This is a genomic window from Nocardia sp. NPDC050378 (assembly GCF_040655675.1).
GTDB classification, from domain to species: Bacteria; Actinomycetota; Actinomycetes; order Mycobacteriales; family Mycobacteriaceae; genus Nocardia; species Nocardia coubleae.
Window position 1 is genome coordinate 402719 of record NZ_JBFAKI010000001.1, and the last position, 55909, is coordinate 458627.

At 68.0% G+C, this 55909-nt stretch carries 53 protein-coding genes and 1 pseudogene (2 of these 54 cut by a window edge); 29 read left to right on the top strand and 25 right to left on the bottom strand.

The window, feature by feature from the left end; translation table 11 throughout:
* The 4 genes from AB0I35_RS01850 to AB0I35_RS01865 all read left to right on the top strand — a co-directional run.
* On the top strand, window positions 1-279 hold the 3' portion of the coding sequence (locus AB0I35_RS01850; protein ID WP_357393452.1) for an LLM class F420-dependent oxidoreductase. 516 nt of this gene lie to the left of the window's left edge; only the last 279 of its 795 coding nucleotides appear in the window; the start codon falls outside the window, past its left edge; it ends in the stop codon at window positions 277-279.
* Window positions 280-358: 79 nt separating this feature from the next.
* Complete coding sequence (locus AB0I35_RS01855; RefSeq protein WP_357393454.1) at window positions 359-2155, top strand: ABC transporter substrate-binding protein/permease; 1797 nt, start codon at window positions 359-361, stop codon at window positions 2153-2155.
* Between the two features lie 31 nt (window positions 2156-2186).
* Window positions 2187-2912: an amino acid ABC transporter ATP-binding protein gene (locus AB0I35_RS01860; protein WP_357393456.1), complete on the top strand. Its 726-nt coding sequence runs from the start codon at window positions 2187-2189 to the stop codon at window positions 2910-2912.
* A gap of 85 nt (window positions 2913-2997) precedes the next feature.
* Complete coding sequence (locus AB0I35_RS01865) at window positions 2998-3294, top strand: hypothetical protein (RefSeq protein WP_357393458.1); 297 nt, start codon at window positions 2998-3000, stop codon at window positions 3292-3294.
* A 179-nt stretch (window positions 3295-3473) separates the two neighbouring features.
* Here AB0I35_RS01865 and AB0I35_RS01870 read toward each other — a convergent pair whose 3' ends face one another.
* The 4 genes from AB0I35_RS01870 to AB0I35_RS01885 all read right to left on the bottom strand — a co-directional run bounded on the left by AB0I35_RS01870 (window position 3474) and on the right by AB0I35_RS01885 (window position 8866).
* Window positions 3474-4691 (bottom strand): CHAT domain-containing protein, encoded by a 1218-nt coding sequence (locus tag AB0I35_RS01870; RefSeq protein WP_357394137.1) that lies wholly within the window; start codon window positions 4689-4691, stop codon window positions 3474-3476.
* 138 nt (window positions 4692-4829) lie between these two features.
* Window positions 4830-6341 (bottom strand): tetratricopeptide repeat protein, encoded by a 1512-nt coding sequence (locus AB0I35_RS01875; RefSeq protein WP_357393460.1) that lies wholly within the window; start codon window positions 6339-6341, stop codon window positions 4830-4832.
* A gap of 48 nt (window positions 6342-6389) precedes the next feature.
* Entirely contained in the window at window positions 6390-7463 is a 1074-nt protein-coding gene (locus tag AB0I35_RS01880; RefSeq protein WP_357393462.1) for a hypothetical protein, read from the bottom strand.
* Window positions 7463-8866 carry a hypothetical protein gene (locus AB0I35_RS01885; protein ID WP_357394138.1) on the bottom strand — a complete coding sequence of 468 codons (1404 nt, stop codon included), beginning with the start codon at window positions 8864-8866 and terminating at the stop codon, window positions 7463-7465. Before AB0I35_RS01885 ends, AB0I35_RS01880 begins: the two co-directional genes overlap by 1 nt.
* A gap of 146 nt (window positions 8867-9012) precedes the next feature.
* On the opposite strand from AB0I35_RS01885, the gene AB0I35_RS01890 reads away from it, so the two are divergent.
* The 4 genes from AB0I35_RS01890 (at window position 9013) to AB0I35_RS01905 (ending at window position 13355) form a co-directional block, all read left to right on the top strand.
* Entirely contained in the window at window positions 9013-9528 is a 516-nt protein-coding gene (locus tag AB0I35_RS01890; protein ID WP_357393464.1) for a lipoprotein LpqH, read from the top strand.
* A 51-nt stretch (window positions 9529-9579) separates the two neighbouring features.
* A complete protein-coding gene (locus AB0I35_RS01895) occupies window positions 9580-10380 on the top strand; it encodes a hypothetical protein (RefSeq protein WP_357393466.1) in 801 nt (266 codons plus the stop codon).
* Window positions 10381-10502: 122 nt separating this feature from the next.
* Window positions 10503-12551: a PhoX family phosphatase gene (locus AB0I35_RS01900; RefSeq protein WP_357393468.1), complete on the top strand. Its 2049-nt coding sequence runs from the start codon at window positions 10503-10505 to the stop codon at window positions 12549-12551.
* A gap of 132 nt (window positions 12552-12683) precedes the next feature.
* A complete protein-coding gene (locus AB0I35_RS01905; RefSeq protein ID WP_357393470.1) occupies window positions 12684-13355 on the top strand; it encodes a pentapeptide repeat-containing protein in 672 nt (223 codons plus the stop codon).
* On the opposite strand, the gene AB0I35_RS01910 is transcribed toward AB0I35_RS01905, so the two are convergent.
* Both AB0I35_RS01910 and AB0I35_RS01915 read right to left on the bottom strand, forming a co-directional pair.
* Entirely contained in the window at window positions 13352-14692 is a 1341-nt protein-coding gene (locus tag AB0I35_RS01910; RefSeq protein WP_357393472.1) for a glycogen debranching protein, read from the bottom strand. The genes AB0I35_RS01905 and AB0I35_RS01910 overlap by 4 nt on opposite strands.
* Window positions 14693-14746: 54 nt before the next feature.
* On the bottom strand, window positions 14747-15292 hold the full coding sequence (locus AB0I35_RS01915; protein ID WP_357393474.1) for a DUF6069 family protein: 546 nt from the start codon (window positions 15290-15292) through the stop codon (window positions 14747-14749).
* Between the two features lie 83 nt (window positions 15293-15375).
* Between AB0I35_RS01915 and AB0I35_RS01920 the strand changes: the two genes are divergently transcribed.
* Together AB0I35_RS01920 and AB0I35_RS01925 are read left to right on the top strand one after the other, a co-directional pair.
* Window positions 15376-16065 (top strand): SDR family oxidoreductase, encoded by a 690-nt coding sequence (locus AB0I35_RS01920; RefSeq protein WP_357393476.1) that lies wholly within the window; start codon window positions 15376-15378, stop codon window positions 16063-16065.
* Between the two features lie 188 nt (window positions 16066-16253).
* Window positions 16254-17042, top strand: a complete 789-nt coding sequence (locus tag AB0I35_RS01925; RefSeq protein ID WP_357394140.1) for a polysaccharide deacetylase family protein — start codon at window positions 16254-16256, stop codon at window positions 17040-17042.
* 78 nt (window positions 17043-17120) lie between these two features.
* On the opposite strand, the gene leuS is transcribed toward AB0I35_RS01925, so the two are convergent.
* The gene (gene leuS, locus AB0I35_RS01930) at window positions 17121-19964 is read right to left on the bottom strand and encodes a leucine--tRNA ligase (protein WP_357393478.1); all 2844 of its coding nucleotides are present in this window, start codon (window positions 19962-19964) and stop codon (window positions 17121-17123) included.
* A 169-nt stretch (window positions 19965-20133) separates the two neighbouring features.
* On the opposite strand from leuS, the gene AB0I35_RS01935 reads away from it, so the two are divergent.
* From AB0I35_RS01935 to AB0I35_RS01945, 3 genes are all read left to right on the top strand, one after another.
* Window positions 20134-20541, top strand: a complete 408-nt coding sequence (locus AB0I35_RS01935) for an SdpI family protein (protein ID WP_357393480.1) — start codon at window positions 20134-20136, stop codon at window positions 20539-20541.
* A 74-nt stretch (window positions 20542-20615) separates the two neighbouring features.
* A complete protein-coding gene (locus AB0I35_RS01940; RefSeq protein ID WP_357393482.1) occupies window positions 20616-20915 on the top strand; it encodes a hypothetical protein in 300 nt (99 codons plus the stop codon).
* A gap of 91 nt (window positions 20916-21006) precedes the next feature.
* Window positions 21007-21372, top strand: a complete 366-nt coding sequence (locus AB0I35_RS01945; protein WP_357393484.1) for a hypothetical protein — start codon at window positions 21007-21009, stop codon at window positions 21370-21372.
* Between the two features lie 2 nt (window positions 21373-21374).
* On the opposite strand, the gene AB0I35_RS01950 is transcribed toward AB0I35_RS01945, so the two are convergent.
* The 5 genes from AB0I35_RS01950 to AB0I35_RS01970 are packed head-to-tail and all read right to left on the bottom strand — an operon-like array spanning window position 21375 to window position 26313.
* The gene (locus tag AB0I35_RS01950; protein ID WP_357393486.1) at window positions 21375-21758 is read right to left on the bottom strand and encodes a cupin domain-containing protein; all 384 of its coding nucleotides are present in this window, start codon (window positions 21756-21758) and stop codon (window positions 21375-21377) included.
* Complete coding sequence (locus AB0I35_RS01955) at window positions 21755-22804, bottom strand: aminotransferase class I/II-fold pyridoxal phosphate-dependent enzyme (RefSeq protein WP_357393488.1); 1050 nt, start codon at window positions 22802-22804, stop codon at window positions 21755-21757. The genes AB0I35_RS01950 and AB0I35_RS01955 overlap by 4 nt, the downstream gene beginning before the upstream one ends.
* The gene (locus AB0I35_RS01960) at window positions 22801-23814 is read right to left on the bottom strand and encodes a 3-oxoacyl-[acyl-carrier-protein] synthase III C-terminal domain-containing protein (RefSeq protein ID WP_357393490.1); all 1014 of its coding nucleotides are present in this window, start codon (window positions 23812-23814) and stop codon (window positions 22801-22803) included. The genes AB0I35_RS01955 and AB0I35_RS01960 overlap by 4 nt, the downstream gene beginning before the upstream one ends.
* 2 nt (window positions 23815-23816) lie before the next feature.
* A complete protein-coding gene (locus tag AB0I35_RS01965; RefSeq protein WP_357393492.1) occupies window positions 23817-24476 on the bottom strand; it encodes an SRPBCC family protein in 660 nt (219 codons plus the stop codon).
* Between the two features lie 16 nt (window positions 24477-24492).
* Window positions 24493-26313 carry a thiamine pyrophosphate-binding protein gene (locus tag AB0I35_RS01970; RefSeq protein ID WP_357393494.1) on the bottom strand — a complete coding sequence of 607 codons (1821 nt, stop codon included), beginning with the start codon at window positions 26311-26313 and terminating at the stop codon, window positions 24493-24495.
* A 140-nt stretch (window positions 26314-26453) separates the two neighbouring features.
* On the opposite strand from AB0I35_RS01970, the gene AB0I35_RS01975 reads away from it, so the two are divergent.
* The 3 genes from AB0I35_RS01975 to AB0I35_RS01985 all read left to right on the top strand — a co-directional run bounded on the left by AB0I35_RS01975 (window position 26454) and on the right by AB0I35_RS01985 (window position 28818).
* The gene (locus AB0I35_RS01975) at window positions 26454-26978 is read left to right on the top strand and encodes an EXLDI protein (protein ID WP_357393496.1); all 525 of its coding nucleotides are present in this window, start codon (window positions 26454-26456) and stop codon (window positions 26976-26978) included.
* A gap of 104 nt (window positions 26979-27082) precedes the next feature.
* Complete coding sequence (locus AB0I35_RS01980) at window positions 27083-28039, top strand: ATP-binding cassette domain-containing protein (protein WP_357393497.1); 957 nt, start codon at window positions 27083-27085, stop codon at window positions 28037-28039.
* Window positions 28036-28818 (top strand): ABC transporter permease, encoded by a 783-nt coding sequence (locus AB0I35_RS01985; protein WP_357393499.1) that lies wholly within the window; start codon window positions 28036-28038, stop codon window positions 28816-28818. Before AB0I35_RS01980 ends, AB0I35_RS01985 begins: the two co-directional genes overlap by 4 nt.
* A 29-nt stretch (window positions 28819-28847) precedes the next feature.
* On the opposite strand, the gene AB0I35_RS01990 is transcribed toward AB0I35_RS01985, so the two are convergent.
* Window positions 28848-29486 (bottom strand): YqgE/AlgH family protein, encoded by a 639-nt coding sequence (locus AB0I35_RS01990; RefSeq protein ID WP_357393501.1) that lies wholly within the window; start codon window positions 29484-29486, stop codon window positions 28848-28850.
* A gap of 106 nt (window positions 29487-29592) precedes the next feature.
* On the opposite strand from AB0I35_RS01990, the gene AB0I35_RS01995 reads away from it, so the two are divergent.
* On the top strand, window positions 29593-30354 hold the full coding sequence (locus tag AB0I35_RS01995; RefSeq protein WP_357393503.1) for a 1-acyl-sn-glycerol-3-phosphate acyltransferase: 762 nt from the start codon (window positions 29593-29595) through the stop codon (window positions 30352-30354).
* Here AB0I35_RS01995 and AB0I35_RS02000 read toward each other — a convergent pair.
* Window positions 30348-30659, bottom strand: a complete 312-nt coding sequence (locus AB0I35_RS02000) for a GNAT family N-acetyltransferase (RefSeq protein ID WP_067497724.1) — start codon at window positions 30657-30659, stop codon at window positions 30348-30350. The genes AB0I35_RS01995 and AB0I35_RS02000 overlap by 7 nt on opposite strands.
* Before the next feature lie 85 nt (window positions 30660-30744).
* Here AB0I35_RS02000 and AB0I35_RS02005 point away from each other — a divergent pair, with 85 nt between their 5' ends.
* Window positions 30745-31869, top strand: coding sequence for a glycerate kinase (locus AB0I35_RS02005; protein ID WP_357393505.1), 1125 nt, complete (start codon window positions 30745-30747; stop codon window positions 31867-31869).
* An 8-nt stretch (window positions 31870-31877) separates the two neighbouring features.
* Here the strand turns inward: AB0I35_RS02005 and AB0I35_RS02010 are convergent, their stop codons facing one another.
* The gene (locus AB0I35_RS02010; RefSeq protein WP_067497730.1) at window positions 31878-32204 is read right to left on the bottom strand and encodes a helix-turn-helix domain-containing protein; all 327 of its coding nucleotides are present in this window, start codon (window positions 32202-32204) and stop codon (window positions 31878-31880) included.
* A 144-nt stretch (window positions 32205-32348) separates the two neighbouring features.
* Between AB0I35_RS02010 and AB0I35_RS02015 the strand changes: the two genes are divergently transcribed.
* Window positions 32349-33218: an NAD(P)-binding domain-containing protein gene (locus AB0I35_RS02015; protein ID WP_357393507.1), complete on the top strand. Its 870-nt coding sequence runs from the start codon at window positions 32349-32351 to the stop codon at window positions 33216-33218.
* Between the two features lie 46 nt (window positions 33219-33264).
* Here AB0I35_RS02015 and AB0I35_RS02020 read toward each other — a convergent pair whose 3' ends face one another.
* From AB0I35_RS02020 to AB0I35_RS02030, 3 genes are read right to left on the bottom strand one after another with little or no spacing between them, the layout of a single operon-like run.
* Window positions 33265-33501 (bottom strand): helix-turn-helix transcriptional regulator, encoded by a 237-nt coding sequence (locus AB0I35_RS02020; RefSeq protein ID WP_067643518.1) that lies wholly within the window; start codon window positions 33499-33501, stop codon window positions 33265-33267.
* Complete coding sequence (locus AB0I35_RS02025; RefSeq protein WP_357393509.1) at window positions 33491-34330, bottom strand: ABC transporter permease; 840 nt, start codon at window positions 34328-34330, stop codon at window positions 33491-33493. Before AB0I35_RS02025 ends, AB0I35_RS02020 begins: the two co-directional genes overlap by 11 nt.
* Complete coding sequence (locus AB0I35_RS02030; protein ID WP_357393511.1) at window positions 34327-35247, bottom strand: ABC transporter ATP-binding protein; 921 nt, start codon at window positions 35245-35247, stop codon at window positions 34327-34329. Before AB0I35_RS02030 ends, AB0I35_RS02025 begins: the two co-directional genes overlap by 4 nt.
* A 132-nt stretch (window positions 35248-35379) precedes the next feature.
* Between AB0I35_RS02030 and AB0I35_RS02035 the strand changes: the two genes are divergently transcribed.
* A complete protein-coding gene (locus AB0I35_RS02035; protein WP_357393513.1) occupies window positions 35380-35829 on the top strand; it encodes a nitroreductase/quinone reductase family protein in 450 nt (149 codons plus the stop codon).
* On the opposite strand, the gene aroQ is transcribed toward AB0I35_RS02035, so the two are convergent.
* Together aroQ and AB0I35_RS02045 are read right to left on the bottom strand one after the other, a co-directional pair.
* Complete coding sequence (gene aroQ / locus AB0I35_RS02040; RefSeq protein ID WP_357393515.1) at window positions 35826-36278, bottom strand: type II 3-dehydroquinate dehydratase; 453 nt, start codon at window positions 36276-36278, stop codon at window positions 35826-35828. The genes AB0I35_RS02035 and aroQ overlap by 4 nt on opposite strands.
* An 83-nt stretch (window positions 36279-36361) precedes the next feature.
* Window positions 36362-36928 (bottom strand): hypothetical protein, encoded by a 567-nt coding sequence (locus AB0I35_RS02045; RefSeq protein WP_357393517.1) that lies wholly within the window; start codon window positions 36926-36928, stop codon window positions 36362-36364.
* A 479-nt stretch (window positions 36929-37407) separates the two neighbouring features.
* Between AB0I35_RS02045 and AB0I35_RS02050 the strand changes: the two genes are divergently transcribed.
* Window positions 37408-38994 (top strand): NTF2-like N-terminal transpeptidase domain-containing protein, encoded by a 1587-nt coding sequence (locus AB0I35_RS02050; RefSeq protein ID WP_357393519.1) that lies wholly within the window; start codon window positions 37408-37410, stop codon window positions 38992-38994.
* 148 nt (window positions 38995-39142) lie between these two features.
* Window positions 39143-39499 carry a DUF3054 domain-containing protein gene (locus AB0I35_RS02055; RefSeq protein ID WP_357393521.1) on the top strand — a complete coding sequence of 119 codons (357 nt, stop codon included), beginning with the start codon at window positions 39143-39145 and terminating at the stop codon, window positions 39497-39499.
* On the opposite strand, the gene AB0I35_RS02060 is transcribed toward AB0I35_RS02055, so the two are convergent.
* A complete protein-coding gene (locus AB0I35_RS02060; protein ID WP_357393523.1) occupies window positions 39496-40578 on the bottom strand; it encodes a YbhN family protein in 1083 nt (360 codons plus the stop codon). The genes AB0I35_RS02055 and AB0I35_RS02060 overlap by 4 nt on opposite strands.
* 4 nt (window positions 40579-40582) lie before the next feature.
* Window positions 40583-42103: an adenylate/guanylate cyclase domain-containing protein gene (locus AB0I35_RS02065; RefSeq protein WP_357394144.1), complete on the bottom strand. Its 1521-nt coding sequence runs from the start codon at window positions 42101-42103 to the stop codon at window positions 40583-40585.
* 72 nt (window positions 42104-42175) lie between these two features.
* Between AB0I35_RS02065 and AB0I35_RS02070 the strand changes: the two genes are divergently transcribed.
* The 5 genes from AB0I35_RS02070 (at window position 42176) to AB0I35_RS02090 (ending at window position 48363) form a co-directional block, all read left to right on the top strand.
* Window positions 42176-43414: an AI-2E family transporter gene (locus AB0I35_RS02070; RefSeq protein ID WP_357393525.1), complete on the top strand. Its 1239-nt coding sequence runs from the start codon at window positions 42176-42178 to the stop codon at window positions 43412-43414.
* On the top strand, window positions 43395-44585 hold the full coding sequence (locus AB0I35_RS02075; RefSeq protein WP_357393527.1) for a DUF5931 domain-containing protein: 1191 nt from the start codon (window positions 43395-43397) through the stop codon (window positions 44583-44585). Before AB0I35_RS02070 ends, AB0I35_RS02075 begins: the two co-directional genes overlap by 20 nt.
* On the top strand, window positions 44585-45235 hold the full coding sequence (locus AB0I35_RS02080; RefSeq protein WP_357393529.1) for a response regulator transcription factor: 651 nt from the start codon (window positions 44585-44587) through the stop codon (window positions 45233-45235). Before AB0I35_RS02075 ends, AB0I35_RS02080 begins: the two co-directional genes overlap by 1 nt.
* A gap of 60 nt (window positions 45236-45295) precedes the next feature.
* The gene (locus tag AB0I35_RS02085) at window positions 45296-45979 is read left to right on the top strand and encodes a DUF1707 domain-containing protein (RefSeq protein WP_357393531.1); all 684 of its coding nucleotides are present in this window, start codon (window positions 45296-45298) and stop codon (window positions 45977-45979) included.
* An 824-nt stretch (window positions 45980-46803) separates the two neighbouring features.
* Window positions 46804-48363, top strand: a complete 1560-nt coding sequence (locus AB0I35_RS02090) for a DUF2339 domain-containing protein (protein ID WP_357393533.1) — start codon at window positions 46804-46806, stop codon at window positions 48361-48363.
* A 1615-nt stretch (window positions 48364-49978) separates the two neighbouring features.
* Here the strand turns inward: AB0I35_RS02090 and AB0I35_RS02095 are convergent.
* The 3 genes and pseudogenes from AB0I35_RS02095 to trmB all read right to left on the bottom strand — a co-directional run.
* Window positions 49979-52852 (bottom strand): annotated as a pseudogene (locus tag AB0I35_RS02095) (MMPL family transporter); the annotation flags it as partial.
* Entirely contained in the window at window positions 52853-53575 is a 723-nt protein-coding gene (locus tag AB0I35_RS02100; RefSeq protein WP_067497765.1) for an NYN domain-containing protein, read from the bottom strand. It abuts the pseudogene before it with no gap.
* Window positions 53572-54315: a tRNA (guanosine(46)-N7)-methyltransferase TrmB gene (trmB, locus tag AB0I35_RS02105; protein WP_357394147.1), complete on the bottom strand. Its 744-nt coding sequence runs from the start codon at window positions 54313-54315 to the stop codon at window positions 53572-53574. The genes AB0I35_RS02100 and trmB overlap by 4 nt, the downstream gene beginning before the upstream one ends.
* Before the next feature lie 186 nt (window positions 54316-54501).
* Between trmB and AB0I35_RS02110 the strand changes: the two genes are divergently transcribed.
* A complete protein-coding gene (locus tag AB0I35_RS02110; protein ID WP_357393535.1) occupies window positions 54502-55596 on the top strand; it encodes a hypothetical protein in 1095 nt (364 codons plus the stop codon).
* Window positions 55583-55909, top strand: partial view of a hypothetical protein gene (locus tag AB0I35_RS02115; protein WP_357393536.1) — the start only. It continues 1119 nt past the right edge of the window; 327 of the gene's 1446 nt are visible here — the first part of the coding sequence; it begins with the start codon at window positions 55583-55585; its stop codon lies off the right edge, out of view. Before AB0I35_RS02110 ends, AB0I35_RS02115 begins: the two co-directional genes overlap by 14 nt.

A 55909-nucleotide genomic window follows, 5' to 3' on the forward strand; every position in this document is an offset into this window, starting at 1 on the left:
GAGTACGCCGACATCTGGCATTCCTTCGTCGACGTGGAGACGCTGGCGCACAAGAACAAGATCCTGGCCGAGCACGCGGCCGCCGTCGGCACCGACGAGAGCCGGATCGAACGGTCGGTGCAGTGGCAGGGCTGGGCACAGGCCGAACAGTTGCGCGCGGCGGGTGTGAGCCTGTTCACCATCGGCGTCTCCGGTCCCGACTACGACCTCGCCGAGGTGCGCCGCGCGATCGAGTGGCGCGACGAAGTGAACCCGGAATTACTGGAAGGCCTCGCATAAAATCTTTGACCTGCCCGGATGCACCACACCAGGCGCGGGTGGCGAGTGGGGACACAGGCGGGCATTAGGGTCTATCGGCATGGCAGGTGTGCGTGCTGTGCGAACCCGAGCGCGGATTGCCGCGCTGTTGCTCCTCGTCGGCGTGGCCGCGACCGGATGTGGTGGCTCCGGTGGCGAGACGGCGACGGGTGACCTGTGCTCGCCTCCGGGGCAGAGTGCGGCGGCCGCGGCGCCGACGAATCTCGCCTCCTCCGACACGGCGGGCACCGACCGCTACACGACACCGACCACGGTGCCGCTCGAGTCGATCGACACCAGCAAGCTCGGCCTGCTCAGTCCGGGCAAGCTCAGCGTCGGCACCCTCTCGGACGCGCCGCCGAGCATCTGCGTGAACGGCCAGGGCACCTTCACCGGCTTCGACAACGAACTGCTGCGCGAGATCGGCGCGAAACTCGGTCTGCAGGTGGAGTTCTCGGGCACCGAGTTCGCCGGGCTGCTCGCCCAGGTGGCGGGCAAGCGCTTCGATGTCGGTTCGTCCAACATCACCACCACCGACGCCAGGCGGGAACTCGTCGGCTTCACCAACGGCTACGACTTCGGCTATTTCTCGCTGGTCGTGCCGCAGGGTTCGGCGATCAAGGGCTTCGGTGACCTGAACGCCGGTTCGCGAATCGCCGTGGTGCAGGGCACCGTGCAGGACGAGTTCGTGGTGAACCAGCTGCGCCTGGACCCGGTGAAGTTCCCCGACTACAACACCGCCTACGCGAATCTGAAGTCCGGCCAGGTCGATGCCTGGGTCGCCCCGTCGGCGCAGGCCGAGGGCGCGATCAAACCGGGCGACGGAATCGTGGTGTCGGAGAACACCTTCAGCCTCGACAACTTCGTCGGCTACGCGGTGGCCAAGAACAACCAGCCGCTCATCGACGCCCTCAACGCGGGCTTGGACGCGGTGATCGCCGACGGCACCTACGCGCGCCTGTACGCCGACTGGGTGCCGCGTGAGCTGCCACCGGGCTGGAAGCCGGGGTCCAAAGCCGCACCGGCGCCGGAGCTCCCGGACTTCGCCGCCATCGCCGCGAGCAAGCAGCCCGGTGAAGCCGAAGTGGCACAGCAGAAATCGACCATCCAGCAGTTGAAGGACACCTTCTTCGACTGGTCGCTGTACACCAAGGCTTTTCCCGACCTCATCAAGACCGGTCTGCCGAATACGCTGATCCTGGCCGTGGTTTCGGGTGTCCTCGGCACCGTGCTCGGCATGCTCCTCGCGGTGATGGGTATCTCGCGCACCCGCTGGTTGCGCTGGCCCGCCCGCGTGTACACCGACATCTTCCGCGGCCTGCCCGCCGTGGTCATCATCCTGCTGATCGGGCTCGGTATCGGCCCGGTGGTTCGCAATGTCACCGGCGGCAACCCGTACTGGCTCGGCGCGGTGGCCCTGGCGCTGCTGGCGGCGGCTTATATCGGAGAGATCTTCCGGTCCGGTATCCAGTCGGTGGAGCCGGGTCAGCTCGAGGCGGCCCGTGCGATCGGGTTCGGGTACCGCCAGGCGATGACCCTTGTCGTGATCCCGCAGGGCGTGCGCCGGGTGCTGCCCGCGCTGATGAATCAGTTCATCGCGCTCATCAAGGATTCCTCGCTCATCTACTTCCTCGGGCTGCTCGCCTCCCAGCGCGAATTGTTCGCGGTCGGGCGCGACCTCAACGCCCAGACCGGCAACCTGTCCCCGCTGGTCGCGGCAGGTCTGATGTATCTGGTGCTGACCATCCCGCTCACCCACCTGGTGAACTACATCGACCGCCGGATGCGCATCGGGAAACCGGTACCCCCGGTCGACCCGCTCGAACAGGCCGTCATCACGGAAGGCCGCGGCGCGTGACCGCCCGGACGTACGAAGGAGTTACCGCCCGATGAGTGCATCCCTGACCGGCACCGGCCTGCACCTGACGCTGGGCAACAACCACATCCTGCGCGGCGTCGACATCCACGTCGACGCGGGCAAGACCACCACGGTCATCGGCCCGTCGGGCTCCGGCAAGTCGACCCTGCTGCGGGTACTCAACCGCCTGCACGAACCCGACAGGGGCGACATCCTGCTCGACGGCGAATCGGTGCTGCGCGAGAACCCCGACCGGTTGCGGCAGCGCATCGGCATGGTGTTCCAGCAGTTCAACCTGTTCCCGCACAAAACGGTCGCCGACAATATCGCCCTCGGGCCGCGCAAACTGCGCGGGCTCTCGGCCGAGCAGGCGCGGGCGCTCGCGGTGGAGCAGCTCGAGATCGTCGGCCTGGCCGACAAGGCCGACGCGCGACCCGGTTCGCTGTCGGGTGGGCAGCAGCAGCGCGTCGCCATCGCCCGCGCCCTCGCCATGAAACCGGAACTGATGTTCTTCGACGAGGCCACCTCCGCGCTCGACCCCGAGCTGGTGAAGGGCGTGCTCGCGCTCATGGCCGACCTCGCCGCCGGCGGCATGTCGATGATCGTGGTGACCCACGAGATGGGGTTCGCGCGCAGCGTCTCCGACAGCGTGGTGTTCATGGACCAGGGCCAGGTCGTGGAGACCGGCGCGCCCGCCGAGCTGTTCGACGACGCCAAGACGCCGCGTCTGCGCCGCTTCCTCGATCAGGTCCTCTGACCAGCTACGAAGGGCTCGCAGCAACGCATGCGCAACTGCTAATGTCGGGAGAGTTGCAAGCTCGATTCGATCCGGAGGAGAGCAGATGACCACCGCGCACGCCGAACATCCGCAGCACACCCACGTCCACGGCCCCACCTGCGGGCACGTCGCCGTCCCGCACCAGGACCACGTCGACTACGTCCACGATGGGCACTTACACCGCGAACACGAGGGCCACTTCGACGAGTGCGAACCCTCGTCCCACGTGGCCTGCTCCGATCACGACCACGTCCACGGCCCCGGCTGTGGGCACGTCGCCGTCCCGCACAACGACCACGTCGACTACATCCACGACGGTCACCGCCACGCGCCCCACGACGGACACTACGACGACCACTGACAGCCGACGGCTCACGCCGCAGCCCTTGGCACGCTGTGGTGCCGCTGTCGCTGCGGGTCCTCGAAGATCTCGCTGAAAGCGGGGGCGGTTGATCTGAGGACATCACCTCGCCGGTCGCCATCGAGACCGGCGCGACGGCCGGAGCCGCAGGTTGGGCGGTGGCCATCGTCGCGGCAAGGTCAGCCGGTGACCGTGGCGAAGGCGGACCAGAGGAGGGGGGAGTTCTCGGTGGTCGGGGTGGATCGCCAGGCCGCGAGGCGGGTCCGCTGCCAGTCCAGGAGCGTCGTCACCGGGGTGGGGGAGTCATGGGCGGTGTCGACGGCCCGGATGGCGGCTTGGAGCGGGTGGCCGGTTGTCGCTGTGAGGGTGTGGAAGGCGTGGTCGGTGGGGAGTGGCCAGCGGGTGGCGGTGACCAGTTCGGCGCCTGCCGACAGTGCCGCGGTTGTCAGGCCGAGGGCTTCGGTGAAGCGCAGGTCGCCACCGCTTTCGCAGGCGATGAGCGCTACCCGGCTCGGCATCGGCCACAGGTCGCGGCCGGCGACCGGTGCGGGCTCGAGGGTGTAGGTGCCGAGCAACAGGTCCTTGGCCGACAGCGGGCGGTGTGAGCGGGTCGGCGCCGCGAAACCACGAGTGTCCGTGGTGCACGCCAGGTGCAGTCGCGCGTGCTCGCTTTCCCCGGACTCCGGTGCGGGCGCGGTGACATGGCCCACGTAGATCAGGCGGCTCGCGCCCGCGCGGAGTGTGTCGGACAGCCAGTCGCGATCCAGATCGGTGCGCCGGAACAGTTCCACCGGATCGGCGACCGTCGGCACCACGCGGTCACCGTAAATACTGAAATGTTGCGCCACAATGGAATCCGCACTCGGACGGCCGAGCACTGACCCGAGCTCGGAGTCCGCGCGGAAACCGGGAACTCGCGGATCCAGCACCGCCACCACCGGCAGGTCCCGGGTCTCACTCCAACGCCGCACCAGTCGATCCGGTGCCCGAACCACCGATACCGGCGCCAGCAGGCTCACATCGGCGATATCGAGCAGCCGGATCGCCGGATCGGGCGCGATGATCTCCCACGGAACCTGGGCGAGCCGAGGCGACGGTTGAATCCGCAGATGCGGCCGGATGCCCCGCTGCGACAGTTCGTACAGCTGCACCGCGAGCCCGTACGGCAGCAGCGCGCGTGACAACGACTGTGCCAGTGCGTTTTCCGCCTCTGGATCGACCAGTGCGCCCTCGGTCATCACCCGGCTCAACTCGTCCGGGCGGCGGGGATCGGGCACCGCGGCGGCCAGCTGCCGCAATACCGCACGCACATCATCGCGCGGCAGCATCGCCACCCCGCGCGCCGAGGTGTCCTCGACCCATCGCCAGGACACATAGACGTCGCCCGCGTCGGCCATCCGGATCAGCGCGGTGGGTTGTTCGATGCTCACGTGCACTCACTCATCGCTCTGGAGTGCTCGGCTGCTGCCGGGCACTGGCTCGCTGCTTTCGGGGTGCGGTCGCCGGGCGGGCGCTCGTTGCGCTCGGTGGTGTGATCACAGCGCGATCACCCGGTGGTCACGGATCAGGCGCCCGTATCGCTGCTCGGCGTGGGAAATGTAGTCCGACAGCAGGATTCGACCGCGATCGGACAGGCGCGGTGGTGGGGTGACGCGGATTCCCGCTGCGGCGGCTACGTCGGCGAGGGCGGTGCCCAGATGTAGCGCGGGGGCCGGGTCGTCGGAGACCGGTGGGTCGAGCAGCTCGAATTCGAGGGTGGCTGAGCGCGGTTCGATCACCGACTCGACATCGAGGGCTGTTCCCGCACAACGGCTGTCGATCAGATCCGCGACCAACTGGCCGTCGCCGGTGCGGGCCGCGCACTGAAAGGCCAGGCGCATGGCGGGTTCGGCGACCATGCGGTGCCAGTGCTCGCGCTGATTCCCGTTGGGCAGCGTGTGGCGAACCGCATCGATGGCCAGCGCGGCGGGGACCGCGAGGGTGAGCGCTCGCGACAGTGTGGCCGGATCAGGATGAGCGTCGGCCTCGATCGTCCGGTGCAGCAATTCGGCGTGCCAGTAGTCGAGCTGGGCGCAGTGCATTCCGAGACCGTGTTCGGCGTAGACCTCGAACGACATCGCGAGCAGTTCCTCCGCGAGGGCGAGATCGTTTTCGGCGGCGGCGACGGTGGCCAGCCGCAACCGCACATCCGCCGCGTCGAGCACCGCACCGGCCTTGTCGAAACAGTCGAGCGCATGCCGATATCGGGCCCGCGCGGTGTCGAAGTCACCCCTGCCTTCGGCCAGGTAGCCGTAGGTTTTCGCACCGATACCCGCGCGATGCTCGAGCTCGGCTCCCTCGAAGAATCCCTGGCTGGCCCCCAACGGTTCCTCGGCATCGTCGTAGCGGCCGGACCGCACGAACATGATGGCCAGGTTCTGCTGGGTTTCGGCCACGGCCGCGGCATCGCCCACCGTCTCGAACGCGGCCAGTGCTTGCCTCGCGAAGTCGACGGCCAGTTCCCGTCGGCCGATCTCGAACGACGCGGCCGCCAGATTCATCAACGGATGACCGATCAGCTCGGGCGCCAACCGGCGGGTCACATCGAGCGACTCGGCGGCGAGCTCATCGGCCCGCGCCCACTGCTGGCGGTGCAGCGCGACAGCGGTGAGCGAAAGCAGACAGGCCACCGGCAACAGGCCCTGGTCGGTGCCGTCGGCGAGCAGCGACCGGGCCTCTTCCAGCGCTTCCTGGGCGGAGTCGAGCTCACCCAGATGCTGGTAGGCCTGCGAAAGATCGACCAGCGCGGCCGGTCGTTGATGAGCCGCGTCGGCGGGCATCACGGCGAGCGCGGTGCGCATCAGGCTCACCGACCGCCGATGCTCACCCAGCTCGTCGGCCATGCTCGCCGCGTTGATCAACGCCGCGCTGCGCAGGCGGGGCGGCGCGTCCTGTGCGGCGCGTTCGAAGATCTCCAGTGCCCCGAGCACGTCACCACGCTGGTAGGCCGCGTATCCCGCGGCGAGCTGGTCGTCGTCGCTGTCCGATGTCCTACCGGTCGCTGCCATCGCATCGGCTCCTTGTCGTCCGGGCGCGCTCGGCGATCCGTGCGCGCATCAGAAGTCGTCATCGGATTCGGCGGCTGCGGATTCGGCGGCCAACAGCTGGACACCACCCTGCGCGGTGAGTCGTCTGCGGGCGAAATCGCGGATACGCGCACGCATAACCGACTCGTCCGGGTAACTGGTCGAGGGGCCGACTCCGGGGACGAAAACCGAGAGGGTGGTGAAGGTTTCGGTGGTCTCGGGCAGCTGTACCTCGGCGGACCAGCTGTCCGTGCGCAGATGCAGTTCGGCAGTGACGGCGGCCTCGGTTCCGTTGTCCACATCGAGCCGGACATGTGGGCGAAGGTGCTCGGGCAGGTGGAGTGGGCAGTCCGGCGCGGCAACGACGGTGACCCGTGTCGTCGAGATGCCCGAGGACCGGGAGACCGTCCAGGCCAGCGCATCGGCGCCCGCGTCGAGAATCCCGGGTGGGCATCGCCGCCAGTCCCAGTCACCGCTCCCATGCGCGACGATCAGCCCGTCGCCGGGCTGCTTCCCGCCTGCCGCCAGCGCGTAATCCTCGGCACGAGCGGATGATTCGACGCCAGGGCGGCTTCGCTGGGAGATCGACTCGGGACCTGTGGTTCGACGAGAACTCAGCTCAGTGATCAACCCCTCGGCATCATCACCTGGAGCGAGCTCGAGGAACTCCGAATCTGCGAGCACCATTTCGCACATCGCACCGAGCTGCCCGATTTCTGCGTCGAGTAAGTGACGGTCGAGGGCTGGAATACCCTCGACGGTCGACGCCGGCCACCAACGAGAAGCCCAGTGGGCGTACGCAAGTCGCCGCAAGGCGGCAACGAGATCAGGCCGAACCGATTCGGCGGCGATTTCGCCGTCCGCGCCGTCGGCCACTGCGATCGCGACACCCTCTCCATAGATCGCCCACAGCCAGTCCTGCGCGGTTACGGGATCGTCGAGCACAGCAGCGGGCAGCTGCCGATCATCGAGCAAGCTCCAACTGAGGTGCCCACCGACAACTTCGAGCACCATCGCGTCCAACGGAGCCAGGGTGTCGGTGACCAGTGGAGTTTCACCAGGAGCGATGGTCAGCAGACCATCGGCGCGACTGAGCCGAATCATCAACTGGCCCTGGCTTCCTCGACGTCGTCCATGGCCACCGTGAGTGCCTGTTTCACTCGCGTTCGGTGGTCGAGCATCACCGACCGCGCGACCCCGTCGAGCAGATCCCACAGCTCGACCGGATCGAACACCGCCAACTCGCGAACGTCACGCCCGTGCAACCGAACCCACAGCCTGCGCAGGTAGGGGCGCCACGGTGTCCGCAGCTCGGCGGCGACCGCCGCCAGCGGTCCACTCACCTCCTCACCGAGGTGGACCGAGTAGCGCCGCGCTTGCAGGACGTACGCTTCCCGCCGCCATCGCGCGTTCACCACCGCGTGCGCCCGCGACCCGGGACCGGGCTCGTCCGCTCGGGGCGTGGTCGAAGGCGTTGCCGCCACCCGCCGGCCCGAATCTTCGGCGCCACGAGCACCAGGCAAGCCCGTCACGAACGGCTTCGACGACGGTGAAGTCCCATCCAACGGTGAAAAACCAAGGGCTAATTCGCAACCCGCCGCCGCCGTCACGCGAAGAGATTCGTCGAGCAACCCCCACGGCGAACAGCTCCGGGTCACCTCGGTGCTCACCAACGTCGGTAGATCGGGCAGATCGGTCCGGTCGATGCTGCCCTGCAGAACGGTGAAGACACGTTCGTAGATGCTCCGGTCGAACGGGAGCGCGAGAGTGGCGGTCGAGGCGGTGGCGCCGACTACGGGGCGTGGTGGGCACTCGTGCACGGTCAGGCCCAGGTCGTCGGCCCCGTGCCTAGGATGCGGGCGCCACAGCGCGATGCCCCGGTGGGTGCCCACCTCGTCCTCGATCAGTTCGTCGAGCAGCGGGCCTGCGTCGGCGGGGTCGCCCTCGCGGGCCAGCGTGCTCGCGTCGAGTAGTTCGGTCAGCGCGGAGGCGAGCTCGCGCGCACCGGAGTTCGCCACGGGGCGTGCGCGCCAGGCGGACTCGATGAGCGATGTCAGTTCGGCGAGTCGGTTCGGTTCGGTCACCAGGTTTTTCAGCGCCGTCGTGGTGCGCCCGCCCGTTCCCTCGTGTACCTCGCGCAGCACTGCGGCAGCACGCTCGCGGGCATCCGCTCCCGGTTCACCGTGCAGAGTCGCCAGCTCGAAGCATCGCTGGAAGTACAGATCCTGCGCGTTGCCCTCGGTGATCCGTAAGGCGCGCCGCGCCTGTTTGAGGACGGTGAACCAGCTCGCGCACGCCCGCAGCGCATCGGAACGCGCGAGTACCAGGGAGGTCAGCAAGGTGACGCCGTCGGCGTCGAGGACGCTGCCCGCGCACAGCGGATGCTGCATCGGCCGGATGACCAGCGGATCGAGGATCAGTTTCACGGTGCGCCGCAACGGCGCACCCTGTGGTCCGCTCAAGGCGTCGACACCGTCGAGCCCGCGCCACACCTCGTCGAGCACCATGGCGCGGGGTCTTCGCATTCGACCAGGGTAACCGCAGGTCAGCCGACTGTCCGAGGGAAAACTTGGGATCGGTAGGCGGCGCGGGATTTCTACCTTTCTCGCAACGGGTTCACGACCCGCTCACACCGAGAGAGAACGGAAACACCATGAACACCAAGCTGATCGCCACCCTCGCCGCCGCCTCCGCCGCGACCGCCCTGTTCGTCACCGGCTGCAGCGACTCCGGCAGTTCCACCAGCACCCCGTCGAGCACCGCCGCCGCCCCCGCGCCGGCCGCGGGCAAGTCCACCGCCAGCGTCGACGGCAAGGAACTCACCGCGAAGTTCGACACCACCTGCGCCGAGCAGGGCGGAACCTTGGCGCTCGCCCTCACCGACACGGCCAACTCCACCTACGGCAGCCTCTCGGTGAGCGCGACGCTGGAAGGCGAAACGGTGCAGGCCGTCGCCATCGCCGGCAGCCAGGGCGGGTCGAGTGGCATGCCGTACGCCGTGGGCTACGGCAACGGCCAGCCGGGCGGCTCGGCCACCCTCGCCAAGGACGGCAACACCTTCCGCGTCACCGGCGAGGGCGTCGGTGCCCCCGATATGACCAACCCGCTGGCAGGCCCGTCGACGGTGAAGTTCGACATCACCTTCGCCTGCTCCACCATCGTCGGCTGACCCGACCACCCCGATCGCGATCCGGTCGCATCCATTTCGAGGAGGAAAAAAATGACATCCAAGCTGCGTGCGGCCGCGGTCGCCTTCGGGGTCTTGGCCATCGGCTATTACCTCTACTACGGCTTCACCTACACCCCCGACCCGTACACCGGCTCCATGCTCGGCTGGGTCGGTCCGCAGATGGCGTTGCCCATCATCGCGCTGACGATCGTCCCGATGGTCTTCGCCTTCACCGGTGCCGGCATCTTTGAGGCCTTCACCGGCAACAACAGCTCCGAGTTCCGCGGCGGTGAGATCGGCATCGGCACCATCACCGCCTACCGGCAGACGGGGGTGTCGGTGAACGACCAACCGCAGGTGCGGATCGAATTCCGGGTCGAGGGCGCCGACGGCAAGACCTTCGACTCGCACGCGAAGATGATCGTGCCGCTCACCGAACTGGCCCTGCTGCGCCCCGGCGTCGTCCTGCCGGTGCGGTACCTGCCCGGCCGCACCGACCGGGTGGAGGTCGACCGCTCCGGCGACGCGAACGCCGCCCAGCGCGCCATGAACGAGTCGCTCATCCGCAAGGGCATCACCACCCGCGACAAGCTCGACATCGCCGAACGCGGCATCGCCGCCCAGGCGGTGGTCCGCAGCCTCGATGTGCCCGGTCGCATCCGCGGCGGCTACACCGAGGTGGTGCTCGGGCTGGTCGTCACCCGCCCCGACGGCAGCACCTTCCAGACCAGCGCCGAGAAGTACCTGCCACCGACCGCGATCGGATCGGTGCAGGTGGGACGGATCATCGGCGTCCACTACCTGCCCGGCGACGAACAGGAGGTGGTGATCTCCCTGCCCATCAACGCCTGACCCACCCCCACTCGGCGCGTGCTGCCCACGCGCCGAGTTTTGGTCGTGCGTTCACCTTCACGTTCCCGACGCCTCGCCTGCGCTGCCTACCGTGCCGGAAACCGCACTAATCAGGAGTAATCGTGAGTCTGAAACCGCTCGCCCTTTTCGTCACCCACGACGGTCAGTCGTCACGCTCGGCCATCACCTGCGAATACAAGTGCGGCAACGCCTGCTTCCACGAGGTCCCCAACACCTCTGACGGCGAGTACTTCGGTGACATCGTCGCCCGGCTGAACCGTCGCGGACTCATCAAGGGCGGTGCCGCTGCGGTGCTCGCCGTCGGCGCCGCGAGCATGCTTGCCGCCTGTGGCGACGACAGCTCCGACACCGGTTCGGCCGGTTCGCCCGGCACCGGCACCGGCTTCACCCCCGTCGCGCCGAACAAGGAAGACGCCGTCGTCGTCCCCGAGGGCTACGAGCAGTCGGTGCTGATCCGCTGGGGTGACGCGGTGCTCGAGGGCGCGCCCGCCTTCGACTTCGAGAAGCAGACCCCGGCCGCCGCCGCAAAGCAGTTCGGCTACAACTGCGACTTCGCCGGCCTGCTGCCCATCGAGGGCGAGGCCGACAAGTACGTGCTGGTCGTGAGCCACGAATACAGCACCGAGCCGATGATGTTCCGCGGCTACAACAAGGACGCGCCGACCCGCGAGCAGTTCGAAATAGCGCTCGCCTCACACGGTTTGAGTGTGGTCGAGGTACACGGGCAGGCCGGATCCGGTCAGCTGAAGCCGGTGTTCGGCAAGTACAACCGCCGCATCACCGCGACCACCGAGTTCGAGGTGCGTGGTCCGGCCGCCGGTAGCGCGCTGCTGAAGACCAAGGCCGATCCCACCGGTACCAAGGTGCTCGGCACGCTGAACAACTGCTCCGGTGGCGTAACTCCCTGGGGCACTGTGCTTTCCGGCGAAGAGAACTTCAACCAGTACTTCGGCAACGCCGAGAAGGTGACCGACGCCGATGTCGCCAAGAAGCTGAAGCGCTACGGCATCGAGGGCGGCGCGTCGGAGCGTCGCTGGGAGAACTTCGATCCCCGTTTCGATCTCACCCAGGAACTCAACGAGGTGAACCGCTTCGGTTACGTCGTGGAGGTGAACCCGTGGGACGCGTCCTCGGCGCCGGTGAAGCACACCGCGCTCGGTCGCTTCAAGCACGAGGCCGCCACCATCCACGTCACCGCCGACGGCAGCGTCGTCGCCTACAGCGGTGACGACGAGCGCTTCGACTACATGTACAAGTTCGTCTCGGCCAAGAAGGTACAGCCGGGCGTCGGTGCGTCGAGCATGCGCCACAACATGACCATCCTCGACGAGGGCACCCTCTACGTCGCCAAGCTCACCGGCGACCACGCCGCCGAGATCGACGGTTCCGGTAAGGTCCCCACCGGCGGTTTCACCGGTAAGGGCGAGTGGATCCGCCTGCTCGAGACCGGCGCCGACGGCAAGGGCAAGTCGTTCGTCGACGGCATGTCGGCCGAAGAGGTCGCCGTGTACACCCGCCTGGCCGGTGACAAGGTCGGCGCGACCAAGATGGACCGCCCCGAGGACTTCGAGACCAACCCGAAGACCGGCAAGGTGTACGTGGCGCTGACCAACAACTCCAACCGCGGCGCCGACGGCAAGCCCGGTGTGGACGAGGCCAACCCGCGCAAGCAGAACAAGAACGGCCAGGTCCTCGAGCTCACCGACAACCACACCGGCACCGACTTCACCTGGACCCTGCTGCTGGTCTGCGGTGACCCCGCCGCCGCCGACACCTACTTCAGCGGCTTCGACAAGTCCAAGGTCAGCGCCATCTCCTGCCCCGACAACCTGGCCTTCGACCCGTACGGCAACCTGTGGATCTCCACCGACGGCAACGCCCTGAAGTCCAACGACGGCCTGTTCGCCGTGGTCCTCGACGGCCCCAACCGCGGTGAGACCAAACAGTTCCTCACCGTCCCCCGCGGCGGTGAGACCTGCGGCCCGATCATCACCGAGAAGCAGGTCATCGTCTCCGTCCAGCACCCCGGCGAGTCCGACGACGCCACGGTCGACAAGCCCCTGTCGAACTGGCCCGACGGTGGCACCACCCAACCCCGCCCCTCGGTCGCGGTGGTCTGGAAGAAGAACGGCGGTCGCATCGGCGTCTGACCCCGCCGAAACCCGATCTGCTGACGAAGCCGCTACCCGACTGGGCGGGTAGCGGCTTCGTCATGTCACCGCCGCGTCAGGATTCGTCGGTGGGTGGACGTATGTTGGGCGCACGGCGGCGATGGGAGTGGTGTGAAGGTGGGAAGGCGGGTGCGGTTCGAGCCGGGCGTGGCGGTGCTGGGGGAGTTGCGGGCCGCGGTTTCCCCCGATGACGATCCGGTCGGGGAACGCGAGGTTTCCGGGGTCGAGTATCGAGGTGTCGATTTCGCCGATGCGCAGGTGTACGGGTTCGGTGTCGAGGGGTGCCGGTTCGTGAGTGTGCGGTTCCCGACTTTGTTGCGGCAGGCCACTATCGCGGAATCGGAATTGCAGGTGTGCGATCTGGCGAATGTGCAGGCCGATGATTCCTCGATGTTCGAAAGTGTGGTCGGCAACGGCCGGATCACCGGGTTGTCATGGACCGCAGGGGTTCTGCGTGACGTGCTCGTGGAGTCGACGCGAGCCGACATGGCGTCGTTCGCGGAATCCCGGTTGAGCAAGGTCGTTTTCCGGGATTGCGATCTGCGCCAGGCCGATTTCCAGCGCACCGACTTCCGCAATGTGCGCTTCGAACGCTGCAATCTCGCGGGTGCCCGGTTCACCGGAGCCCGCATCCAGCAGGACCTTCGTTTCGAAGACTGCGATCTCACCGGCATCTACGGGGTCACGGCATTGCGCGGGGCGACGATCCAGGGCGGTGACCTCGAAACGTTGGCCGCCACACTGGCCCGCGAGCTGGGCATCACGGTGGAGCTCGGGAGCTAGCCCAACCAGTCGAGGACCGAGGCGGCCGTCCAGGACTGTTGCATGCTGCCCAAGGGTGCGCCGGTGAAGGGCTCGTAGTATTCGGCGAAGGAGCCGTCGGCGGCTTGGCGGAGGCCTTCGGCGCGCAGGAGGTAGGCGCGTTCGGCCCAGCCTCGGCGGGCGAACGCCCAGGAGAACAGCCAGCTCATGACCGGCCAGACGGGGCCGCGCCAGTATTCGCGTGGGCGGAAGTCCTTGGCGACGGGGGACGTCGACGGTGGCAGGGCGTAGCGCAGGTCGGGGTGGCCGCAGAAGCGTGGGCCCTCGAAGGTGTTGAGCAGGGCGCGTTCGGCGGACCGGGGCAGGCCGCCCGAGATCAACGGCGCGAACATGGCCAGCGTCTCGGTGCTGATCCAGCGCCCCAACCGCACGTCGTAATCCTTTGCGGCACCGGTCCGTTCGTCGGCCGTGGCCGCCACACCCTTGCGGAAACGCGCTGCCCAGCCGTGCAGTTCACGCACATCGGAATGCGGCTGCTTGTACTCCTCGCCGATATCGGCGAGCACCTCGCAGGCCAGCGCGAAGATCGCGGAGACGAACACGTCCTCCACGGCGAAACTCATCACCGAGGTGAGCTGGAAGTCGTCGTAATTGGCGCGCCGCATCTGTTCGACCAGCCACAGGTACCGGTCGTACTCACGGTCGCTCGGGCGTTGGGTCGGGTCGGAGATGATGACGGTGTCGGCCCGGCGATACGGCGGAAGATCCACGCCGGGAACGACATTGGCGTAGGCGCGATCCCAGCGCGGCGAGTTGTCCATACCGGATTCCCACCCGTGGTACAGCGTGATCCGGCCGTTCTCCTTGGGGTCGCGCGCATGGGCGAGCCACCGGTGCCAGCGCACCAGATCCGGCCACCGCCGATTCAGGAACTCCTGCGCCACCGCCCGCGTCGAACGCCCGTGCCTGCGCGAATGGTCGAGAATGCGCTGCACGGCGATGGCATGCACCGGCGGCTGAGTGATGCCGGAGGTGTCGGGCCCCTCGGGGGCGTTGGCGGCCAGCCTGCGGCACTCCCAACGCGCGGGCCCGGGGAAATACCCGTCGACACCGTTGGCGAACACGATGTGCGGGATCATCCCGTTCTTCCACTGCGCCGACAGCAGCGTGTCGAGTTCGACGACCGCCCGCTCCACGCTCAACGGCGCGAGCCCGACCGCGACGAACGCCGCGTCCCAGCTCCACATATGCGGATACAGGCGCGGCGCGGCACTGGTCATGGTGCCCAGGTCGTTGCCGCGCAGAAGGTAGGCGGCGCGTGCCGCGAGCTGCGTGGGGGTGAAACCCGGGTCGGTCATCTCCCTATTCTGCGGCGGAGCAGCACCGATGGCATCTCGACATGACTGTGACGATCAGTACCCGGTCTCGCGGGTGACATTCTGTGACGCCGTGCCGACCGAGCTGAGCATGGTGGTGATGCACAACCCGAGCACCAGGTTGATGACCGCGGTCGCGATCTTGGCCTCGATATCGGCGACGAAGGTGAACGGCAGGATCACCGCCACGGCCGTGAGCAACAGGCAGATCCAGGTGAAGAACGTCATCGGACTCGGCATCGCCAGCAGCAGCACCATCAGCAACGCGGTGGCCAGCAGGGCGGCACCCGCGGCGGCGACGGCATACGACGTGGTGGAGACGGTGCCGTAGGCGCCCGCACCCTCCGGGGAGAGAATCGCGATGCCGAGCACACCGCGCACGAGCATGATCGCGACGACCGCGAGCAACGCGGCGACGACGGCCGTCCCGATGCCGCCCGCCCACAGCTTGCCCACATTGACCTTGGGCTCCTGCGGTTCACCCTGGTGCGGGGCGTACTGGCCCTGGCCGTAGTGCGGCTGGCCCTGCTGCTGCGGGTACTGCGGGTCCGAGGGTCCGTAGTTGTACCGGGGATCGGTCATAGTGCGACGGTACTAGTGCACGCCGACATCTGCGCGAGGAACGTCCAGGTGTCGTCGCCGCCACGCCGATTAGCGTGGGGGACATGACGGTGACAAGTACTCCCGCCCCTTCCGCCCTCATCACCGGCGCCAGCCGTGGCCTCGGCGCCGCCATCGCCCGCGACCTCGCCCCGACCTACGATCTGCTGCTCGGCGCCCGTTCCGCCGACGCCCTCGCCCCGATCCTGGCCGAACTGCCCGGCGCGACGGGCTGGCCTGTGCCGCTCACCGACTACCCGGCCGTCGCCGACGCCGCCGCACGCATCGAGCGACTCGACGTGCTCGTACACAACGCGGGTATCGCCGACCTCGGCACCGTCGCCGAATCCTCGCTCGACCAGTGGCGCAACACCCTCGAGGTGAATCTGATCGCCGTCGCCGAACTCACCAGGCTGCTGCTTCCGGCGCTGCGCGCCGCGAACGGGCATGTGGTGCTGATCAATTCGGGCGCGGGCCTGCGGGCGAACGCGGGCTGGGGTTCGTACGCGGCGAGCAAGTTCGGGTTGCGGGCCTTCGCGGACGCATTGCGGCTGGAGGAGCCTCAGTTGCGCGTCACCTCGGTATTTCCGGGCCGCATCGATACGGACATGCAGCAGGCGATCGTGGCCGAGGAGGGGCGGGAGTATCGGCCCGAGGAATTTCTCACCGCCGAAACGGTGGCGCGAGCGGTGCGAAACGCCGTCGACACTCCGCGCGACGCGCATCCGACCGAAATTGTGCTCCGTCCTCGGTGATATTGGCGCCGGCCCTGTGGTTCACCGTGCCACGGTGGCGCCGCAGGTCGCTCGGCAACAGAATGACCAGGGGTTACTCAGGGACGACGACCCCTACGCAGCCGGTCGTGTTCGCGGAGTTGAGCGCCGAGAACCGCGGCGCCAGCCGCTATGTCACAGTGAGGAGGAGTGGAGTGGACAGACGTCGAATGCTGACCTTGCTCGCCGCGGGGACGGTAGGGGCGCTGGCCGGTTGCGCCAGCGCGGGCGGCGAGACCGCGCCGGTCGGCGAGGCGGTCGGGCCGGTCGTACCGCCGCCCGCACCGACGCCGAAGCGACCGGTGCTGCCTCCGCCGCCTGGTGGTCCGAAGTCGATCATCGGCGCCGAGACGATCACCGCCCTGCCCGGTCAGGGCTCGAGTATGGCCCTCACCGTCGACGACGGCGCGAGCCCGGAGGTGGTCGGCGCCTACATCAAGTGGGCCGAGGACACCGGCGCCCGCTTCACCTTCTTCGTCACCGGTTCGTTCGAGGCCTGGACCATCCACCGCGATGCCCTGCGCCCGCTGGTCGACTCGGGTCAGATCCAGCTCGGCAACCACACCTGGAGCCACGAGGCCCTCACCAAGATCGGCTCCCACGGGGTCGTCGACCAGCTGAGCCGCACGAAAACCTTCCTGCGCAACAACTTCGGTGTCGACGGCACCCCGTACTATCGCCCGCCCTTCGGCTACCACAACGCCACGGTCGACAAGATCGCCGCCGACCTCGGCTACACCGTGCCGACCATGTGGTACGGCTCGCTGTCGGACTCCGGTCTCATCACCGAGGAGTACCTGATGGAATGCGCCCGAAAGTATTTCGCCGCGCAGACCATCATCATCGGCCACGCCAACTTCCCGCCGGTCACCCACTGCTACGGGCAACTCGTCGACATCATCCGCGAGCGCAACCTGTCGCTGGTGACCCTGAACGACGTCCTGGAAGTCCGGAGCTGATGGCTATGTGAAACAGCTTGCCGCGTCCCCGACTCTCCCCGCACCTGGGTCTGGCCGAAGGCTCGGGGAGGCGGACAGTCACAGTACGATGTTCACCATCTTGCCGGGCACGACGATCACCTTGCGAGGGGCCGCGCCCTCGAGCAGTGCCACGACCTTCTCATCGGCCAGCGCGGCCGCCTCGATCGCGGCCGGGTCGGCGTCGGCGGGCACCTGAATCCGGCTGCGCACCTTGCCCTTCACCTGAATCGGGTACTCCACCGAATCCGCCACGAGCAGCGCCGGATCGGCGGTGGGGAACGGGCCGTGAGCCAGGGAAGCATTGTGGCCCAGCCGTTCCCACAGTTCCTCGGCGATGTGAGGCGCCAGCGGAGCGAGCATCAAGACCAGGGGTTCCACGGCCGCGCGCGGTGCGCCGTGGGGGTAGTTCTTGGTCAGGTGGTTCGTCAGCTCGATCAGCTTCGCACCCGCCGTGTTGTCCCGCAGGGCGGCCAGGTCCTCGTCGACCCCGGCGATGGTGCGGTGCACCAGGCGCAGCGTCTCGTCGGACGGTGCCGCGTCGGTGGCCTTCACCGTGCCGGTCTCCTCGTCGACCACCAGTCGCCACACCCGCTGCAGGAAGCGGTGCGCGCCGACGACGTCCTTGGTCGCCCACGGACGCGAGGTGTCCAGCGGACCCATCGACATCTCGTAGAACCGGAAGGTGTCGGCGCCGTACAGGTCGCACATCTCGTCGGGGGAGATGGCGTTCTTCAGCGACTTGCCGATCTTGCCGTATTCCTGGGCCACCTCGATCTCGACACCGTCGGGACCGGTCCAGAAGAACTTCGAGTCACGCTCGACCACCTCGGCGGCGGGCACGTACGCACCGCGCTCGTCGGTGTAGGCGTAACCCTGCACGTACCCCTGGTTGTAGAGGCGGCGGTAGGGCTCGCTGCCCGACACATCGCCCAGGTCGAACAGAACTTTCTGCCAGAAGCGCGCGTAGAGCAGGTGCAGCACGGCGTGCTCGACGCCGCCGACGTACAGGTCGACGCCGCCCGGGTCGTTCGGGCCGTGCTTGTCGGTGCGCGGGCCGAGCCAGTACTTCTCGTTCTCCTCGGCGCAGAACGTCTCGGTATTGGTCGGGTCGGCGTAGCGCAGCTGGTACCAGGAGCTGCCCGCCCAGTTGGGCATGACATTGGTGTCGCGGCGGTACTGCTTGGGGCCGTCGCCCAGGTCGAGTTCCACGTTCACCCAGTCGGTGGCCTTGGCCAGCGGCGGGGACGGCTCGGAGTTCGCGTCGTCGGGATCGAAGGTGACCGGCGCGAAGTCCGCCATCTCCGGAAGTTCCACGGGCAGCATGGATTCCGGCAGGGCGTGTGCGACACCGTCGGCGTCGTAGACGATGGGGAACGGCTCACCCCAGTACCGCTGCCGCGCGAACAGCCAGTCGCGCAGCTTGTACTGGATGGTTCCGGTGCCGTGGCCCTCGGCTTCGAGGTGGCCGATCATGGCCGCCTTCGCCTCGTCGACCGAACGGCCGTTCAGGAAGCCGGAATTCACCAGCTCACCCTCGCCCGACCAGGCCGCCTCGGTGACGTCGCCGCCGGAGATGACTTCCACGATCGGCAGGCCGAGGGTGGAGGCGAAGTCCCAGTCGCGCTGGTCGTGGCCGGGCACCGCCATGATGGCACCGGTGCCGTAGCCGCTCAGCACGTAGTCGGCGATGAAGATCGGCACCTGGCGGCCGTCGGCGGGGTTGGTGGCGTAGGAGCCGAGGAAGACGCCGGTCTTCTCCTTGTTCTCCTGCCGCTCCAGATCCGACTTGGCCGCGATCGACTTACGGTATGCCGCAACAGCTTCCGCCGGGGTGGCGCTGTCGTTGGTCCAGCGGGGGTCGGTGTCGGCGGGCCAGGCGGCGCCGGTCAGCTTGTCGACCAGCTCGTGCTCGGGCGCGAGCACCACATAGGTGGCGCCGAACAGGGTGTCGGGCCGAGTGGTGAACACTTCGATGATCTCGCCCTCGGGGGCGTCGAAACGCACCTGCGCACCGCGCGAACGCCCGATCCAGTTGCGCTGCATGGACTTCACGTTGTCGGGCCAGTCCAGCTCGTCCAGATCGTCGACGAGGCGGTCGGCGTAGGCGGTGATCCGCATCATCCACTGCCACATGCGCTTACGGAACACGGGGAAGTTGCCGCGTTCGCTTCGCCCGTCGGCGGTGACCTCTTCGTTGGACAGCACCGTGCCCAGGCCGGGGCACCAGTTGACGATCGAATCCGACTGGTAGACCAGGCGATACGAATCGAGCAGGGCCGCCCGCTCGGTTGCGCTCAGCGACGCCCAGTCACCCTCGGGCACCGGACGCGCACCGCTGGCGAACTGCTCTTCGAGCTCGGCGATCGGCCGGGCGCGGCCGGCCTCCTGGTCGTACCAGGCGTTGTAGATGCGCAGGAAGATCCACTGCGTCCACCGGTAGTACTCGGGATCGGTGGTGGCGAAGGAGCGACGCGGGTCGTGGCCGAGGCCGAGCCGGTCCAGCTGACGCTGCATCGTCGCGATGTTCGACTCGGTGGTGACGCGCGGGTGCGCACCGGTCTGCACGGCGTACTGCTCGGCGGGCAGGCCGAAGGCGTCGTAGCCGAGCGCGTGCAGCACATTGCGCCCGCGCATGCGGTGGTAGCGGCCGAACACGTCGGTGGCGATGTAGCCGAGTGGGTGGCCCACATGCAGGCCCGCGCCCGACGGGAACGGGAACATGTCCTGGATGAACAGCTTGTCGTCGGGAGTGTCGCCCGCGAGCGGCCCGACCGGGTTGGGCGCGTCGAAGGTGCCGCGTTCGGCCCAGTTGCGCTGCCAACGCTGTTCGATCCGCCCCGCCAGCTCGGCGTTGTACCGGTGCTGAGGTACGTCACTCTCGGTCGCACGAGTGTCCTGCACGGTCCCGCCTTCTTGTTCTCGCCGATCAGGGGTAAACATCGTCTAACAGGGTAGAACGTTGCGGCCAGTTCATTTCCGAAGGGCTGTGCAGCGGGCCGCGCTGTGTGGCGGGTCACCTCCGTGGGGAGCACCGGATCGGTACTCGGCAAGGGTGCGCTAGCCTGCATGAATGGTCGTCGTCGCTCTCTTGCTCTTCGCGCTGGCCGCGGTCGCCATCACGACCGGTGTGCTCGGGCTGCTCGGCAAGTTGCCCCGCAATCGTTTCCTCGGTGTCACCACCGAGGCCGCCCTGCACAGCGACGACAACTTCCGCATCGCCAACCGCATCGCCGCCCCCACCTCCGTCGGCGCGGGCGCCCTGCTGTTCGCCGGCGGCCTCGTGGTCCTGGTCGCCGGCGGTTTCGCCGCCCTCGGCGTAGCCGCCGCCGTCGCCGTGATCGCGATCTTCACCCTCGGCACGGGCGCGAATGCCGCCGCCCGCACCGTAGAACCCCTCATGCCCCCAGCCCCGGTCGGCGGCTGCGGCTCCTCTTGCGGCAGCTGCTCCCTCCGCGACACCTGCGCCCCCGCCAACTGATTCCTGGCCCCGCCGTCGCCCTTCCGGTACAACGGAAGCAGATACTTACCGGGGGGTTCATGATGATTTTCGGAGTGGTGGTTCTCGTAGCGTTCGGTGGCGTGGTCGCCGTCAGCTTTGTTCCTTGGCTCGGCATCGCCTTGTTCGTGCTCGCGGGGGTGCTGTTCGTCGTCGGCATCGTGCAGAGCAGGCGTGAGCGGGTCCTGTTGACGAAGCCGCAGGCTCGTCGCGCCGGCGCGGCGGGTGCCAGTGGTGGCGGTTGGTCGGCGGCGGGGTTCTTCGACTGGGGCGGTGGCGGTGGTGGTCACTCCGGAGACGGCGGCGGTGGTGGGGGCGGCTGCGGCGGGGGTGGTGGCTGCGGAGGCGGCAGCTGACCGGGTGGTGCTGCTAGCTCGCGGTAAGTGAATCGCAAGGTGGCGCACCTAGATTCGGGATCGAGAGGCAGATCCCGAATCAGGAGGAGCCATGAGTTTTGTCGATCTCGTCGGCACGGTTCTCAGTGTTGGCGTCGCTGTTCTGGTTGTGGCGATGGTGGCGTTCGTTCCGCTGGCCATTGTCGCCGCGATCTTGCAGGCGGCCCTCGGTTCGGGATCTCGGCAGTCTCGGCCGCCGCAGTACCGGCCGGGCCCGCGTCAGCGCCGGAACGACCGCTGGTCCAGTGGTAGCGACTGGACCTACAACGGTGGCTACGCGAGCGGCGGTTATGCGGGCGGCTCGGCCGGCAGCTGGTCGGACGGCGGTTCGTCGAGCAGCTGTGACTGCGGTTCGAGCTCGTCGAGCAGCTGCGGCGGGGGCAGCAGTAGCAGTTGCGGTGGCGGCGGCAGCTGCTGATATCAGCCGCCCGACGGGGGTGGCACCTGACGCGACAGCGGCGCACCCGCCGGGTTCACGTAGAGCACGAGGATGCGGACCTCGGTGGTCCCGTTGTTGCGGGCGACGTGGGCGTTGTCCGGCCCGCTCGGCTCGCGGAACAGCCGGAACCGGCGATATTCGACGGGTCCGCGAGCAAGGTAGGGATGATCGAGCACACCACGGGTGACCAGCACGAACAAGGTTCCGTCGTGGAAATGCCAGCCGCTGGTGCCGCCGGGAACGATACGGGTGCGGCGAACGACGATGTCGCGGCCCGCCAGCCGCAGGCGCAGCAGCGTACGGCTGGCGGTGCCGACCGCCGGAGCCGGGTTGGCGACGAACTCTCGGGTGCACCAGCGGATCATGTCGTCATGAAACCACCTCCACGCAGCCAGGCGAGGGCAGCGTGCACGGCGCGTCCCGCCGCCGGATCGCCTACCGCGATGCGGGCGCTGCCGTCGGGGTAGGCCTTGGCTTTGATCCCGGCCCGGCGCAGTGCTGTCGCCACGCCGGGCCCCGGCAGGTACAGGAAATTCGCGTGACTCTGCGGAATGTCGAAACCGCATGCCCGCAACGACAAGCGCAACACATCGCGTTCCCGGTTGATGCGCTCCACCCGCTCGCGCAGTTCCTCGCCTGCCGCGTAGGCGGCCCGCACGGCGGCGACCGAGGCGGTGGCGACTCCGAACGGCAACTGCTGCGCGCGGACCCGCTCGATGAGCGCGCCGCGCCCGACGCAGTAGCCGATACGCAGCCCCGCCAGCCCGTACGCCTTGGAGAAGGTCCGAAGGACGAGCACGTTCGGGTGCCGAGCCAGCAGAGCATGCAGATCGAGCCGGTCGCCCGCCGCGAGAAATTCGACATAGGCCTCGTCGAGCAGCACCGGCACCCGCTGCGGCACCGCCGCGACGAACTTGCGAACGGCGCTCGCGTCGAGCACCGTCCCGGTCGGATTGTGCGGCCTGCACAGCACGACGAGCGCCGTCCGCCGGTTCACCGCACGCCGCATGGCGGTGAGGTCCTGGTTGCCGGCCAGATCGAGCGGTACCGGGACGACCGTCATCCCGGCCATCTCCGCCATGATGGGATATCCGTCGAATGTCGGTGTGCCCGCGACGAGTTCACCGCCGCCAAGGGCGCGCATCACCTGCATCGCGACCCCGGTGGCCCCGGCACCGACCACCACGTCGGCGGAGGAGACACCGAGATGCGTGGCGATGATCCGGGGCAGTTCCTGCGGCAGGAACTCGGGGTACCGGTTGGCCTGGGCAAGTGTCTCTTTCACCGCCGTGAGAACAGAAGGCAAAGGCGGAAAGGGATTCTCGCTGAGGCCGAGGTCGAACGCGGCCGGTGCCGGTTCGCTGCCGAATCGCTGCGACGGGATGGTCGGCTCGACCAGCCGCACACTCATCGCGCCGCTCCCCAGCGCACCGCAGCCGCTCCGGCGAAGTCACCCGCGTGCGCGAACGCCGACAGCAGAACCACCGAGCCGTTGCGCAATCGACCGGCCTGGTTCTCCACGTCGAGTGTCACGGGAATGCCTGCGGCGAAAAGGTTTCCGCACCGGTCGAAGGTGTCGGGGTGACGGTCGGCGGGCAATTCCAGCGCGTCGTGCCAATTGCGCAGGAACAGCCGATTGGGCTGATTGGTGACAAAGGTGTCGATATCGCGGCTCTTCACCCCGATCCGATCACACACCGCGAGCGCCACTTCGGGGACGAGCCGGTTGCCGCGCGCGAAGACCTTGGTGATCTTCGATTCGGAGAAACTCACGCATCCCTGGCCCTCGCCCGGTTCCCAGTACTTGCGGGTGCCGTTGGTGGTGAAGTCCATATCGCCCGCGAATTCGGGGTAGGTGCGGCATTCGATATCCAGAATCGGCGCCGAATCGTCCTTACGCAGCAGACCGACTCCGCAACCGTCGCCGGGCACCGGGGCCTGGGCGAGTTTGCGGATATCGGGCTGGGTGAACACCGGGCCCGCGCAATTCTGGGCCGCGACGATCAGCGCGGTCTTCGCCTCGCTCGTCGCCATCATCATCCGCGCCATCGCCATCATGTGCACGAAGGCCGCGCAGCCGCTGTTGTGCACGTCGAGCACCTGCGAGGGGCGCGCACCTAGCCTGCGAGCCAGCTCGGGTGCGGCGCCGAGCACCGGATTGTCGGGCAGCTGGGTATGGGTGATGATGATGTCGATCTCGGCGGCGAGGTCGGCGCCGTGGCGTTCGCGCAGCACGTCGAAGGCGCGTTCGGCCATGTCGACGGCGGTTTCGTCGCGCGTCACATGGTGGCGGCCGCTGGGCGAACGGAACATCACGTTCTTGGCCATCCGCTCCGAGCGGGAGAACTGGGTGAAGTATTCGGTCGGCACCGGGTCGCCGGGCAGGTAACTCGCGACATCGACCAGACTCACTGACGGCATACTCACTGCATCCACTCCGGCTTGATCGGCAGCCCGTTGGCCGCGCGGTATTCACAAATGGCCTTGAGGTTGTCCAGCTCCAGCTGGTGACCGGCGGAGAACATGTCCCAGAAATCGCCGACCCACACCGGCCGCTTCGGCGGCGCGGTCTCGGGATAACCGTTCTCGTCGTAGAAGGGGTGCTTGCAGTTCACCCACAGCACCACCGAACCGGGCTTGTGGAACACCACTTGCGCGTCGACAACCCGCATCAGGTAGATCATCCACAGGTGTTCGGACTGGTCCCAGGCGCAGTGATAGTCGACGGTCATCGCATCGGGGTGAGCGACCGTGCGGGTGAAACACTTGGTCTCGTCGCCGAGCCGGTCATAGGAAAGCCACAGCCCCGGTTCGTCGGTTTCGGTGAATCCGCGCAGGCTGTAGGTCCATTCCTCGAGCGAGCGGGTGTCGGCGAGATACTCGAAGACCTCGCGGGGCGGTGCGTCGATATAGGTCTGGACCGGGCAGTAGTCACCGAAGATCTGGTCGTGCGGGTACACCGAACGCAGCATGTCCATGATGATCGGGGTCGTCGCCTCCCGGTCCGAGTTCTCGATGCGCAGCACGCCGGGCACCGTCCGGCCGGGAATGTCGCTGAGTGCGGGCAGGGCACTTGTTGTCACGGTGTTCTCCTCGTTGTCAGGAAAGGAAGGGCAGGAACGGTGGGATTTCGTCGGGGTCGCAAAGGATTTCGACGAACGACGGGCCGTCGGTGTTCAGGCAACGGCGCAGGGTCGCGTCGAGTTCGGTGGGTTCGTCGACGGTGTGGGCGGGTAGTCCGGGAAACATGGCGGCGATGCCCGCCCCGAGACGCGTTGTGCGGAAACGGTTGAAGCTGTAGCGATCTCGGTAATAGATCTGTTCACGGGTGACGCACATGGCGTGCGCGTTGTTGTTGAACACCACGAAGGTGATCGGCAGGTCGTATTCGACGGCGGTGTGGATCTCCATGCCGTGCATGAAGAACGAGCCGTCACCGGCGATCACGACGGTGCGGTGGGCGGCACCGCGGGCGAACGCCGAACCGATTCCGGCGCCGAACGCGTAACCCATGCCACCCATGCCGAGCGCGACGACGAATCGTCCACCCTCGGGCACCCGTAGGTAATGCACCACCGAAGCGCCGGTGTTACCCGCGTCGGCGAAAATGTCGGCGCCCTCGGGCAGTTCGCGCTGAATCGCCTCCACGACTGTGCGGTAGCGCAGGCCGGGACCGTCGGCCGTCGGAACGGACATGAGGGTGAGGTCGGTGTTGTGCGGTTCGGTGCGTGTGGCTACGGCTGAGTCGTGGTCGACCACGGGGTGGTGCCGCTCGGGGCGAAGGACGGTCAGCGAGGTCGCGAGGTCGGTGCTGGTCGCGTGCGTGGCGGGCAGATAGGGGGCCAGCGCTCCGACGCTGAGCAGGGGTAGCCCGGCTAGGGCGTCGTCGAGGCCCGCGCGGGCGGTGACCGGCAGGCGGGTGCCGACCAACAGGCAGGCGCTCGCCGATTCCAGCGCATCGAGCAGGTCGGCGTGACCCATGCTGCCCGCGACGCCGCAGAAGCCGGGGCCGGTGTTGGAATACACGTCCTTCGCGTCGGGCGCCACGCCGATCGAGGCGTCGAGACTCTCCACCAGCGCCGCCAGCTCGGCGCGAGCACTGTCCCGGGCCACCTGGCCGCCCGCGATCACGACGACTTTTCCGGTCCTGCGAGCTGCGGCGAGTTCGGCGGCGACCGCGGCCAGCGCGTCGCGCTGGCCGCAGTCGGCGGATGCGGTAGCGGCCACGGCGCGACCCCAGTGCTCGTCCGCGGCGGAGGGCGAGGCGGCAGGTTCTCCAAGTGGGCTCTGCTCGTAGATCGCGGTGGGCGAGGTGCTCGATCTGGTAGTCGTCCGGACAACCGCCGCGGGCCGTCGACCACTCCCGGTCGCGGTGTACGCCGCGACCGACTCCGGCATTGTTTGCTGCTGAATATCCTTGGGCAGCAACAGAACCGCCGGGCCGCCTCGCTCGGCTGTCGCGAGAGCCTCTGCAAGCTGCCTCGGTACCTCGGCCGCACTGGTGACTCGCGCGCAATACCGGCTCACTGTCGCGAACAATGCTGCCGCGTCGAGAGATTCGGCCAGCCCACTGGAATCCTGGAACGCGCCGCGCCCTTCCAGGTTCGTCGGCGGCTGACCGACCAGCGCGAGGACCGGCACCCCCGATGCGAACGACTCCGCCAGCCCGGCAACCAGATTCACCGCGCCACCGCCGGACGTGGCCGCGACGACCCCGAGTCCACCGGTGGTGCGCGCGTATCCGTCGGCCATGGTCGCCGCCGAGAACTCGTGTTTGGCGATGATCCCGGCCGGGTGACCGCCCGCGTCGAAGATCGCGTCGTAGAGGTCTTCGATATTGGCGCCGTCGACGCCGAAGATCTGGCCGATGCCCAGGTCGGCCACCGCTCGCACCAGGTAGTCCACCACTCGGTCCGGCATCGGCACTCCTTCTCCGCCACGCGAAATACGGCGATGACCACCGCCGTCACCTCGGATTACGCGGCACACCGACGCCGAGTTCAGAGGGTGGGTGAACACCAACCCTTGTGTGTACGTATACATCTATGTATATTGAGTTCATGCCCAACAAGACGATCTACGTTTCCGACGACGATCTGCCGGTGTTCCAGCGGGCACAGGAGCTCGTCGGCGGCAACCTCTCCAGCACGGTGGTCAGCGCACTGCGCAAGCTCATCGAGTCGGAGGAGGGTCGTGCGGCCGGGTTCGACGAGGTCGTCCTCAGGGTCGGGCGCGACGGCGTGCGGCAGGTGCGCTTCCAGGGCGTCCTGCTGGGCGAATGGCGCGATATGACCGACAAGCGAACGCTGCACCAGCAGGTGTATCGCAGCCGCAAGGGCAAATTCGTGCTCGCCACCCACACCGCGAAGTGGAAGGACTACCCGTCCGACGACCTCGGTGACCTGAAGGACTGGAAGAACTGGCGGCGTCTGCTCGGCATCGGCGATCAGGCCACCGACTGGGGCGACTACGAGTACGAGATCCTCGACGATCTGAAAGACCTGAAGGACCGCATCCCCGACAACCTGTACCGCAAGGTCGAAGAGGTCACCGCACACCCGCGCATCGAAGACCTCGACATCTAGCGCACCACAACAACTCCTACGACACCGCGGCCCCGAGGGGGCGGTGTGGATCAATCATGCAATTATTCGCACCAATGAATGCAATTCTCTGGAAAGGGACAGCAATGGTTCACCCGGCCATCACCGCCCGCGGCCTGTGCAAGGCGTACGGCGAGCACACGGTTCTCGACGGCATCGACCTCACCGTCGCCGAGGGCACGATCTTCTCCCTGCTCGGGCCCAACGGCGCGGGCAAGACCACCACCGTGCAGATCCTCACCACCCTGATCGGCGCCGACGACGGCGAGATCCGGGTCGGTGGCCACGATGTACGCACCTCGGTCGACGACGTGCGCGAACTCATCGGCGTGACGGGCCAGTTCGCCGCCGTCGACGAGTTGCTCACCGGCCGCGAGAACCTCGAACTCATGGGCGCCCTCAACCACCTCCCGAAGCGGGAGATCCGCAGCCTCGCCACCGAACTACTGGAGCGGTTCGACCTCGTCGAGGCCGCCGACAAACCGGCGAGCACCTACTCCGGCGGGATGACCCGCAGGCTCGACCTGGCCATGACCCTCGTCGGCGATCCGCGCATCATCTTCCTCGACGAACCGACCACCGGCCTCGACCCACGCAGCCGCCGCTCCATCTGGGACATCATCCGCACGCTCGTCGACGACCTCGGCGTCACCGTCTTCCTCACCACCCAGTACCTGGAGGAAGCCGACCAGCTGGCCGACCGCATCGCGGTGCTCGACCAGGGCCGCATCGTCGCCGAAGGCACCGCGGCGGAACTCAAACGACTCATTCCCGGCGGACACATCCGCATCGACTTCGCCGACCGTGCCCGCCTCGACGCGGCGCGCTCGGCCCTCGGTTCCTCGGCGCAGGTGCTCGAAGGCGGCGACGGCCTCACCCTCGCCGTGCCGGGTGACGGCGGCGTGCGTTCGCTGCGCGCCGTGCTCGATGTGCTCGACGCCGATCACATCGAGGCGGGCGGTATCTCGGTGCACACCCCGAACCTCGACGACGTGTTCCTCACCCTCACCGGCAAGCCGACCACTCAGGAGACCGTACGATGACCACCAAGACCGTCCGGCGCGATCACACCTTCGCCGACACCATGACGATGTTGCGCCGCAACATCACCCACGCCAAGCGCTACCCGAGCATGACGTTCAGCATCATCATCATGCCGATCGTGCTGCTGCTCGTGTTCAATTACGTGTTCGGCGGCGCGCTCGAAAAGTCCTCCGGCGGTGAGTACATCGACTATCTGGCCCCGGGCATGCTGTTGCTGCTGCCCGCCTACATGACGGTGTCGGTGGCGGTCTCGATAGCCACCGATGCGAGTAAGGGCATCGTGAACCGCTTTCGGGTGATGGCGATTTCGCAATCCTCGATGCTCACCGGGCATGTGCTCGGCGCACTCGCCCAAGCGATGGCCGGTATCACGGTGATGACCGCTGTGGCGCTGCTCATCGGGTTCCGGCCCAACGCCGACGCTCTGGAATGGGTGGCGGCCTTCGGGTTGCTCGCGCTGGTGACCTTCGCCTTCGTCTGGCTCGCCATCGCACTCGGTCTGCTGTCGCCGAACCCCGAAAGCGCCAGCAACGCACCGTTTCCCATCGTGATGATGCCGTTCCTCGGCAGCGGTCTCGTCGCCACCGACACGATGCCGGTCGGTCTGCGTCAGTTCGCCGAGTACCAGCCCTTCACCCCCATCACCGAAACCCTGCGCGGACTGCTGATGGGCACCGAGATCGGTGTGAACGGCTGGGTGTCGCTGGCCTGGTGCGCGGCGATCGCGGGCGGCGGTTTCCTCTGGTCCAAGTCGATCTTCCGCAAGCGAACCCGCTGAGACGCACCAGGTCCGCCCGCCCTACGGAATCAATTACGTTCCAGTTCGATCGGGTGGGTGGCCAGCAGCGACAGCGGCAACGGCTGACGCCGCAACACACCCGCCCACAGGTCGTGGCGATCGGTCGCGACCGGGTCCGACGGCAACGCCGACACCACCACCCAGTCGTCGTTGTCGAGTTCACCCTCGAGCTGCCCCATCGACCAGCCCGCGTACCCGGCGAACACACGGATGCCCTCCACCAGCGGGGCGATCTCGTCGGGATCGGCGTCCAGGTCCACGAGCACCACGCGCCCGTCCACGCGGCGCAGCCCGCGCACCTCGCCGATCTCGGCGCCGACCCGGAGCACACCGAGGCACAGCGCGGCGTCGCGTTTCACCGGCCCACCGATGTAGAGCTCGGTAGGCGCGGCCACCAGGTCCGCCCACAGCGGCAGCACATCGCGCACCGGGGTCTCGCTCGGGCGGTTGAGCACCACGCCGAGACTGCCCGCGTCGTTGTGCTCGATGACGTACACGACTGTCCGCCGAAAAGTAGGTTCTACCAGGTCGATCGCGGACACCAGCAGGTTACCGGCACGGATGCGGGCACCGAGCTGTCCGCGCCGTCGGTCGTCGCCGTGCCCGTCGCGAGTCCGGCGTTCGTCCGGGTCGTCTCCGCGTGCCACCGGCCCATCATCGCATTGGATGGGTGTCCCGCGCTTCCCTCGACCCGGGGAGAACCGGAAAATATCTCGACCCGACCGGCCCGGCGCTGCCCGGTAGGGTCGCGGCATGCACACGCCCGAAGTCCTGCTCGACGACAGCGACGCCGTGTACGACTACTACCTGCGACATCGGCAGAACCGGTGGAAGGCGCTGGCTTCCTACGCGGTGCTCGCCCGGCGGTTCCGGCCGAGGATCAGCTACGCCGAGGGTGCCAAGGCGCAGGTCGCCGCGCTGGTGCGCGGCAAGCGGCCGATCATCTACGCCATCAACCACCTGTCCACCAGCGACCCGTACACCGTCGCCGCCGCGGCCTGGCGGTCCCCGCTGCGCGCCAAGATCGGCCGGGTCCGTGTGCTGGCCAAGGACGAACTGTTCGTCGATCCCGAACAGCGCCGCAAGGTCGACATGATGGGTGGGATCCCGGTTTTCCGGGGCAAGGACCACGGCATTCGCGCGGTGAACGCGGCAGGTCAGCGCATGATGGACGTGTGCGCCCAGCGCCTCGCCGACGGCGATCACCTCGCGGTCTTCCCCGAGGGCACCTGCAACCTCGTCGACCACAAGACGGTGCAGCCGGTCGGCAGCGGCATCGGGCACATCGCCTTCCGTGCCGCCAAACTCGGCGCCCCGCCCGCCCTCGTCGCCATCGGCTTGAGTTACGGGCCACGCCCCGCCGACGCGATCGAACCGGGCGCCGACGAGGTGGTGTCGTCGAGCTTCTACTTCCGAACGCCCGTGCTGGAGCTACCCGCGCGACCGGGCGACATCGCCCGCCTTGTCAAGGACGAACTGCAAGCCGCCGTCGACGGCGCCGTCGCCAACTACTGAGGCAGCCCGAACATCTCCCTGGCTCCCTGTGGGACCAGGGAGATGTAGCGGGGGTTCTCGGTGATGAAGTGCAGCACCATCGAACACATCGGCAGCACCTCGAACCCCTCCTTGCGGCTGGTCGTCAGCGCGGACTCGACCAGCGTGTTCCCCAATCCGCGACCCTGGAATTCCGGGTAGATCTCGGTGTGGACGAGGGCGCGTTCGGCACCGGTGTCCTGGTATTCGATGTAGCCGGCGGGGGTACCGTCGGAGATGAGTTCGAACCGCTCCAGCGCGGTATTTTCGCGGACCTCGGTCGCCATGGGTAGAAGCTACAGGGTGTGCCGACCTACCAGCGATGCGACGAAGACGGTGGCGGGTTCCGGGGTTTGCCCGGAGAATGTCGGGATGAGTGGTCCTCGAGTGGTGCTTGCCCCTGACAAGTTCAAGGGTTCGCTGACCGCGCCCGAGGTGGCGGCCGCGTTGGGGGTGGGAATCAGGCGCCGGGCGCCCGGGGCCGATGTGCTGGCGGTGCCGGTGGCCGACGGTGGAGACGGGATGGTCGAGGCCTTCGCCGCGGCCGGGTGGCAGCGAGTCGAGATCGACGCGCCGGGGCCGACGGGTGAGCCGTCGCGGGCGGTGTACGCGATGCGCGACGAGACCGCGGTGGTGGAGCTGGCCGCGGCGGTCGGATTGGTGAAACTTCCCGGTGGCAGGCTCGCGCCGTTGCGGGCCGACACCTTCGGTCTCGGCGTCGTGGTGGCGCACGCGCTGGACGCGGGGGCGCGCGAGATCGTGCTCGGGCTCGGTGGAAGTGCCTCGACCGATGGTGGATCGGGTCTGCTGCGGGCACTCGGCCTGCGCCTGCTCGACGAGAACGACGACGAACTGGACGGCACCGCGATGGATGTCGTCACCCTGCTGAGCCGGGTAGCGGCCGTCGACCGGGCCGGCCTGCATCCCGCTGTCGCGCGGGCCCGGTTCACCCTCGCCTGCGATGTGGACAACCCGCTGCTCGGCCCGGCCGGTGCGGTGGCGGTGTACTCGCCGCAGAAGGGCGCCGACCGGCACATGATGGTGAAACTCGAAGCGGCACTTACCAATTGGGCTGCCATCCTGGGTACCGGCTATGCCGAGATCGGGGGCGCGGGGGCGGCGGGCGGCACCGGTTTCGGGGCGCTGGCCGTCCTCGGCGCCGAGGTGCGCAGCGGCATCGACGTGCTGCTCGAGCTGCTCGAATTCACCGCGCTGGTCAAGGGGGCGGCGCTGGTGGTGACGGGTGAAGGGTCGCTCGATCACCAGAGCATGCACGGCAAGGCGCCCGTGGGGGTCGCGGCGGCGGCCAACGCGGCGCGGGTACCGGTGGTGGCGGCGGTGGGTCGAACGATGCTGTCGCCGGGCGAGATTCGCGCCGCCGGGTTCGCCGCCTGCTATCCGCTCAGCGAACTGGAACCCGACGCCGCGCGGTCGATGCTGACCGCCGGGAAACTACTCGAGCGCATCGGCGAGCGCATCGCTCGCGAACACCTGTAGCCCGCCGGTCACACCAGTACGGCGCGATGCCGGTCGCCCCACGCCTCGAGCGGGGCGAGCGCGTCGCGCAGCGTTTCGCCGAGCGGGGTCAGCGAGTATTCGACGCGCGGCGGGATCTCCGGGAAGATCTCGCGACGCACCACCCCGGCCGCCTCGAGATGGCGCAAGTTCTCGGTGAGCACCTTCTCGCTCACACCGTCGAGCAGCCGCCGGATGTTCCCGAATCGCTGCGGCCCTTCGCCGAGCACCCACATCAGGTGCAGTTTCCATTTGCCACCGACCACGTCGATAGCCAGGCTCATGCCACACACCTGGTGATCTGCGTCACTGCTCATCCTCTGCGCACCCTTCTGACCGTATTTCGAACCTATAGGTAAGCAACCGCACTGCGACGTGCGGTCTTCCCGCGCGCTGCCGCCGCCGACACCATGGAAACCGGCGCCGAACCAATCCGTATCGAAAAAGCGAAGGGCTACACCATGAGTACCCGATCAGTTTCCGTTCTCGGCCTCGGCCCGATGGGTCAGTCCATGGTCAAGGCGTTCCTCGAGGCGGGCGTCGAGGTGACCGTGTGGAACCGCAGCACCGCCAAGGTCGACGCCATGGTCGCCCTCGGCGCCAAGCGGGCCGACACCGTCGCCGAGGCGCTCGACGCCAACGAGGTGTCGGTGCTCAGCCTCACCCACTACGACGCCATGTACGACGTGCTCGGCCAGGCGGTCGACCACCTGCCCGGCAAGGTGATCGCCAACCTGTCCTCCGATTCGCCGGAAAAGGCGCGGGCGGGCGCGAAGTGGGTGCGTGAGCGCGGCGCCGAGTTCTTCTCCGGCGGGGTGATGTCGGCGGGCGACAATATCGCCCATCCCGCGTCCTACATCTTCTACAGCGGCCCCAAGGCGGTGTTCGACGCGCACGCCGACCTGCTTCGCCCGCTGAGCCCGCAGGAGTACCTCGGCGCCGACGACGGCCTGGCGCAGGTCTTCTACCAGGCGCTGCTGGTGATCTTCCACCCCTGGCTGCTCGCCTTCGACCAGGCCACCGCCGTGATCGCGAAGTCCGGTCACGACATCGCCCAGTTCGTTCCGTTCGCGGTCCGCGCCAGCGAGGCGTTCCCATACTTCATGGAGCAGTTCTCGGTGGCGAACCAGAACGGCGGCTGGGCCGACCTGGCCAGTCTGAAGATGATGGACGCGGGCGCGCAGCACATCATCGACGCCAGCGAGGAAGTCGGTGTCGACGCGGCGTTCTCGCACCTGGCGCAGTCGTTCTGGCGCAAGGCCATCGCGGCCACCGAGGCCGCGGGCAAGCCCGTGTCGACCTATGAGCTGATGCGCGGCGAGAACTCCTGAGGCACAAGCGAAACCGTCCGACGTGGGGTCGGACGGTTCGCTCGTTCTAGGCCGTTCCGGTGCCGAGCCGGGGGAACGGCTCGGTGGAGAACACCACCTCCACGGCTACCTCGAAGTAGGCCGCGATGCGCAGCGCCAGGTGCAGGCTCGGGCTGTATTCGCCGCGTTCGAGGTAGCCGATGGTCTGGTAGTGCACGCCGAGTGCTTCGGCGAGGTCCCGCCGGGAGATGCCACGCTCGGCGCGCAACATCGCGATGCGGTTGTAGATGACCTCAGAAGGCACGCTGCATCGCCTTTTCCCGTCGCGTCGCCATGGTGGCACCCGATTCGTGCTGGGCCATCCGCCGCAGCACGAGGGGTGCGAGGGCCAGGCCGACGACAGCCCAGATACCAAGGACCCCGACGGTTTCCAGATGACGCCAGGACTGGTCGAGTTCGATGCCGACGGCCTCGCCCGGCAACAGCGCCGAGCGCATGCCGAGGCCGAGCCAGTACATCGGGAACAGCTGGCCGAGCACCTGCAACCAGCCGGGCAGCGCGGTGATCGGGTAGAAGACGCCGGAGATCGCGATCAGGCCCATCAGCGGGATGGTCAGCAGGAAGGCCGTCCTGGTGTCGAGCACGCTGCCGAGGATCGCGCCGATCGGCAGTACGGCAAGCAGACCGAGCGCGAGCACCCACGCGAAGGTCGCCACCGCGCCGGGTCCGCTCAGCGAGGAGCCGCCGATGATCGCCATACCCACACCGAGCACGATAACCACCTGCACCACCACCGCCCCCGTGGTGCTCACGATTTTGCCGACGAAGTAGCCGACCATGCCCTTGGGCACCGCCTTGGCCCGCAGCAGCGTGCCGTCCTCGCGGTCGAGCACCAGCACATTGAGGATGGCGTACATCCCGTTGAACGCGATGATGCTGCCGAGCAGGCCGGGTACCGCCAGCTCGGCGATACCGAGCCCGCTGTCGCCGTAATCGCGGTCGCGCAGCAGGAACAGCACTCCGAGAGTGATTGCCGGGGTGAGGAATTGACCGATCAGATCGGGTGCGTTGGTGTAGACCTGCCGCAGTTCGATCAGGCCGCGGGCGAAACCGGCGCGCAGAGCGGTGTTCATCGGGTCACCTCCGTGAGGGCGTGGACGGTCTCGCCGGACTCGGCGCGCCGGACCAGGGTCATATAGGTGTCTTCCAGCGAGGCGCGGCGCACCTCGAGGTCGGCGATGTCGGCACCGTGCTGGGTGAACAGCTCGTGCACGAACTTGGTGGACTCGGTGGTGGTGTGCACGAACCGTTGATCGTCGACGGTCCAGCTCACCTGCGCTTCCCCCGCGATCGAGCGGGCGAGCGCGTCGGGTGACCCGTCGGCGATCACCCGCCCACCGGCCAGGATCAGGATGCGGTCGGCCAGCTTCTCCGCCTCGTCGAGATCGTGGGTGGTGAGCAGGACGGTGGTGTTCTCCAGATCGGCCAGCCGGTGCACCAGATCGTGGAAGTCGCGGCGCGCGGCCGGGTCGAAACCGGCGGTGGGCTCGTCCATGAACAGCAGTTCGGGCCTGCCGACGATGCCGATGGCCACATCGAGCCTGCGCCGCTGCCCGCCCGAGAGCGTGGCGATCTTCGCGCCCGCCTGCTCGGTGAGGCCGACGAGTTCGATGAGTTCGTCTGTGTCCCATGGTCGTTGGATATTCGCCGTGGCATAGGAGCGGTAGTAGGTACCGAGGTGCTGAAGTAGTTCGCGCACACGCCATTTCGCGTGATCGCGCCAGGACTGCAACACCACCCCCACCCTGGCGCGCCAGTGCTCGTCACCGTGTTCGGGATCGGCCCCCAGCACATCGACCCGACCGGCCGACCTCCTGCGGAACCCCTCGAGGATCTCGATCGTGGTGGTTTTGCCCGCGCCGTTCGGCCCGAGCATGACGAGCACCTCCCCGCGTGTGGCCTGAAATGTCACATCGTGCAGCACATCCGCCTCGTCGTAGCGCATCCGCAACCGCTGGACGTCGAGAACGACGTCGTTACTCGAAGCCATGATTCCTCCCAGTCATCGACCTTCGATGATATGTAGCATATGTACTACATCTCATCGCGGCAATACTTTTGCGAAATCGGGCAAATGGGATCTCGATACTCGGTTCGGCGGCACGGCTGAGATGCTTTGGACATGGAGAACGCGAGTCGCCGCTATCTGGCGCCCTCGGGCATCGAGGCAAGACTGCTCGGAGTCGTCGATTGGTTGCCGAAACTCGGCATCAGCATCATGGGTTCACGGCTGCTCGCCGTGCGCGGCCGCACCAGCGGCGAATGGCGCACCACGATGGTGAACGTGCTCACCGACACCGACGGCACGCGCTATCTGGTCGCCCCACGCGGCCACACCCAGTGGGTGCGCAATATGCGCGTCGCCGGCGGGGGCGAATTGCGGCTCGGCCGCAAGGCCGAAACCTTCTCGGCCACCGAGGTTCCCGATGCGGACAAGGTGCCGGTACTCCGCCTCTACCTGAAGAAATTCGGCTGGGAGGTCGGCGCCTTCTTCGAGGGCGTCGGCAAGGACTCGACCGACGAGGAACTCGCCGCGATCGCGCCGGGATTCCCCGTCTTCCGCCTGGCCTAGACCCGCGTACTCAGGAACTCGATCGCCGCCGCGTAACCCTGGATGCCGAGCCCGGCGATGACGGCGGTGGCGATGGGGGAGACGAAGGAGTGGTGCCGGAACTCCTCGCGGGCGTGCACATTGCTGATGTGCACCTCGACGATCGGGACCTCGGGGATCACCAGGGCATCGCGCAGGGCGACCGAAGTGTGGGTGAGGCCACCGGGGTTCACGACGATGGCCGACTCGACGCCGCGCGCCTGATGCACCCGATCGATCAGGGCGCCTTCGTGATTGGACTGGAACGCCACCACCTCGCGCCCGAAGCGGGCCGCCGTGCGCTCGCACAGGGCGACCACGTCGTCGAGGGTGTCGGAACCGTAGATCTGTGGTTGACGGGTGCCGAGCATGTTCAGGTTCGGTCCGTTGAGTACGAGAATCGGACCGGTGGCCTGCACAGACTTCTCCATGGGGCGAGCCTAACCCGCGGCCCCGGCTTCGGTCGTCGCACCGTCATCGGGTCGAACGTTCCCTAGTGTCGGGGCCGCGGAACTCAGAGGCCGGTAGGGCCTTCCGCGCGTAGGTCGTCCACTTTGCGCATGGCTTCGCGCAATTCGGCCAACCAGCTCTCGGCGTGCTTGCCCGCCAGCTTCACCGTCCAGGCCAGCGCGTCGGCACGGGAACGGGCGACGCCCGCATCGATCAGGGTGTCGAGCACCTGGCGTTCGGGCTGACGCAGGCGCGTCATCACGGGCACGGCCAAGTGCGTGAACAGGATTCGTTCGCCGTTCACCCGCACGCCCCAGGCGACACTTCGCCCGTAGCGGCGCTGGGCCTCGTCGGCGATGCGCATGCGCGCCGGGCGGGTCGACTCGCGGAAACGGGCGAGCGCGCCCTCGCGGGTCGCCGCCGAGGCGGGTGCGTCCGCGGCGCCGGGATCGGGGAGTTCGCCGACGACGACGATCTCGTCGCGGTCGATCTCGAGTTCGGGTGGGCCGGTGAACCAGTCGGCGGGCAATCGCCCGGCGAACCAGTCGGCGGCGTCGGCCGCGTCGGGTAGGTCGGCCTGTTGCCAGCCGCCGGGACGGCCGAATCCGCGTTCGCGATGGGCGTTGCGCATGGTGATCACCTGCTGTCGGAGAGTGCATGTATTGCAGTGATTACAAGATTACGCCGAAATTCCGATGCGCGATTGTGCCGTGGGTGAACGCGAAATCCGACGGCCGGTGGCGCACGATTGGTTGTCCGTGCCGATGGGTATCCTCGCTGTGAATCGCCAGCCGATGCGAGATACATACAAGTGTGCGGGCCTGCCGGTACGGTAAACGCGCCAGTTGTTGCCACAGGCAGGGCGAGGTTCGAAATCACCCCCTCACGGGGTCGGAGTTCGGGCACAATCGAGGTGCTGAGGTCGGATAGCGTCCCGTTTACCGGGGCATCGGAGACGGGTCAACTTCCGGTACGGTTGTTTTGTTACCGGAGTGGCAAGAGTGAAGAGTGGGCGATATGGATGTGTGGGGATCCCGCCGCTTTCGCGTCCGGGGCGCAATGGCGATCGCGGGGGTTGCGACCCTCGCGATCGCACTGTGCTCGTGCGGCGTGGGTGGGAAGACGAGTGAGTCCGAGACCGTGGTCCAGCGGTTCACCGAGCTGCTCGACAAACAGGACTACACCAAAGCCGCCGACCTGACCTCCTACCCGGCCGCCGCTTCGGCAACCATCAAGCAAATGTTCGAGGGGCTACAGTCGGGCACCGTCGACTACGAGAAGACCCAGGTCATCGACCTCGACGCACAGTCGGCCATTTTCAGCATGGACGTGGCCTGGAACTTCGGCGAGAACAAGGACTGGAGCTACACGCTGCAGGGCACCGTCCGCAAGCTCGCCATCGGCTGGCGGATCAGCTGGGACCCCGCCGTGGTGATGCCGCAGCTGGCGAACAACCGCACCGTGAAGCTCGTGCGAACCACAGCCAAGCCGCCGCCGCGCGTGGTCGACCTGGCGGGCGAGCCGCTGATGACCGAACAGATCATCAATGTCATCAAGATCGACCCCGCCCGTACCGGCGACCTCGTCGCCTCCACCAACGCATTGGCCGAGGCCATCGAACCCGTCGCCCCGCTCATCACCGGGCCCTACCTGATGGATCAGCTCGCTGCCTCGCAGGGCAAGCCGGTGGTCGCGGTGAACCTGCGCGAGGGCGATTTCGCCATTCTCGAGCCGAGGATGGCCAAAGTGCCCGGCGTGGTGATGGAGAAGCAGCCCAAACTGATCTCCGCCGACCGCCGCACCTGGTCGCCGATGCTCGACTCGCTGCGCGAGGTGTGGAAGGCCAGCCTGGAGGCCACGTCCGGTTGGGGCGTGCAGATCTTCGAGGCCGACGGACGGTTCGTCAACCAGGTGGCCGGATACCAGGGCCCCGCCGGTCCCGACATCGCCGCGACCATGGACCAGCGGCTGCAGCGCGCCGCCGAGGACGCGGTGGTCAGCGTCGGCACGCCCGCCTCGGTGGTGGCGATCCAGCCGTCGACCGGTGCCGTTGTCGCGGTGGCGCAGAACAGTTACGCCACCGAGAAGGGGCCGATCGCGTTCACCGGGCTGTTCCCGGCGGGCGGCACGATGGAACTGTTCCGGGCGGTAGCCGCCGCGACGAAGAACAAAGCACCGCAAGATGTTTCGGTTCAGGAGGCCGCGGAGGCCGCCGCCGCGCTCGGCGTGGGTGTCGACTTCAAGGTGGCCGGGCTCGACGAGGTCACGGGACGGATCGCCGCACCCGGGCGCAGCACCGAACAGGTGCGTCAGGGCGCCGGATCCGATGCTGTGCTGGCCAGCCCGTTCGGCATGGCGCTCGCCGCCGCCGCCATCGCCCGTGGCGAGGTGGCCGCGCCGATGATCGAGGCGGGCAAGCCGGGCAAGGTCGACAACCCGATCCCCGCCCTGCCCCAACCCGCCGTCGACCGATTGCGCGCGATGATGCACGAGGGCATCAACAAGCCGGAAACCGCCGCGCTGCGTGGCTTCCGCGACGTCACCGCGTTCGCCGCGACCGGCGGATCCGACGGCTGGCTGCTCGCCACGATGGGTGACCTGGCGTTCGCTGTCCACATCGCCGATGTCGACAGCGGTGACGCCACCTCCCGCCTGGCGGCCGTCCTCCTGAAGTCCCTGGCCACCCCCGACGCTTGAGCTGTTCCGCCTCTCCGGGGATTTCGGCCGGAGTCAGGTGCGGTGAGACGTGCGTCGGCGGCCGGACTGGGCAGCGGGTCACGCTAGCCCGTGCCCGGTGAGTTACCCATGTGCTTGCGGGATCAGGTGCCGCCTTAGGCTGCTCGGTGTGAAGAGATTCGCGCCTTTTGCTGTCGACGCCCTGCTAGTGATCGTTTTCTGTGCGATCGGGCGGCGTAGTCATGACGAGGATGTGCTTGCCGGGCTGGTGAAGACGGTGTGGCCGTTCGCGGTCGGGCTTCTCGTCGGGTGGGGGATCGCTTGGCTCATCGCACGGGGGAGGCGGTTCGATCCGGCGGCGCTGTGGCCGAATGGTGTGGTGATCTGGGGGTCGACGCTCGTCGGTGGGATGGTGTTGCGGGCCGTGAGTGGGCAGGGGACCGCGGTGAGCTTCATGATCGTGGCGGCTTCGGTGCTCGCGCTGTTCCTGCTCGGGTGGCGCGCGGCTGTGCGCGCGCTGCGCTAGATCCGGCGCTGCTTGAACTCGGCCTCGTATTCCTCGTCGTCGGCCTGCTTGGTGCGGAACAGGAACGCGAAAACGATCCAGCCGACGATCGCGACCAGGATGAAACTCACGAACCGGTACACGAACGCCGCGGCGACCGCCTGTGCGGCGGGCAGGCCCGCACCGGCGGTGAGACCGTAGATCAAAGTGGCGTCCACGTAGACGATGCCGCCGGGCGCGAACGGAATCGAACCCACCGCCTTGCCCGCCGCGAACGCGATGAGCAGGCCGGACAACTTGGGATCGGCGCCCACCGCGTAACAGGCCGCGCCCAGACAGGCCACGTCGGCGAACCGGTGCACCAGCGCCCACACCCCGACCAGCGCGCCGTCACGTTTACCCAGGTCGACCGATTCCAGTTGCGCCCGGATCTCGGCCAGCTTGGCGATGCCGTGGTCGGCGGGCTTCTTCCGCAATCGGTTCACCAACGCGAGCACCTTGCGCAGCATCGCCTCGAGCGTGCCCGGATGCCTGGCCAGATAGGAGCCCGCCACCAGCACCGCACCCAGCAGCACCAGGGTGGCGATCAGTTTCACGCCGATGCCCTGGCCGACGAGGGCAGCGCCGGCGATACCGAGCAGCGCGAGCCCCGCGGCGGCGACCACGCCGGAGAACACCAGCTGCCACGACGCGACGATAGGGCTCGCACCCCAGCGCCGGGTCTGGCGGTAGGTGAAGGCGGTGGAGAACACCTGGCCCGCGGGCAGGGTCAGCGACATGGCGGTGGCGCCGTACACCACCGACACCGACTTGCCCTGGCTCACGTCGACCCCGCCGGCGTGCAGCAGCTGCTTCTGCACCCGCCCGAATCCGCTCATGGACACGGCCTGGGCGAACACGCACAGCAGTACCCAGCCCCAGTGGATCTCGGTGAGCGTGCGCCACGATTCGTGCAGCCGGGGCCACAGGTACACGCCCTCGCCGACCAGCAGCGCGAGCAGGATCGCGCCGAGCACCCATTTCACCCAGCGAAACCGGTTTCCTCGGCGCGCGACGGGATGCGCGGCGGGATCGCCTGCTAGGTCGCCGTCGGCCGTCACGATGTCAGCCTAGCGAACGCGACTGTTCTCCCTGGTCCGCGCCGGGCGCGGCCGCCACCGGTTTCGGCCAGGCCAGGCGGGTTTTTCTGCGTCTGCCACGTAGCTGGACCTCGTCGCCGGTCTCCCAATGGTCTTGCTCGCTTTCCGAGGCGAAGTACAGCGCGCTACCCGAAGCGAGAACGCGGCCGGGGTGCTCTTTGGCCAGTTCGGTGAGTCGCGACGCCTCGTTGACGGGGTCGCCGATCACGGTGTATTCGAAACGATTCGCCGCGCCGATATTGCCCGCGACTGCCAGCCCCGCCGACACGCCGATACCGACATCGAGGGTGGTCACCTCGCGCAGCGCCTCGCGCAGTTCGCGCGCGGCGGCCAAGGCGGCGGTCGGCGCGTCGGGGCGGTCGAGCGGTGCGCCGAAGATGGCGAGGGCGGCGTCGCCGACGAACTTGTTGACGAAGCCGTGGTGGCGGTCGATCACATCGACGACCACCCGGAAGAACTCGTTGAGCAGGCTCACCACCTCGGTGGGCGGACGTTCGGCCGCGGCGGCGGTCGAACCGACCATGTCGACGAAAAGCACCGCGACGAAGCGGGTCTCACCGCCGAGTTCGGTCCCGTAGTCCAGCGCGCGCTGCGCGACTTCCTCACCGACGTGCTGACCGAACAGTTCCTGCAGCTTGCGGCGTTTGGCTGCCTCTTCCATCATCCGGTTGAAGCCGACCTGGAGCAGACCGATCTCGCTGCCGTCGTAGACCTCCACCTGCACGTCACGCGCGCCCGCCTGCACCCTGTTGATGGCTTGGGACAGCTGACGAACAGGGTCGGAGATGGACGATCCGGTGAGCATCGACAGCGCGAGCGCCTGCAGGATCACCACGCCACACAGCAGCAGGATGGAGATGGCCAGCGACTTCGCCGAGAACTTCACATCCGAGGAGATCTGGGTGACGCACAGCAGCACGATCGCGATGGTCGGCGCGAACGTGCCCATTCCCCAGGTCATCGCCATGCGCGTACCGACACCGGGGGTGAGGGTGTGGTCGAAGGTGCCCTCGGTGAGCGCCTCGGCCGCGACCGGGCGCAGAATGCGTTCGCCGAGCATGTAGGTGAAGCCGAACACGATGGTGGCGGCCATACATTCGGTGACGATCACCGCGCCGGCCAGCTCCGGCGATTCGGCGATGATGAGCGCGGCGAGGATAGCGCCGCCGATGATCCACAGGACCAGGTGCACGATCGACTGCCGCAGCGGCACGTGCAGCGCCGCCATCTGTTCGCGCCTGCTCGGCGGACCACCCCGCATCTGCCAGCGCATCACCGGCCGCAACATGATGGCGGCGGCGATGATGCTGAGCACCGCGGCGGCACCGAACACGACGAGCGGGGCGAGCAGTCCCGCTTCGCGCACGCCACCCTGATGGCCCTCGGGAACCGGCAGGCCGTACTGGATGAACGCCCAGACCAGCACCGCGCCGAAGGCATTGGCCAGCAGTACTGAGGTCAGATACAGCGGCCAGCGCGTTCGCATGGTCTGTTTGACCGCTTCCAGTGGCGCCGACACGACAACCAATCTAGCGTTGCGACCGATAGGCTCTCTCGGGTGACCGTCCAGAAGCCGGATTCCGGGCCCGCGTCCACGCCGTGGCGTTCCGACGCCGAGGCAGTACATCCGCTGGTCCGTAAAACGGCCGCGTGGTGCTGGCGGTTGCTGATCATCTTCGCGGCGCTGATCGCGCTGGGGATGCTGGTGCAGAAGTTCGCGACGGTCGTGATCCCGCTGGCCATCGCGCTGTTGGCGGCCGCGCTGCTCGCGCCGCTGGTCGACTGGATGCAGCGGGTGGGGATTCCGCGCGCGATCGGCGTGTCGGTGGCGCTGATCGGGTCGATCGGGTTGCTCGCCGGGATCATGACCTTCGTCGTCGAACAGTTCGTCGACGGTGTGCCCGCGTTGTCCAACGAGGTCACCAACAGCGTGCACAAGGTGCAGGACTGGCTCATCAACGGGCCCGCGCACCTGAGCGACCAGCAGATCCGCAGCGCGGGCGACACCATCGTGCGCACCATCCAGGACAACCGCGAAAGCCTCACCAGCGGCGCGCTCACCACCGCCACGACCATCGGCCACATCCTCACCGGCGCGTTCCTTATCCTGTTCATCCTGATCTTCTTCCTCTACGGCGGCGATCAGATCTGGCACTTCATCACCCGGGTGGTGCCCACACCGCATCGCGAAAAGGTGCGCACCGCAGGCGAACTGGGCTTCGGCACGCTGGTCGGTTTCGTGCGCGCGACCGTCGTCGTGGCCGGTGTCGACGCGATCGGCATCGGTGCGGGACTGGCGATTCTGCACGTTCCGCTGGCGCTGCCGCTGGCGTCGCTGGTGTTCATCAGCGCGTTCATCCCGATCATCGGCGCGGTCGTCGCCGGGTTCGTCGCCGTGTTCATCGCGCTGGTCACCAAGGGTTTCGTCACCGCGCTGATCGTGCTCGGGATCATCATCGCGGTGATGCAGCTGGAAGGGCATGTGCTGCAACCGTTGCTGCTCGGGCGTGCCGTGAGCATCCACCCGCTGGCGGTGGTCCTGGCGATCACCGCGGGACTGGTTGTCGGCGGTATCGCGGGCGCGCTGCTGGCCGTGCCGCTGATCGCGGTGGGCAACACCGCGATTCGCTATCTGCTGGCCGACACTCCCGACGAGGCGTACGGCGAGCTCGCCGGTGCCAGGGACGGCGGCTGGTTCGACGCCGAGCCCGACAAACCCGAGCCGGGCCGATTCGACGTGACCGCGCGGTTGCGCAAGGCGACAGACGAGTCCGGCGATGCGGACCCACACAGCTGAGCTGAGCTCGGCCGACGCGGCGACCGCGCCCCTGTGGCGGGCCGCCCAGGCATTCCGGCTGGTCACGTTGCTGTACGCGATCGGCCAGCAGATCGCGTCGGTGCCCTACTACCAGCATCCACGGCTGAGCTGGGTGCTGATCGCGCTGATGGCGATCTGGTCGGGTACCTCGGCACTGCTGTTGTCGCAGTGGTATTTCCCCGAGGCGACCAGCCGGATTCGCGGGTGGGTGGTCGTCGGCGACCAAGTGGTGACGGTGCTGCTGATCGCGGCCACCCGGCTCGTCGCCGACTACGACTGGTATCACGGGCATCAGACCCTGCCGACCACGCTGTGGATCGCCAACTCGGTGATCTCGATGGCGATTCTGCGTGGACCCGTCGCGGGAGTTGTCGCGGGGCTTGTCATGTCGGCGGTCGTGGTGACCGTGCGTGACCAGTGGGGGCAGGACGTGTGGGGTGATGCGACCGCGCCCGTGCTGGTGTCGGTGGGGCTGGCGCTCGGATTGGCGGCCAATACGGCGCGGCGTGCGCAGGGGCAGCTCGAACGAGCGCTGCGGATCACCGCGGCCGCACAGGAACGCGAGCGTTTGGCGCGTGAAGTGCACGACGGGGTGCTGCAGGTGCTCGCCTACATCAAGCGACGCGGCGGCGAGATAGGCGGGGCGGCAAGCGAACTAGCGCAGCGGGCGGGTGAGCAGGAGGTGGCGCTTCGGGTGCTGCTCTCCGAACAGGGTGACCGGGCCGATTCCGGTGCGGCCGAGGTCGACCTGCGGCCGTTGCTCACGGCGCGCGCCACACCGAAGGTCTCGGTGGCCACACCCGGCGACCCGGTACTCGTCGGAAGGACTGTCGCCCAGGAGATTTCGGCCGCGGTGGCGACCGCGCTCTCGAATGTCGAGTTGCATGCCGGCGCGGCGGCGAAAGCCTATGTGCTGCTGGAGGACACCGGTGACATGCTGGTGGTGAGCGTGCGCGACGACGGTGTCGGCATCGCGCCGGGCAGGCTGGCCGAAGCCGCTGCCGAAGGGCGGATGGGTGTTTCGCGCTCGATCGTCGGGCGCATCTCGGCGCTCGGCGGCACCGCCGAACTGCTGAGCGAGGACTTCGGCACCGAATGGGAATTCCGGATCCCGCGCCACGCGGCGCACCGAGCGAGCCAGGAGCAGTGATGGGCGACATCAGCGTGATGGTGGTCGACGACCATCCGATGTGGCGCGAGGGCGTGTCGCGCGACCTCACCGAGGCCGGGTTCACCGTGGCCGCCACCGCCGACGGCGTCGGCACCGCCACCCGCCGCGCCGCCGCCGTGCAACCCGACGTCGTGCTGATGGACATGCAGCTCACCGACGGCAACGGGGCGACCGCCACCGCCGACGTGCTCCGCGTATCACCGCACAGCCGGGTGCTGGTGCTCTCGGCATCGGACGAACGCGACGACGTGCTCGAGGCGATCAAAGCCGGGGCCAGCGGGTATCTGGTGAAAAGCGCGTCGGCCGCCGAACTCATCGATGCGGTGCGCGCCACCGCCGCCGGGCAGCCGGTGTTCACGCCCGGCCTGGCCGGGGTGGTGCTCGGCGAATACCGGCGCATGGCCACCGCACCTGCCGAACCCGATCAACCACATCGGCCGTCGCTGACCGAACGCGAGACCGAAGTGCTGCGGATGGTCGCCAAGGGATTGTCCGCCAAGCAGATCGCCGCGCGGCTCAACCTCTCGCACCGCACCGTCGAGAACCATGTGCAGGCCACGCTGCGCAAACTTCAGCTCGCCAACCGGGTCGAACTCACCCGCTACGCCATCGAACAGGGCCTCGAGTAGGACACGGAATTGGGGGTTTGCCCTGATGCGCACGTCGGTGTTCCTGGCTAGCCTCGAAACATGGGTGGTCCCGATTCCCTCTTCGCTCCCAACGCCTTCGTCCCCGGCACACCGACGGCGGGCCCGGTCGGCGACCGCGACCTGCGCGTCTCCGATTCCGAACGCGAACACGTCGGCCAGCTGCTGCAGCGCGCCGTCGGCCTCGGCATGCTGTCGCTGGGCGAGTTCACCGAGCGGATGGACACCGCGCTCGCGGCCAAGACACGCGGCGAACTGAACGCCGTCCTCGTCGACCTGCCCGGCATGCGAGTCGCGGGCGCGCCCCAACCGGCCGCCATGCCCAAACCTCGCCACACCCCGGTACCTGGCGGCACCGACCCGGCCGTCATCCGCAGCAGGCTCTCCAGCGTGCAGCGGCGCGGGCCGTGGCAGGTGCCGCCGAGACTGCACCTCAACGGCCTGATGTCGGGGGTCACCCTCGACTTCACCTCGGCCGTGATGCAGACCCAGGTCGTCGAAATCCAGGTGGACGACTACTGCACGAGTCTCACCCTGCTCGTCCCCGCCGCCGCGACCGTCGACCTCAACGGCCTCGCCCTCATCGGCTCCAGCGCCAACAACCGCGTCCGCACCGGCCCTCCCATCGGCCCACTGCACCTGGTGGTGCACGGCCGCGTCCGCTTCGGCTCCGTCACCGCCAAGTACCCCTTGATGGTGCAGTGGCGCCGCTTCCTCGGCCAATGATCAGGTAGGAAGAACCACCCCACCCGGGTGGTTCTACTCATGCCCGGCGAGCGGGGTACGCGGACGATGGGGTCATGAACGCCATCGATCCTGCGCTGGTCGCACGCCTGTCGGATGAACTGACGACCCTCGGGGCGCGATTGGGCCGTGTCGGTGCGGATCTGGGCGTTTTGCGTGAACAGTTGAGCCGGCCCGGGCAGTCGGTCGGTACGCAAACCGGTGGGCGAGTGCCGACTGGACAGGAGTCCGCCGGCTGGTTGCTCGCGCAGGCTCGGCTGGCCGCGGCCAGTGGTTGGTCTTCGCCGGGTGCCGCGGTTCGCGGCGACGCACAACCCGCTGCCGGTTCCGGCGATGGTATTGATCGGGCAGCGTGGGATGCGGCGGGTCGGCCGGGCGGGCAAGGGCAGCGAGCGTGGGAGAACACGGCCCAAGGTTTTCCCGGGCATGGTCGGCCGAGCTCGGGTGGGTCTTCCGTCGGTCCCAGACCTGAATCGGGGACCGGGGCACTCGGATCTCCGTGGGGCGGTCCGGAGCCGTCCGGATTTGCGGTGCAGGGCCATGGGGTGCCTGGTTCCCCGTCGTCCTGGGATTCGGTGGAGAGCGGGGCCGAGGCGGCTGGGTTTCCAGCGCCAAGGCCCGCTGTGCGAGGGTCGGCGACGGGTTATGCACCTGGGGCGCGGACGCACATCCAGTCGCCGCACGATGCTTCGACCGGTTGGGGACCTGGCTCCGGGCAGCGTGGGCCGGTGCGGACAGGGCGGGCGCCGACAGACCCTCCGGTTGCGTGGTGGCAGCGGGAAGGGGTGATTGCTCGGGTGTTGGCGGTGGCTGGGGCCGGGGTCACCTTGATCGGGGTGTTGATGTTGTTGGTGCTCGCCGCTCAGGCAGGGTTCTTCGGGCCGGTGGCGAGAGTTGTTGCGGGTGCGGCATTTTCGGTGGCACTGGTCGGCGTGGGTTGCCGCGTGATGGGGCGGGCCGGCGGGCGGGTCGGTGGATTGGCGCTGGTTTCCACCGGTATCGCGGGACTGTACCTGGATGTTGTTGCGGTGACCGGCTTTTACCGCTGGGTGCCGGGTGGGGTCGGGTTCGGCGTGGCGTTGATTGTGGCGCTGGTGGGGCTCGGGTTGGCGATGCGGTGGCAGTCGCAGCCGTTGGCGGTGGGGGTTGTGGTCGGGGCGGCGGTGTTGTCGCCCGGGGTGGCGAGCGAGTTGATGTTGCTCGCGTTTCTCGTGGTGTTGCAGGCGGCCGGGGTGCCGGTGCAGCTGCGGCGGGACTGGCCGGTGCTGCATGTGGCGCGCGCCCTGCCGGTGGTACTGGCCGCCCTCGGGTTGATCGCTGTCAGCGGCTTCGAGGCGGGAATTGCCGGGGAGGAGGCAGCGCAGCGGCAAGGGCTGCTGATGGCGGCGGTCGCGTGTGCGGTGGTCGGAATCGTCGGTGCTCTGCTGACGGTGCGGCGTCGCACCGGGGACATCACCGCCAGCGTGACCATCGCCCTCACCGCACTGCCGGTACTCGCCGCTGCGCCGCTGTTCGACCGGGCGGTCTCCGCGTCCCTCACCGGCGTGCTGGCCTGCGTGCTCCTCGCGGTGGCCGCGACCGCATTGCGACCGGAAATGGCCGCACGGCTGAACATCCCACGTCACACGGCTCTGGTCTCGGCGCTCACCGGTGCGGTTGCGCTGCTGCAGACCTGCATCACGGCGACCGGCGGCAATCCGCATTTCCTGCCGACCGCGCTGTTCACAGTCGCGCTCGCGTTCCTCGGTGTCGCCGCAGCCGGCCGAAACCGGGTTTGCGCAGTTCTCGGTGTTGCCTTCGCCCTGCTCGGCGGACTGGTGCTCTTCGCGATCGCCGACCCGGAAACCCTTGCGGCACAAACCCTCGCGATCCGGCATCTCGACGGTGCAACGGTGATCGCCGCACTGCTCGGCCTCGGCACCGCCGCGATGGTCGCCTGGGCCGTGCGGCGACTGCCCGGCGGAAACAACGCGCTCGTCACCGGAACGTGGGTCGCCGTCAGCCTCGCCGGCCTGTACTTCGTCCTGGTGGCGACGGTCTCGATGGGTGTAGCCCTCAGCGGCACACAGGGTTTCCTCATCGGCCACAGCATCGCGACCATCATCTGGATGGCAGCCGCGACCACTGCCCTCTTCGTCGGCCTGCGCAACCTCCGCACCGCCCCCGCCGTCGCCAAAGTGTGCCTGGCCTCCGGCCTCCTGGTGGTCGCGGCGGCCCTCGCCAAACTCTTCCTCTTCGACCTGGCCACCCTCTCCGGCCTCCTCCGCGTCGCGGCCTTCCTCGCGGTCGGTACCCTCCTACTCCTCACCGGCACCCGCTACGCCCAAGCCTTCGCCACGCCCGACCACACCGGTTCGAAGCGGTGATCGAATCATCTTGCAGCGAGGTTCGGTTCCGAACGGTCAGCTGTCCGCGCAGACGACTCCGGCCACGGCGATCCCGGAAGGGCCGTGGCCGGAGTTCTTGTCGGAGTGGGTCTTACGGAGTTTCGTCGTTGCGACGGCGGAGGAGTTCGTTGACGCTCACCGTGCGGCCGTCGCCGTGGTGGCGGCCCTCGTCGACCGGAGTGCTGCCGCGACGGGAGGAACGCAGTTGCGCCATCCAGTTCTCGATCTCCGTGCGGGTGTCCGCCTGGGGGTCGTCCTCAGGAGTTGCCGTCGAGCCGTTTTCCGGGACGGCCTCGCCGCTCGCGTCCCCGGTGGACGGTGAAGACGGCTCTGCCGCATCGGAATTCGGGATCGGCGTGAATCCGGGCGGTGCTTGCCATCCGCCTGCCGTCCGCGGGCTTTCGCCGGTCGCGTGACCACCGGTGGCGCCCTGATCGCCCACCTCGTCGGCTGCGGTGAAGGGGGCGGTTTCGGGATCGCCGTCCGCGCGGGATTCCGGCTCGGCCGGACGGGATTCCGGCGACATGGGCTCCGGCGCAGACACCGGAGTGAATCCGGGCGGTGCGACCTGAGGACGCAGAACGTTCGGCGTGCGACTCGTATCCGATTGTGCGGCAGCCTGTTCCCGCGCGGCAGGGTCCTGCGGCGTACGGCTCTCGGTCGATTGCGCGTTGTCCGGGGAACCTATTTGCGCCGACCGTCGCGCAGTGTCGATCGACGCCCACATCGACGACGCACCGGCCGACATCGGCGGCTCCGCTGCCTCGGCGGTCTGCGCATCACCGGGGACGCCGTCGGTCCACGGAAGTTGCTGTGGGTCGACGGGAACCGGAGTGCCGAAGACGTTCTGGGCAGCCGGGGTCTGCGGTTGCGCGTCGCGCTCCTCGGGCGCGGGGCGGCGCATCGGAAGGTCCGGGAATTCCGGGAGATCGGACGCCGGCTCGGCGGCCTGCTGCGCATCCGCGCGGTGAGCACCGGGTGTCGCGGTCAGATCGGGCTGGGGCGGAACGAAAGCCTGCGGACGTGAGTCCGGTTCGCGCGCGGCATCATCCGTAGCGGGGCGGCTGATCCGGTCGGCGGCGGGTGCCTGTGGGCCCGATGCATCCTCGGAGGGGCGAACCGCCTCGTCCTCGCCGGTTCGCGGAAGCGGTGTGAACCCGTTGAAGGTTCCACCCGCCGGGAAGTCGGAAGGACGCGGCACCGGACGCGGTGTCGGTGGGTGCACGATGCTGGGCGGTGGCGTCACCGGAGGCGGCGTGTTCACGATGCCCGACGGCGGTGTCACGGGAGGTGGCGTGTTCACGATGCTCGGCGACGGCGTCACCGGGCGCGGCGTATCGGTGCTCGGCCGAGCGGGAGCGACGATGCTCGGACGGGATTCGGCTGTGTCCCTGGGGAATTCACCACCGACAGGCGTGCCGGGCGTCGAGATACGAGGCGTCGTCGGACTGTATCCCGCAGGCGGCTTGACCCGCTCCGAACCGCGCGGCGCGGCCTCGCTGCCCCGGGAATCGGGCAGGTCGAGACCGCCGATCACACCATCGACCGGGGATGCCACATCGGCCGGTCCGGAACCGCCGATCACACCGTCGACACCGAATTCCGCACGGCCCGAATGGTTCCCCGCGGTTGGATCGACGGGTGTCGAGCTCGGGTACCGCTGATCGTCTCCGGCTGCCGAGCCGGGAGCAGGGGTTTCGGAACCTGCGCCGAAAACCTGGTGGTCGGAACGGTTTCCCACCACCGGATCCCCAGGCGCGACCGCACCATGATCCGGCCGGATCGCAGTCGAATTCCCGGAAGCGCCTGTTTCCCCACGTCCCGATCGGAACGCGGTCGGCTCCTCGGGAGTGGCCGTATCCCCACGGTTCGATCCGCCTTCGGACGACCCCGTCGGCATGCCGGAATCCCCACGGCCAGGGCGATTTTCGCTGCCCGGCTCAGGAGCAGGCGAATCCGGTTGCACAGCAGGCAGCATCTGCGTCGGCTCGTCGTCGGCGCCGACCGGCTTCGCCGAACCGGGCTGCACAACCGGCAACACCCGCGTCGGCTCACCCGACAGCATCGACGCGCGCGGCCGCGTGGGATCCGGCGACATCGGCTTGCGCGGCCGGGCCGGTTCGGCGGACTCGGTGATCTTGTCGATGCGCTGAGTCGGCGCTTCGGCCTCGATCTCGGCCACCGTGCGCGGACGACGCGGTGTCTTGGCCAGTTTGGCGTCGGGGACCGAGACCATCTGCATGGTCGGCGGGTCGGTGATCGGGGTGGTTTTCACCAGGTCGACGACGGTGCCCTTCTGCGGGCGTTCGTCATCGAGGATGGGTTCGCCCAGGCCGATCTTCTCCTGAATCCGCTTCATCCACTTCGGCGCCCACCAGCAGTCGTCGCCGAGCAGTTTCATGATCGCGGGGACGAGCAGCATGCGTAGAACGGTGGCGTCGAGGAACAGCGCGGCGATCATTCCGTAGGCGATGTACTGCATCATCACCATGTCGGAGAAGGCGAACGCGCCGGTCACCACGAGGAGAATCAGCGCGGCGGCGGTGATGATCCGACCGGTTTGCGCGGTTCCGATCCGCACGGCCTCCGTGGTGGATGCCCCCTGCGCACGTGCCTCGACCATGCGCGACAGCAGGAAGACCTCGTAGTCGGTCGACAGGCCGTAGATGATCGCGATGATCAGCATCAAGACCGGCGCGCTGATCGGCTGTGGCGTGAAGTTCAGCAGGCCTGCGCCGTGACCGTCGACAAATATCCAGGTCAGGATGCCGAGCGTTGATCCGAGACCGAGCGCGCTCATCAAGGCGGCCTTCAACGGCAGCACCAGCGAGCCGAACGTCAGGAACATCAGTACGGTCGTGGCGACCAGCACGAGCAAGATCATCCACGGCATCAAATCCAGCAGTGTGTCGATGCTGTCGGCCATCAGCGCGGGCTGACCCGTGACATACATCGTGACGCCGTCCGGCACCTCGATCGCGCGGATGTAGTCGATCGTCTGCTCGGCGCTACCCGTGGGATCCACGAGAGTGGCGGAGGTGCGGAAAACCGTTGCGTCAGTGGGCGATTTGACCGGGACCTCGAACGGGCCGACCAGTCCGGGCGCTTGGTTGGCTTCCTTCCACACCTTGCCGATCGCGGTGGTGTTGTCCGAGACGAAGACCAGCTGAATGGGATCGGTCTTCTTCTGCGGGAAGACCTCGTAGAAGTGCTCGAGCGCGACACGGGTCGAGTTGTCCGGTGGAAGGTACTTCTCGTTGATGCCGCCGAATGCCAGGTCTTTGACCGGGATGATCAGCAGCAGCAGGCCGACGGTGATCGGAATGGCGATCTTGAGCGGGTGCCGCATGACCCAGCGGGTCGTGTTGCCCCAGAAACCGTTCTCGATCTGGTCGGCGGTCTTGGTCTTGCGGAATCGCTTGAGCCCGAGCATGTCCACGCGAGGACCGAGAATGCCGAGCATCGCGGGCAGGATCGTGATCGCGGTGAGCGCGGCCAGCGAGACAGCGGCGATCGTGCCGTACGCGACCGACCGCAGGAAGCCCTGCGGGAAGATCAGGATGCCGCCCAGGCTGGCGATGATCATGGTCGCGGAGAAGACAACGGTTCGACCGGCGGTCATCACCGATCTTCGGACGGCGGCGGCCGTGTCGTATCCCTCGGCCAGCTCTTCTCGGAACCGGCTGACTATGAAGAGTCCGTAGTCGATCGCCAGACCGAGGCCGATCATCGATACGACGCCACCGACGAAGATGTTGACCTCGGTGAAGTTGGTCAACCCCATGACGAGGCCGTTCGCGCCGATGATCGTCAGACCACCGATGATCAGGGGCAGGGCGGCGGCGACGATGCCGCCGAAGACGAAGAACAGCAGCACCGCCACCGCCGGAAAGGCCAGCAGCTCCATGCGTTTGGAGTCGTGGTCGAGAGTGTCGGTCAGGGTTACGCCTAGTGGCTGCAAACCCGAGACCTCGACATCGACGCCGGGGATGTCGAAGGCACCCTGAACAGCGCGATAGTTGGCCATGACGGTGGTGTCGTTGTCACCGATGATGGCTATCGAGGCGAATGCGTGCTTCTTGTCCTTGGACCCGAATGCCGACGGCACCGCGGGCGCATCGCCCACCTTCCAATAGGTGCCGTTGATCTTGTCGATGTGGTCGGGGTGATCGGCGACAGCCTTGCTGAGGCTGTCGACGGCCTTCTGCCGGAACTCCGGGTCGTCGATCGTTTTGCCCTCGGGGGCGTTGTACATGACGATGACATCCGCCATGTGGTCGCGGCCGAAGGACTGGTCGGCGATCTCCGCGCCTTGCACCGACTCCGAGCCGGGGTCGAACCAGCCGCTCTGCGTCAGACGCGGGCCGAGGCCCATGCCGTAGGCGCCGAGCGCCAACAACGCGGCCCCGACCACCGCGATGACGGCGAATCGGAACCGATAGACCAGATCGCCCCAGCGGGTGAACACTTAAGCGACTCCTTGACCAGGGCGAGATGTGAGTAGCGCAGAAAGCGGCCGGAAGGGCTGCAACCATGCGCCCTCGTCGGGCAGCGAATCGAGGCTCACCCGCGGTAGCGGTTCCCGGAACACTCCCGGGATGTCCTCGAGGTCGACGAACTCGAGAGTATCGGAAGTGACAGCCCAACTCGCGTGCTCACGGAATCCGAGTACCTGAGCTGGGGTTCCCTTGGCGGCGATGGCTTCCAGTGGTTCCCGGAAGGCTTGACCGTCGGCGGAGGCGACCATGATTCCGGCCAGTCCGCCGTGGCGGGCCCGCATGGCGATGTGGGCGAGCATGTCGGCGTCGACGTCGGAGTCCTCGTCGATCTTCGGCTTGGCGAAGACCGCGAAACCCACGTTGCGTAAGGCCTCGACCCAGGGGCGGACCACGTCGGCGGTGCCGGGGGCGATATTGGTGAAGACGGTTGCTTCGGCTTCGATGCGGGTTTTGGAACCCACCGACAGCTCGGCGGTCCTGGCGAGCAGCCAGCGGCCGAGCGCGTCGAAGCGGGGACGATAAGCGGCCGTGGGACGTCCACCGAGGATGGCGCCGAGTCCCATGTCGAGGTTCGGCGCGTCCCAGACGAGCAGCACGCGCCGGACATCGGGCCCGGAACCGCTCAACGCCTCGGCGCCGGCACCTGACTGGTCGAGTTCCGGCATCTCGGGGGCGATCTCACTCACGCTCATCTCTCGATCTTCCCCCATATGAACTCGTTGATGACGCTTCCGGCACGCAGGCCTTTGCCCTCGAACTTGGTGACCGGCCGGTCGAACCCGATCGGCGCGGTGTCGCGGTTGGCCGCGCTGTCGCCACCTGTGGTGTCGTTCAGGCCGGTGAGCAGCGGTTCCTGTGAGCCTACTTCGAGAATGTGTTCGGCGTAGTCGGCGTGGTCGGTCGCCACGTGCAGCACACCGCCGGGCCTCAGTCTGCTCGCGATCAGCGCGAAGGTCGGCGCCTGCAGCAGGCGGCGCTTGTGGTGGCGGGCCTTGGGCCACGGGTCGGGGAAGAACACGCGCACACCGGTCAGCGACTCCGGGGCAACCATGTTCTCCAGCACGTCGACGGCGTCACCGCGCAGCAGCCGGATATTGCCGATCTCCTCGCGTTCCACCTGCTGCACCAGCTGGGCCAGGCCCGGTTTGTAGACCTCGATGCCGATGAGGTTCAGATGCGGCTCGGCCTTGGCCATGGCGGCCGTGGCGGTACCGGTTCCGCAACCGATCTCGATGACCAGCGGGGCGCTGCGCCCGAACCAGGCGTCGGCGTCGATGGGCTCGTTGGACACGTCCCGGCCGATCACCGGCCAGGTGCGTTCCCAGGAGGCCTGCTGGTTGGGCGTCAATGCCCCTCGCCGCGAGCGGAAGCTCGTCACGCGGGGGTAGAGCCGGGAGCCGGTGGTCGAGCGGCGGCCCGCTTCGTTCGGCATCTCCGAGAGCTTCAGGTGCTCCGGGGCAGTGGACGGCGGCCCGGGAACCGACTCGACAGGGTGGTTGGCGGCGTCGTTCACGTCGTCCATTGTCCAGCATGCGCCGAGTTACGTCGCAGCCGCCTCACGCCGGATCTGACAGAATGCCCTCCGAAAAGGGGGTGCGCGCAAATGCCGACAGGGACCATGACCGCACAGACACGGCCATCCGACCAGCTCGATCAGCTGATCTCGGACCTCGGCGCAGGTGGGGGAACCGACCCGGTGATCGCCGAGCGGCTCGTGGAGGCAGTGCACCGCAGACGCAGGCCGTTGCGGATCCAGGTTGCGGGGCGTGCGCTCAGCGGACGGACCACCGTCCTCGCGGCGCTGGCACTGCTGTCCGCGCAGGAGACCGACCCGGTCGACCAGCCCGAGCTGCCCGACCCCGTGCTCGACGGCGATCTGGTGGTGTATGTGCTGGCCGGCGCGCCGCAGGCGGCCGATCTGCGGGTACTGGAAACGCTGCCGAGGGACCGCGGCATCGTGGTGTTGAACAAGGCCGACGCGATGGGTTCGCGCTGGGGTGACGCCGTGGCCGCCGCCGAACGGTTCGCCCGTGAGCTGCGACTGCCGGTGGTTCCGGTGGTCGCCTCGCTGGCGGCGCGCACCCGGGCGGGCAGCGTCGACGCGGCCGACCTGAGCGACCTGCGCAGGCTCGCGGTCGGCCCGGACGTGCCGTCGGTGCTGGCCGCCGACCTGTTCATCGGTGCCGGTTCCGATCAGGACGCCCGCAGGCGCCTCATCGAGAACTGGGACCTCTACGGCGTGGACTGCGCGCTCACCGCGCTGCGCGCCGACCCGGATCTCACCTCCGCCGCGCTGATCCAGATCCTGCACTCCGCAGGCGGCATCGACCCGCTGCACCGGCTGGTCCACCGCCGATACGAGCAGGTCGAAGCCGTGCGCGGGGGCGAACTGCTCGACGAGCTGGTCCGGCTGGCCGCACGCGCCGTCCCCGGTGACGGCGGTCGCGCCCGCGCGCTGATCGAGCAGTACCTGGCCGGTGACGAGGCCTTGTGGATCGGTCTGTGCGCCGGGCTGGCCTGCCCGCAGGTCGCCCACCTGGCCGCCGGATACCCCTCGCCCGCACCCGACGACGCCGACGAGGCGCTCTCGCGCGCCACCCGCTGGCGGGCGGTGGTGTCGAGCGACATGCCACCCGCCGCCCGCCGCGCCGCGCTGCGCGTGCACAACGGGTACATCAGAGCCTGGGAGCGGATGAGCAGTGCCGGACTCTGACGAGACCGCACTGCCCGCCGACGTCGACGCCGTCATCGAACGATGGAACCCGCAGGGTAAGGCGCTGCTGCGGGCGATGGCCGGTTCCGGCGCCGCCGCGAGCGTGCTGTTCTACGCCCCCGACGACGCCAACACCACCCTGCTGCGCACCGAGCTCGCCCGCTTCGAACCGCGCATCGACCTGATCGACCCGGCCACCCCGACCACCGAACCCGCCCCGGCCCTGATCCTGTTCGACGCGGGCAGCGTGATCGGTGCCGACCTGCTCGCCCTCATCGACCGCCTGCGCGGCGCGGGCGCCCCGATCCTGCTC

What these genes read in the sequence shown, in the direction of transcription:
- AB0I35_RS02000 (WP_067497724.1), bottom strand. Translation starts at nt 30,659, where the DNA reads ATGGCGACCGAGGTCCGCGAAAATACCGCGCTGGAGCGGTTCGAACTC.
- AB0I35_RS02010 (WP_067497730.1), bottom strand. Translation starts at nt 32,204, where the DNA reads ATGAGCAGTGACGCAGATCACCAGGTGTGTGGCATGAGCCTGGCTATC.
- AB0I35_RS01910 (WP_357393472.1), bottom strand. Translation starts at nt 14,692, where the DNA reads ATGACCGACCCGGGTTTCACCCCCACGCAGCTCGCGGCACGCGCCGCC.
- aroQ (WP_357393515.1), bottom strand. Translation starts at nt 36,278, where the DNA reads ATGGAGAAGTCTGTGCAGGCCACCGGTCCGATTCTCGTACTCAACGGA.
- AB0I35_RS01915 (WP_357393474.1), bottom strand. Translation starts at nt 15,292, where the DNA reads ATGACCGATCCCCGGTACAACTACGGACCCTCGGACCCGCAGTACCCG.
- AB0I35_RS02025 (WP_357393509.1), bottom strand. Translation starts at nt 34,330, where the DNA reads ATGAACACCGCTCTGCGCGCCGGTTTCGCCCGCGGCCTGATCGAACTG.
- AB0I35_RS02030 (WP_357393511.1), bottom strand. Translation starts at nt 35,247, where the DNA reads ATGGCTTCGAGTAACGACGTCGTTCTCGACGTCCAGCGGTTGCGGATG.
- AB0I35_RS01995 (WP_357393503.1), top strand. Translation starts at nt 29,593, where the DNA reads ATGCACACGCCCGAAGTCCTGCTCGACGACAGCGACGCCGTGTACGAC.
- AB0I35_RS02085 (WP_357393531.1), top strand. Translation starts at nt 45,296, where the DNA reads ATGGGTGGTCCCGATTCCCTCTTCGCTCCCAACGCCTTCGTCCCCGGC.
- AB0I35_RS01985 (WP_357393499.1), top strand. Translation starts at nt 28,036, where the DNA reads ATGACCACCAAGACCGTCCGGCGCGATCACACCTTCGCCGACACCATG.
- AB0I35_RS01975 (WP_357393496.1), top strand. Translation starts at nt 26,454, where the DNA reads ATGCCCAACAAGACGATCTACGTTTCCGACGACGATCTGCCGGTGTTC.
- AB0I35_RS02110 (WP_357393535.1), top strand. Translation starts at nt 54,502, where the DNA reads ATGACCGCACAGACACGGCCATCCGACCAGCTCGATCAGCTGATCTCG.
- AB0I35_RS01895 (WP_357393466.1), top strand. Translation starts at nt 9,580, where the DNA reads ATGACATCCAAGCTGCGTGCGGCCGCGGTCGCCTTCGGGGTCTTGGCC.
- AB0I35_RS02015 (WP_357393507.1), top strand. Translation starts at nt 32,349, where the DNA reads ATGAGTACCCGATCAGTTTCCGTTCTCGGCCTCGGCCCGATGGGTCAG.
- AB0I35_RS01920 (WP_357393476.1), top strand. Translation starts at nt 15,376, where the DNA reads ATGACGGTGACAAGTACTCCCGCCCCTTCCGCCCTCATCACCGGCGCC.
- AB0I35_RS01925 (WP_357394140.1), top strand. Translation starts at nt 16,254, where the DNA reads ATGCTGACCTTGCTCGCCGCGGGGACGGTAGGGGCGCTGGCCGGTTGC.
- AB0I35_RS01870 (WP_357394137.1), bottom strand. Translation starts at nt 4,691, where the DNA reads ATGGCCGACGCGGGCGACGTCTATGTGTCCTGGCGATGGGTCGAGGAC.
- AB0I35_RS02080 (WP_357393529.1), top strand. Translation starts at nt 44,585, where the DNA reads ATGGGCGACATCAGCGTGATGGTGGTCGACGACCATCCGATGTGGCGC.
- AB0I35_RS01875 (WP_357393460.1), bottom strand. Translation starts at nt 6,341, where the DNA reads ATGGCAGCGACCGGTAGGACATCGGACAGCGACGACGACCAGCTCGCC.
- AB0I35_RS01865 (WP_357393458.1), top strand. Translation starts at nt 2,998, where the DNA reads ATGACCACCGCGCACGCCGAACATCCGCAGCACACCCACGTCCACGGC.
- AB0I35_RS01885 (WP_357394138.1), bottom strand. Translation starts at nt 8,866, where the DNA reads ATGGTGCTCGACGAGGTGTGGCGCGGGCTCGACGGTGTCGACGCCTTG.
- AB0I35_RS01970 (WP_357393494.1), bottom strand. Translation starts at nt 26,313, where the DNA reads ATGCCGGACCGAGTGGTGGACTACCTGGTGCGAGCGGTGGCCGACCTG.
- AB0I35_RS02035 (WP_357393513.1), top strand. Translation starts at nt 35,380, where the DNA reads ATGGAGAACGCGAGTCGCCGCTATCTGGCGCCCTCGGGCATCGAGGCA.
- AB0I35_RS02005 (WP_357393505.1), top strand. Translation starts at nt 30,745, where the DNA reads ATGAGTGGTCCTCGAGTGGTGCTTGCCCCTGACAAGTTCAAGGGTTCG.
- AB0I35_RS01855 (WP_357393454.1), top strand. Translation starts at nt 359, where the DNA reads ATGGCAGGTGTGCGTGCTGTGCGAACCCGAGCGCGGATTGCCGCGCTG.
- AB0I35_RS01880 (WP_357393462.1), bottom strand. Translation starts at nt 7,463, where the DNA reads ATGATTCGGCTCAGTCGCGCCGATGGTCTGCTGACCATCGCTCCTGGT.
- AB0I35_RS01945 (WP_357393484.1), top strand. Translation starts at nt 21,007, where the DNA reads ATGAGTTTTGTCGATCTCGTCGGCACGGTTCTCAGTGTTGGCGTCGCT.
- AB0I35_RS01890 (WP_357393464.1), top strand. Translation starts at nt 9,013, where the DNA reads ATGAACACCAAGCTGATCGCCACCCTCGCCGCCGCCTCCGCCGCGACC.
- AB0I35_RS01955 (WP_357393488.1), bottom strand. Translation starts at nt 22,804, where the DNA reads ATGAGTGTGCGGCTGGTCGAGCCGACCATCCCGTCGCAGCGATTCGGC.
- AB0I35_RS01980 (WP_357393497.1), top strand. Translation starts at nt 27,083, where the DNA reads ATGGTTCACCCGGCCATCACCGCCCGCGGCCTGTGCAAGGCGTACGGC.
- trmB (WP_357394147.1), bottom strand. Translation starts at nt 54,315, where the DNA reads ATGCCGAACGAAGCGGGCCGCCGCTCGACCACCGGCTCCCGGCTCTAC.
- AB0I35_RS02100 (WP_067497765.1), bottom strand. Translation starts at nt 53,575, where the DNA reads ATGAGCGTGAGTGAGATCGCCCCCGAGATGCCGGAACTCGACCAGTCA.
- AB0I35_RS02045 (WP_357393517.1), bottom strand. Translation starts at nt 36,928, where the DNA reads ATGCGCAACGCCCATCGCGAACGCGGATTCGGCCGTCCCGGCGGCTGG.
- AB0I35_RS01960 (WP_357393490.1), bottom strand. Translation starts at nt 23,814, where the DNA reads ATGCCGTCAGTGAGTCTGGTCGATGTCGCGAGTTACCTGCCCGGCGAC.
- AB0I35_RS02075 (WP_357393527.1), top strand. Translation starts at nt 43,395, where the DNA reads ATGCGGACCCACACAGCTGAGCTGAGCTCGGCCGACGCGGCGACCGCG.
- AB0I35_RS01950 (WP_357393486.1), bottom strand. Translation starts at nt 21,758, where the DNA reads ATGATCCGCTGGTGCACCCGAGAGTTCGTCGCCAACCCGGCTCCGGCG.
- AB0I35_RS02065 (WP_357394144.1), bottom strand. Translation starts at nt 42,103, where the DNA reads ATGCGAACGCGCTGGCCGCTGTATCTGACCTCAGTACTGCTGGCCAAT.
- AB0I35_RS01935 (WP_357393480.1), top strand. Translation starts at nt 20,134, where the DNA reads ATGGTCGTCGTCGCTCTCTTGCTCTTCGCGCTGGCCGCGGTCGCCATC.
- AB0I35_RS01860 (WP_357393456.1), top strand. Translation starts at nt 2,187, where the DNA reads ATGAGTGCATCCCTGACCGGCACCGGCCTGCACCTGACGCTGGGCAAC.